This is a genomic window from Yimella radicis, assembly GCF_054778255.1.
Genome location: NZ_BAAGZR010000023.1, coordinates 1 through 54,184 on the forward strand (window position 1 = coordinate 1; position 54,184 = coordinate 54,184).

The 54,184-nt window shown below is 65.8% G+C and carries 49 protein-coding genes and 3 pseudogenes; 20 read left to right on the plus strand and 32 right to left on the minus strand.

Annotated features, from left to right (window positions below; genetic code table 11):
- Positions 1 to 338: 338 nt before the first annotated feature.
- The 4 genes from ACYU8W_RS12010 to ACYU8W_RS12025 all read left to right on the plus strand — a co-directional run bounded on the left by ACYU8W_RS12010 (position 339) and on the right by ACYU8W_RS12025 (position 3,752).
- Complete coding sequence (locus ACYU8W_RS12010; RefSeq protein ID WP_499469350.1) at positions 339 to 1,256, plus strand: DUF3560 domain-containing protein; 918 nt, start codon at positions 339 to 341, stop codon at positions 1,254 to 1,256.
- A gap of 604 nt (positions 1,257 to 1,860) precedes the next feature.
- Entirely contained in the window at positions 1,861 to 2,646 is a 786-nt protein-coding gene (locus ACYU8W_RS12015; protein WP_499469352.1) for a ParA family protein, read from the plus strand.
- Complete coding sequence (locus ACYU8W_RS12020) at positions 2,643 to 3,167, plus strand: hypothetical protein (protein WP_499469353.1); 525 nt, start codon at positions 2,643 to 2,645, stop codon at positions 3,165 to 3,167. Before ACYU8W_RS12015 ends, ACYU8W_RS12020 begins: the two co-directional genes overlap by 4 nt.
- 249 nt (positions 3,168 to 3,416) lie before the next feature.
- Positions 3,417 to 3,752, plus strand: coding sequence for a hypothetical protein (locus ACYU8W_RS12025; protein WP_499469355.1), 336 nt, complete (start codon positions 3,417 to 3,419; stop codon positions 3,750 to 3,752).
- A 77-nt stretch (positions 3,753 to 3,829) separates the two neighbouring features.
- On the opposite strand, the gene ACYU8W_RS12030 is transcribed toward ACYU8W_RS12025, so the two are convergent.
- From ACYU8W_RS12030 to ACYU8W_RS12040, 3 genes are all read right to left on the minus strand, one after another.
- Positions 3,830 to 4,912 (minus strand): hypothetical protein, encoded by a 1,083-nt coding sequence (locus ACYU8W_RS12030; protein ID WP_499469357.1) that lies wholly within the window; start codon positions 4,910 to 4,912, stop codon positions 3,830 to 3,832.
- A 214-nt stretch (positions 4,913 to 5,126) separates the two neighbouring features.
- The gene (locus tag ACYU8W_RS12035; protein WP_499469359.1) at positions 5,127 to 5,567 is read right to left on the minus strand and encodes a hypothetical protein; all 441 of its coding nucleotides are present in this window, start codon (positions 5,565 to 5,567) and stop codon (positions 5,127 to 5,129) included.
- 131 nt (positions 5,568 to 5,698) lie between these two features.
- Positions 5,699 to 6,346 (minus strand): cation efflux transmembrane domain-containing protein, encoded by a 648-nt coding sequence (locus ACYU8W_RS12040; protein WP_499469361.1) that lies wholly within the window; start codon positions 6,344 to 6,346, stop codon positions 5,699 to 5,701.
- A 56-nt stretch (positions 6,347 to 6,402) separates the two neighbouring features.
- Here ACYU8W_RS12040 and ACYU8W_RS12045 point away from each other — a divergent pair.
- Positions 6,403 to 6,540, plus strand: a pseudogene (locus ACYU8W_RS12045) (YnfA family protein); the annotation flags it as partial.
- A gap of 50 nt (positions 6,541 to 6,590) precedes the next feature.
- Here the strand turns inward: ACYU8W_RS12045 and ACYU8W_RS12050 are convergent.
- The 7 genes and pseudogenes from ACYU8W_RS12050 to ACYU8W_RS12080 all read right to left on the minus strand — a co-directional run.
- A complete protein-coding gene (locus ACYU8W_RS12050; protein WP_499469362.1) occupies positions 6,591 to 7,223 on the minus strand; it encodes a vitamin K epoxide reductase family protein in 633 nt (210 codons plus the stop codon).
- On the minus strand, positions 7,216 to 7,884 hold the full coding sequence (locus ACYU8W_RS12055; protein ID WP_499469364.1) for a DsbA family protein: 669 nt from the start codon (positions 7,882 to 7,884) through the stop codon (positions 7,216 to 7,218). The genes ACYU8W_RS12050 and ACYU8W_RS12055 overlap by 8 nt, the downstream gene beginning before the upstream one ends.
- Before the next feature lie 106 nt (positions 7,885 to 7,990).
- The gene (locus ACYU8W_RS12060; protein WP_499469366.1) at positions 7,991 to 8,338 is read right to left on the minus strand and encodes a DUF3703 domain-containing protein; all 348 of its coding nucleotides are present in this window, start codon (positions 8,336 to 8,338) and stop codon (positions 7,991 to 7,993) included.
- Positions 8,335 to 9,138, minus strand: a complete 804-nt coding sequence (locus tag ACYU8W_RS12065) for a cation diffusion facilitator family transporter (RefSeq protein WP_499469368.1) — start codon at positions 9,136 to 9,138, stop codon at positions 8,335 to 8,337. Before ACYU8W_RS12065 ends, ACYU8W_RS12060 begins: the two co-directional genes overlap by 4 nt.
- Complete coding sequence (locus tag ACYU8W_RS12070) at positions 9,135 to 10,034, minus strand: cation diffusion facilitator family transporter (protein ID WP_499469370.1); 900 nt, start codon at positions 10,032 to 10,034, stop codon at positions 9,135 to 9,137. The genes ACYU8W_RS12065 and ACYU8W_RS12070 overlap by 4 nt, the downstream gene beginning before the upstream one ends.
- The gene (locus ACYU8W_RS12075; RefSeq protein WP_499469372.1) at positions 10,031 to 10,456 is read right to left on the minus strand and encodes an ArsR/SmtB family transcription factor; all 426 of its coding nucleotides are present in this window, start codon (positions 10,454 to 10,456) and stop codon (positions 10,031 to 10,033) included. Before ACYU8W_RS12075 ends, ACYU8W_RS12070 begins: the two co-directional genes overlap by 4 nt.
- Before the next feature lie 22 nt (positions 10,457 to 10,478).
- Positions 10,479 to 10,955 (minus strand): annotated as a pseudogene (locus tag ACYU8W_RS12080) (ATP-binding protein); the annotation flags it as partial.
- Positions 10,956 to 11,097: 142 nt separating this feature from the next.
- Here ACYU8W_RS12080 and ACYU8W_RS12085 point away from each other — a divergent pair.
- Positions 11,098 to 12,387, plus strand: coding sequence for a pentapeptide repeat-containing protein (locus tag ACYU8W_RS12085; protein ID WP_499469374.1), 1,290 nt, complete (start codon positions 11,098 to 11,100; stop codon positions 12,385 to 12,387).
- 74 nt (positions 12,388 to 12,461) lie between these two features.
- On the opposite strand, the gene ACYU8W_RS12090 is transcribed toward ACYU8W_RS12085, so the two are convergent.
- The 5 genes from ACYU8W_RS12090 to ACYU8W_RS12110 all read right to left on the minus strand — a co-directional run bounded on the left by ACYU8W_RS12090 (position 12,462) and on the right by ACYU8W_RS12110 (position 17,815).
- Positions 12,462 to 13,199: a hypothetical protein gene (locus ACYU8W_RS12090; RefSeq protein WP_499469376.1), complete on the minus strand. Its 738-nt coding sequence runs from the start codon at positions 13,197 to 13,199 to the stop codon at positions 12,462 to 12,464.
- On the minus strand, positions 13,196 to 14,845 hold the full coding sequence (locus ACYU8W_RS12095; RefSeq protein WP_499469378.1) for an HsdM family class I SAM-dependent methyltransferase: 1,650 nt from the start codon (positions 14,843 to 14,845) through the stop codon (positions 13,196 to 13,198). Before ACYU8W_RS12095 ends, ACYU8W_RS12090 begins: the two co-directional genes overlap by 4 nt.
- Before the next feature lie 128 nt (positions 14,846 to 14,973).
- A complete protein-coding gene (locus ACYU8W_RS12100) occupies positions 14,974 to 15,585 on the minus strand; it encodes a hypothetical protein (RefSeq protein ID WP_499469380.1) in 612 nt (203 codons plus the stop codon).
- 262 nt (positions 15,586 to 15,847) lie between these two features.
- Positions 15,848 to 16,915: a site-specific integrase gene (locus ACYU8W_RS12105; protein WP_499469382.1), complete on the minus strand. Its 1,068-nt coding sequence runs from the start codon at positions 16,913 to 16,915 to the stop codon at positions 15,848 to 15,850.
- 129 nt (positions 16,916 to 17,044) lie between these two features.
- Positions 17,045 to 17,815: a MerR family transcriptional regulator gene (locus ACYU8W_RS12110; protein ID WP_499469384.1), complete on the minus strand. Its 771-nt coding sequence runs from the start codon at positions 17,813 to 17,815 to the stop codon at positions 17,045 to 17,047.
- 291 nt (positions 17,816 to 18,106) lie between these two features.
- Between ACYU8W_RS12110 and ACYU8W_RS12115 the strand changes: the two genes are divergently transcribed.
- The 3 genes from ACYU8W_RS12115 (at position 18,107) to ACYU8W_RS12125 (ending at position 20,282) form a co-directional block, all read left to right on the plus strand.
- Positions 18,107 to 19,012: a DUF8370 family protein gene (locus ACYU8W_RS12115; RefSeq protein WP_499469386.1), complete on the plus strand. Its 906-nt coding sequence runs from the start codon at positions 18,107 to 18,109 to the stop codon at positions 19,010 to 19,012.
- 225 nt (positions 19,013 to 19,237) lie between these two features.
- Positions 19,238 to 19,429: a recombinase family protein gene (locus ACYU8W_RS12120; protein ID WP_499469388.1), complete on the plus strand. Its 192-nt coding sequence runs from the start codon at positions 19,238 to 19,240 to the stop codon at positions 19,427 to 19,429.
- A 208-nt stretch (positions 19,430 to 19,637) separates the two neighbouring features.
- The gene (locus ACYU8W_RS12125; RefSeq protein ID WP_499469389.1) at positions 19,638 to 20,282 is read left to right on the plus strand and encodes a recombinase family protein; all 645 of its coding nucleotides are present in this window, start codon (positions 19,638 to 19,640) and stop codon (positions 20,280 to 20,282) included.
- A 43-nt stretch (positions 20,283 to 20,325) separates the two neighbouring features.
- Here the strand turns inward: ACYU8W_RS12125 and ACYU8W_RS12130 are convergent, their stop codons facing one another.
- On the minus strand, positions 20,326 to 21,618 hold the full coding sequence (locus ACYU8W_RS12130) for a hypothetical protein (RefSeq protein WP_499469391.1): 1,293 nt from the start codon (positions 21,616 to 21,618) through the stop codon (positions 20,326 to 20,328).
- 521 nt (positions 21,619 to 22,139) lie between these two features.
- On the opposite strand from ACYU8W_RS12130, the gene mobC reads away from it, so the two are divergent.
- Both mobC and ACYU8W_RS12140 read left to right on the plus strand, forming a co-directional pair.
- A complete protein-coding gene (mobC, locus tag ACYU8W_RS12135) occupies positions 22,140 to 22,580 on the plus strand; it encodes a plasmid mobilization relaxosome protein MobC (RefSeq protein WP_499469392.1) in 441 nt (146 codons plus the stop codon).
- On the plus strand, positions 22,577 to 24,250 hold the full coding sequence (locus ACYU8W_RS12140) for a relaxase/mobilization nuclease domain-containing protein (protein ID WP_499469394.1): 1,674 nt from the start codon (positions 22,577 to 22,579) through the stop codon (positions 24,248 to 24,250). The genes mobC and ACYU8W_RS12140 overlap by 4 nt, the downstream gene beginning before the upstream one ends.
- A gap of 190 nt (positions 24,251 to 24,440) precedes the next feature.
- Here ACYU8W_RS12140 and ACYU8W_RS12145 read toward each other — a convergent pair.
- A pseudogene (locus ACYU8W_RS12145) lies at positions 24,441 to 25,091 on the minus strand (ISL3 family transposase); the annotation flags it as partial.
- Between the two features lie 424 nt (positions 25,092 to 25,515).
- Between ACYU8W_RS12145 and ACYU8W_RS12150 the strand changes: the two are divergent.
- Together ACYU8W_RS12150 and ACYU8W_RS12155 are read left to right on the plus strand one after the other, a co-directional pair.
- On the plus strand, positions 25,516 to 25,878 hold the full coding sequence (locus tag ACYU8W_RS12150; protein ID WP_499469396.1) for a hypothetical protein: 363 nt from the start codon (positions 25,516 to 25,518) through the stop codon (positions 25,876 to 25,878).
- Between the two features lie 246 nt (positions 25,879 to 26,124).
- Entirely contained in the window at positions 26,125 to 27,183 is a 1,059-nt protein-coding gene (locus ACYU8W_RS12155) for a hypothetical protein (RefSeq protein ID WP_499469398.1), read from the plus strand.
- A gap of 105 nt (positions 27,184 to 27,288) precedes the next feature.
- Here ACYU8W_RS12155 and ACYU8W_RS12160 read toward each other — a convergent pair whose 3' ends face one another.
- The 11 genes from ACYU8W_RS12160 to ACYU8W_RS12210 form a co-directional block, all read right to left on the minus strand.
- On the minus strand, positions 27,289 to 29,145 hold the full coding sequence (locus ACYU8W_RS12160) for a hypothetical protein (protein WP_499469399.1): 1,857 nt from the start codon (positions 29,143 to 29,145) through the stop codon (positions 27,289 to 27,291).
- Positions 29,142 to 29,561: a DUF4913 domain-containing protein gene (locus tag ACYU8W_RS12165; RefSeq protein ID WP_499469401.1), complete on the minus strand. Its 420-nt coding sequence runs from the start codon at positions 29,559 to 29,561 to the stop codon at positions 29,142 to 29,144. Before ACYU8W_RS12165 ends, ACYU8W_RS12160 begins: the two co-directional genes overlap by 4 nt.
- An 83-nt stretch (positions 29,562 to 29,644) precedes the next feature.
- Positions 29,645 to 31,486 carry a type IV secretory system conjugative DNA transfer family protein gene (locus ACYU8W_RS12170; RefSeq protein WP_499469402.1) on the minus strand — a complete coding sequence of 614 codons (1,842 nt, stop codon included), beginning with the start codon at positions 31,484 to 31,486 and terminating at the stop codon, positions 29,645 to 29,647.
- On the minus strand, positions 31,486 to 32,796 hold the full coding sequence (locus tag ACYU8W_RS12175) for a toprim domain-containing protein (RefSeq protein WP_499469403.1): 1,311 nt from the start codon (positions 32,794 to 32,796) through the stop codon (positions 31,486 to 31,488). Before ACYU8W_RS12175 ends, ACYU8W_RS12170 begins: the two co-directional genes overlap by 1 nt.
- Complete coding sequence (locus tag ACYU8W_RS12180; protein WP_499469404.1) at positions 32,793 to 34,424, minus strand: putative type IV secretion/conjugal transfer ATPase; 1,632 nt, start codon at positions 34,422 to 34,424, stop codon at positions 32,793 to 32,795. Before ACYU8W_RS12180 ends, ACYU8W_RS12175 begins: the two co-directional genes overlap by 4 nt.
- Before the next feature lie 27 nt (positions 34,425 to 34,451).
- Positions 34,452 to 35,966 carry an SCO6880 family protein gene (locus ACYU8W_RS12185; RefSeq protein ID WP_129626950.1) on the minus strand — a complete coding sequence of 505 codons (1,515 nt, stop codon included), beginning with the start codon at positions 35,964 to 35,966 and terminating at the stop codon, positions 34,452 to 34,454.
- 45 nt (positions 35,967 to 36,011) lie between these two features.
- On the minus strand, positions 36,012 to 37,931 hold the full coding sequence (locus ACYU8W_RS12190; RefSeq protein ID WP_499469406.1) for a hypothetical protein: 1,920 nt from the start codon (positions 37,929 to 37,931) through the stop codon (positions 36,012 to 36,014).
- Positions 37,928 to 38,728 (minus strand): DUF8175 domain-containg protein, encoded by an 801-nt coding sequence (locus ACYU8W_RS12195; RefSeq protein ID WP_499469408.1) that lies wholly within the window; start codon positions 38,726 to 38,728, stop codon positions 37,928 to 37,930. The genes ACYU8W_RS12190 and ACYU8W_RS12195 overlap by 4 nt, the downstream gene beginning before the upstream one ends.
- 45 nt (positions 38,729 to 38,773) lie before the next feature.
- On the minus strand, positions 38,774 to 39,256 hold the full coding sequence (locus tag ACYU8W_RS12200; protein WP_499469410.1) for a hypothetical protein: 483 nt from the start codon (positions 39,254 to 39,256) through the stop codon (positions 38,774 to 38,776).
- Positions 39,257 to 39,266: 10 nt separating this feature from the next.
- Positions 39,267 to 39,917: a DUF6668 family protein gene (locus ACYU8W_RS12205; RefSeq protein ID WP_499469411.1), complete on the minus strand. Its 651-nt coding sequence runs from the start codon at positions 39,915 to 39,917 to the stop codon at positions 39,267 to 39,269.
- Positions 39,914 to 41,599 (minus strand): M23 family metallopeptidase, encoded by a 1,686-nt coding sequence (locus ACYU8W_RS12210; RefSeq protein ID WP_499469413.1) that lies wholly within the window; start codon positions 41,597 to 41,599, stop codon positions 39,914 to 39,916. Before ACYU8W_RS12210 ends, ACYU8W_RS12205 begins: the two co-directional genes overlap by 4 nt.
- 21 nt (positions 41,600 to 41,620) lie before the next feature.
- Here ACYU8W_RS12210 and ACYU8W_RS12215 point away from each other — a divergent pair, with 21 nt between their 5' ends.
- Both ACYU8W_RS12215 and ACYU8W_RS12220 read left to right on the plus strand, forming a co-directional pair.
- Positions 41,621 to 42,001, plus strand: a complete 381-nt coding sequence (locus tag ACYU8W_RS12215) for a hypothetical protein (RefSeq protein WP_499469415.1) — start codon at positions 41,621 to 41,623, stop codon at positions 41,999 to 42,001.
- Positions 42,002 to 42,222: 221 nt separating this feature from the next.
- Complete coding sequence (locus ACYU8W_RS12220; RefSeq protein ID WP_499469417.1) at positions 42,223 to 42,675, plus strand: hypothetical protein; 453 nt, start codon at positions 42,223 to 42,225, stop codon at positions 42,673 to 42,675.
- A 1,279-nt stretch (positions 42,676 to 43,954) separates the two neighbouring features.
- Here ACYU8W_RS12220 and ACYU8W_RS12225 read toward each other — a convergent pair.
- The 3 genes from ACYU8W_RS12225 to ACYU8W_RS12235 all read right to left on the minus strand — a co-directional run bounded on the left by ACYU8W_RS12225 (position 43,955) and on the right by ACYU8W_RS12235 (position 47,326).
- Positions 43,955 to 44,329: a hypothetical protein gene (locus tag ACYU8W_RS12225; protein ID WP_499469419.1), complete on the minus strand. Its 375-nt coding sequence runs from the start codon at positions 44,327 to 44,329 to the stop codon at positions 43,955 to 43,957.
- Positions 44,330 to 45,470: 1,141 nt separating this feature from the next.
- Complete coding sequence (locus tag ACYU8W_RS12230; RefSeq protein ID WP_499469421.1) at positions 45,471 to 46,739, minus strand: MFS transporter; 1,269 nt, start codon at positions 46,737 to 46,739, stop codon at positions 45,471 to 45,473.
- Positions 46,736 to 47,326 carry a helix-turn-helix domain-containing protein gene (locus ACYU8W_RS12235; protein ID WP_499469423.1) on the minus strand — a complete coding sequence of 197 codons (591 nt, stop codon included), beginning with the start codon at positions 47,324 to 47,326 and terminating at the stop codon, positions 46,736 to 46,738. The genes ACYU8W_RS12230 and ACYU8W_RS12235 overlap by 4 nt, the downstream gene beginning before the upstream one ends.
- A gap of 415 nt (positions 47,327 to 47,741) precedes the next feature.
- Between ACYU8W_RS12235 and ACYU8W_RS12240 the strand changes: the two genes are divergently transcribed.
- A complete protein-coding gene (locus tag ACYU8W_RS12240) occupies positions 47,742 to 47,957 on the plus strand; it encodes a plasmid mobilization protein (RefSeq protein WP_499469425.1) in 216 nt (71 codons plus the stop codon).
- Between the two features lie 478 nt (positions 47,958 to 48,435).
- On the opposite strand, the gene ACYU8W_RS12245 is transcribed toward ACYU8W_RS12240, so the two are convergent.
- Entirely contained in the window at positions 48,436 to 48,603 is a 168-nt protein-coding gene (locus ACYU8W_RS12245; RefSeq protein WP_499469427.1) for a hypothetical protein, read from the minus strand.
- Between the two features lie 390 nt (positions 48,604 to 48,993).
- Between ACYU8W_RS12245 and ACYU8W_RS12250 the strand changes: the two genes are divergently transcribed.
- The 4 genes from ACYU8W_RS12250 (at position 48,994) to ACYU8W_RS12265 (ending at position 53,955) form a co-directional block, all read left to right on the plus strand.
- Positions 48,994 to 49,620, plus strand: a complete 627-nt coding sequence (locus tag ACYU8W_RS12250) for a hypothetical protein (RefSeq protein WP_499469429.1) — start codon at positions 48,994 to 48,996, stop codon at positions 49,618 to 49,620.
- A gap of 601 nt (positions 49,621 to 50,221) precedes the next feature.
- Positions 50,222 to 50,413 carry a hypothetical protein gene (locus tag ACYU8W_RS12255; RefSeq protein WP_499469431.1) on the plus strand — a complete coding sequence of 64 codons (192 nt, stop codon included), beginning with the start codon at positions 50,222 to 50,224 and terminating at the stop codon, positions 50,411 to 50,413.
- A 903-nt stretch (positions 50,414 to 51,316) separates the two neighbouring features.
- A complete protein-coding gene (locus ACYU8W_RS12260) occupies positions 51,317 to 52,582 on the plus strand; it encodes a ParB/RepB/Spo0J family partition protein (protein WP_499469433.1) in 1,266 nt (421 codons plus the stop codon).
- 458 nt (positions 52,583 to 53,040) lie between these two features.
- Positions 53,041 to 53,955: a hypothetical protein gene (locus ACYU8W_RS12265; RefSeq protein ID WP_499469435.1), complete on the plus strand. Its 915-nt coding sequence runs from the start codon at positions 53,041 to 53,043 to the stop codon at positions 53,953 to 53,955.
- The last annotated feature ends 229 nt before the right edge of the window (positions 53,956 to 54,184 follow it).

Sequence of the window (54,184 nt, forward strand, 5' to 3'; positions counted from 1 at the left end):
AGGTGCGATTGGTGGGCCAGGTGAAGGGCCGGCCTCGCGTCCCTCCGCTAGCGCTCCGGGCCGCGAGGCCGGCCGGGACTGGGTTTGTGCCGGGTGGAGTCTGTGTCGTCGGGTGCGGGTGGTTGGTGGGTTGGGTTCGGTTGCGCTTCGCGCAACCCAGGAGGCCGCTTCGCGGCCCCTTGCTTGGAGGAGGGGTGTGGCCGGGCGGGGTCGCGCTCGATAACTCGCCGTCCAGCATGTGAGAGAAAACAACGAACATTTACCATACATGCCATACATGCCATACACTGAATACATCAACACACGGGGTACCACCCACCACCGAAAGGACGTCAGCCATGACGGAACTCACCATCACCCACACATCGGCCGAAGGAACCCTGATCGAGGGAACGTCTCGCGGCGACGGTTCAGCGGAGATCCTGAAGGTCAACGGCTGGCGCTGGGGGAGGTCGATCGCTAGTTGGTACGTGCCCCACAGTCGGGACCGCGCCCCGAAACACGGGCTGATCGCTGCCACCGCCGCCGCGCTGGCAGCAGCCGGTTTCACGGTCGAGCAGGACATCGACGCAGCCCCACGAGACCAGGCCGCCGCCGAGGCAGCCCGCCAGGCGCGCAGCCAGGAGCGGGCAGAGGCATTGAATGCCAGGGCAGCGAAACACCAGGACGTAGCGCAGCAGGCGTACGACGGTGTCCGGCAGATCGCGGACCAGATCCCCTTCGGTCAACCGATCCTCGTCGGACACCACTCCGAAGCCCGCGCGCGGCGCGACCAGGGCCGCATGCACCGAGGCATGGACAAAGCGGTCCGAGAAAGCGAATACGCCGAAGAACTGAGCCGGCGAGCAGGCGAGGCCGCAGCCGCCACGGGTGCCCGCCACAACCCGGTCACCGTCGGAAACCGGATCGACCGCCTCGGGGCCGAGCTACGCCGGTTGGAACGGGCGATGAGCCGTCACCAGCGGCGCGGGGGAGAGGTAAGCACCGCCCGTGAAGAGCAGCTGAGCGAGCTCATCGCCCACACACGCACCGAGCTGGCGTACTGGCAGGAAGTGCGGCAGCAGCACATCGAGAGCGGGAAGGCCGGCGACTTCAGCGCAGCCACGGTGAAGCCGGGGGACAAGGTGAAGATCAACGGGTGGTGGTGGACCGTCGCACGGTCCAACCACAAGACGGTTGCCGTTCAGACCGAGTACAGCTGGACGAACCGCTACCCGTGGCACAAGGTCACCGACCACCGACCCGCCGCACAGTGAGCGCCCGGTGGGGCCGCGCGACCTGCTCCGCGGTCCCACCGGAACCACACCCGTAGCGATTTCGTGGGCCAGGTGAAGGGCCGGTGCGGCCGGGCTGGGTCGCGCTCGATAACTCACCGTCCAACATGTGAGAGAACGCGTCAACAACTACCATACAGACCATACATGCCACACACTGAATACAGTAACACACGGGGTACCACCCACCACCGAAAGGACGTCAGCCATGAACCGAACGAACACTCAACGATCCAAGGCCAACTCATCACTTCGAGCCGGCTTTACCGTGCGGATCATCACTATCCGCGGGGATCACCTTGCCGTCTGCGAATGGTGCGGGTGGGTCAGCCCTCGTCTGACCGGCCAAGCGCTGGCGTGCTGCGGACAATGCGGACTCGGGATCTCGGCACCGCAGAGCGCCGCGCAGAGGTGAACTCATGCGAGTGGCCCCGCAAGGGTTGCGGGGCCACTCAACCTTCGGGGTACCAAACCAAAAGGTGCCCCCAGTCTATGGGCTCGAAACCCAGAGACTTTGAGCGCACACCCCGAAGACATACATGGCATACATGACATACACTAAATACACCTAGCAGGAGGAGCCGAAATGACGATCTACACCGTTGCCGGCGGCAAGGGGGGCGTGGGCAAATCCAGCGTCGCGGGCGAGCTGTTGGCCGGCCTTGCCCGGGCAGGCAGGAAACCCATCGGACTGGACCTGGACCAGCAGGGAAACTTCACCAGCTGGGTGGGTGTCGTCGACGACACCCCGATCTACGGGCACACAGCCGAGCTCCTGGAAGCCGAAGCAACGCTGCAGGATGCAGCGACTGACTCACCGACCATCCCCGGAACCAGCATCGTGGTGGGCACGCACAAGCTCAGTGGACTCACCGTGCAGGACGTGCCCGATCTGGCAACCGGGCTGCGCGACTACCTGCACGGTCCCGGAGCGATTGACCCGTGGACCGACGTCGTGATCGACACCCCGCCCTCCCTCGAGGGAGTCACGATCACTGCCCTCGTCGCTGCGGACGTCGTGATCTCACCGGTCAGCATGGAACGCGAGGCCCTGGAGCAGGTCGACCGCCTCGAAGAAGTTCTACGCGCCAAGGTCGCCAAGAGAATGCGGCCCGGGGCCCGCATCGACTGGATCGTGCCCACACGGTTCCGCACCGGGGGAGTGATGGGTCGCGAGATCCTCGCCGAACTGCAGGGCAAGTACGGCGATCGACTCACCAACCCGATCCGTGAAGACACCAAGGTCCGCGAGGCGTACCGATCCCCGCGCCGTCCCGGGCGACCCGTGACCATCTACGCACCCACCGCCCGAGCCAGTGCCGACTACATCGACGCCATCGGAGCGATCATCCGCAAAGGAGCCACCTCATGAATCGTCGTGCACCGCGCACCTTCAGCGACGTCAAGCACAGCGGCCTCGAAGACGACACCGCGCTGGCACCGACACCGACTGCACCGCGCAAGCGCGCCACCGCGGCTGGTGGCGGTGCACCGGCCGCGGCCGCCGGCGGACTGACCTTCAGTACCCGGTGGAGCGACGAGACCATGACCCGTGCCAAGGCCGCGCACCTGGTCGACCGCGTCAACGACCCGAACGCCACACCGACCGCGTTCACCGGTTGGGTGACCGTCGCCGTCCAGATGTGGGCCCGATTGTCACCGAGCCGGCGCGCCCAGGAACGCGAAAAGATGACCCTGCCGCCGGCGACCACCTCTGGTTCACGGCCCCGAAAGTTCACAATCCCCGAAGGAGCGAAGATCGCGCTCGAGCAAGCGATGCGAGCCGATGAGATCTCCGGGCACCGGGAGGGGCGAGGGACTTTCGTCACGCAGGCGGTCCTGCACGCCATCAACACGGCCGCTAGCCGGAACGGCGGAAACCTCGACATCTAGGCCCATACATGACATACGTCTAACCCAGGGGTACCACCCACCACCGAAAAGGAACGAAACTGATGATCTGCGAGGGATGCACGGACACCCACGAGGCCGCCGACTGCATCGACACGAAAGCCGGCCGCACCTACCCGCTGAGACACTGCGTCTGTCAACACAAACGTCGGATTCCTGATGTGAGGTTTTCCCACAAAGACGAGCTGCCGGCCGAGGGATTCGCTCCGGAAACGGGGGAGGGTGACAGCAATGGATAAGCCTGGAGCAATCTATGCGGCACGTCCGCTCACCGACCCGGCCGCCGATCGGGTCGCGCTGGCCACGATCTTCTCTGCGCTACGAACTCCACAACGAGTGCGGACCTTCCAGATCATCGTCGAGCACGGCCCGATCGCGACCAGTGAGATCAAGGGTGCGTCGAAGACTCAACCCAACTCGTGGCTTGAAGACCTGCTGGCCGCCGGCCTCGTGACCCGCACCCGGGTACGCACGCACTGGGTCTGGAGCGCGCAACCTGATGCGTATCACCGCGTCGCTCAACTCCTGGGCTGTCAGTGCGACGTGGACGCTCGAAGTCCGATGTAGGACGCCCCCTGCACCCTGCATCGGTAAGCCGGCCGGAAACCGCGCCCGCAGCACCGAACTGGAACTCCGACCTTCCTCTACCGATCGCGACCTACATCGGGCTGCCGCTGCATCCACCGGGCCGCGGAGGTTCCGTGTGATGTATCGGTGCTGCGGCCACGACCAGGGGCAAACCGGCCGGAGGGGAAGCTGTGGTCGTGCATCTCGCGGGTTCGGACGATCAGGGCTGCGTGATTCGAGACCTGGACCGCTGAGTGAACGTTGTCGGTCAAGGACACAGCGAGCGGTGACTCGGATGGGAGTGCCACCCAACGCCCGCGGTGTGCGGCATTCATCAGTTCGGGGGAGCGGGGGGTCGGGGTCACTGAGGCCAGTAGGCGTGCGGATACCACTGCCTGCTCGGAGGCCACGATTGTCTGCACCTGCTGCTCATATGCGTCGTGCAGGACCTCAGCCTGATGGCCAATAAAGTAGGACAGGGCTTCGGCTGCCTGCCCGGGGTTGGTCTGCGCCGTAGACGAGAGAGTTTCGATCAGGTAGCTGTTCGCGGCCCGCAGGTCAGGAGCGAGCGGCCCAGGAACTCGCAGCGCGCGGCCCCAGCCGGTCACGGCGACGTCCCGCCAGGCGTTGGCTGCATCGTCTGCACCCGGCACCCCGACGTGGTGCGCTGCTGCGTACAGCTGCCACAACCCGCCAGCGACCACCGGAAGATCTGTCGATGGAGTGATCGAGGGCTGAGCGATCTGTAGGACGGCATGCCGCCAGCGTTCCAGGCCGGCCTCTAAGCCGACGTCCGTCGTCGCGATGATCGGAACCGATCCGGTCGGGCTCACGCGCCGGGTCGGGTCCTCGATCTCCAGGGCACCGTGAGCCGCAGCCGACAGTTCCAAGAAGAGGCCGGCGGTCCGGCCTGGGATGGGTGCTGCCGCGTCGTTGCGTTGAGCCTGCTCCAGGTAAGCGGTGGTGATCTGAGCGATCCCATCGACAGATGACAGGACCGAATCGATCGACCCGCCACGCTCATAGGAATAGCCGGCAGGTGGGGAGGTGAGTTGGAGCGCGTCGCCGGCTGCGCGGGTGAACTCGGCTGCTCGGATCAGACGCGGTTCGGGTTCGACCTCGATCGGCTCCCATGCTGCGATCTTTGCCAGCCGGTCCATCACCGGCCCAGCTCTGTCGAGGTGCCGTTCCTGACCGACTGGCTTGGTGAGCACGCCGAGCGCGTACTGCTGCGCTTGCGCCAGCTGTGGCCATGCCGCGACGACGGATACTGCCGCATCCCTGACGGCCGCGGGCCGTCCCGATAGAGGACCACGGGTAGGCAGCGACCGGGCCGCGAGTCGCAGCTCCTGGCGGGCCTGCGTCAGGAGCTCATCAGCTGTGGTTGCCACGATTCGCCGTTTCCGCGTCATTAAGAACAGCGATCGTGCCGGCGATCATGCCCCACACCCCATCAAGGCCAACCGGAACCTCCGCAGCCGGGATTTCTTCCAGCACCGTCAATGCCCGATCGAGCAAGTCACCAGGGGTGGACGATGCAGTGCCGTCCGGCGAGAGTTCTATCGCCGTCAGTCCTTCGATTCCCGCGCCCAGGTCCTGGTCTGGTTCGGCACCGTATTCTTCAAGCCGGTTGCGGATCTCGACGCACCGCAGCGCAGCGTTCGAGGCCGCGAAGCTCGACGACCGACGCCCCGTTTCGACCATCGCCTGCCCAACCAGCGCGTGCGCCAGCGTCAACCGGTCCTGCTGTGCCTGCCCCATGCGCTCCACCATAGGTGTGAAACCGGCATGCTCGACAGCCCAAACCTTCTCCATGAACGTCCCCATCCCACGCCCCTCCTCATTTGAGTGTGTCAAGTAGAACTGGCCCCACGATGACGGTCTGATCTGGCCCCACTTGTGGTGCGTGGATGCGCGGTCCGAGGCCGTGAGAAGTTGTTGGAGGTTCAGTCGTCGTCTTCCACGAGCTCGCCCTCCCATGCCTCGCGACCCTCGTGGATCGCGAAGGCTGCGATGACGAATCCGGCGAGGGGGTCGAGCCATGCGGCGCCGGTCAGCGCATAGAGACCCACCCCGAGGAGGGTTGAGATGCTGAGAAGGACGCAAATCCGGGTCTCGGCAGCGTCCGCAAGGATGAGCCGGTCCCCGCCAAGCTGCGCGGCGACCTTCGTCTTCTCGCGCGCCAGGACCGGCATGATGATGACGGACGCGATGAGCAGCCCGATGCCGATCCATGAGGTCTCTGGGGCCTCACCACCGAGCAGGCTTCGGACCCCCTCAAAGGTGACGTACGCGGCCAGCACGTAGAACGTGACCGCCACGGCTTTGAGGGTTCGGCGTTCCTTGGCCTCGTCGACGTCGCCGTGGCGCAAGCGCGACGCGAGGCGCAGACCGACGAGGACTGCGGCTGCGGACTCGATTCCACTGTCGAGGCCGAACCCGACGAGGGAGACCAATCCGGCCATGAGGCCGACGGTGACGGCAAGGATTCCTTCGATGACGTTGTAGGCGACCGTGAACTGCGCCAAGCGCAGCCCCCGACGGGTGAGCGCTTCGACACGGGCAGGGGTCAAGTCGATTGTGGAGCTAGTCACGCAAGGTCCTTGTGGGAAGGCAGGCCGTAGCTGGCGCAAAGAGGGATGGCGTCGCCGGTGGCGTGTTCGTCGCCGGATCCCTGGCGTGGGGCATGGTCGCGGACGGGTTCACACCCGACCGCTATGACATCACCGGCGCGATCATTTGCCTGGTGGGTGTCGCCGTCATCATGTACGCCCCCCGGTCCGCCTGACGCGACGCCGAAGCGGGCGGAACACGCCACTGGCTGGAAGGCGGCCGTGGTCAGGTAACCAGAGTCGACCAGTAGTCCCAGAACCGGACGGCGATGAGAGCGGCGATGGCCACCAGCCACACGGTGATCACGCTGGGACCGTAGGACGCGATCGCGCGCAGCCTCGATGGCAGCGGGATCTGTCCGGTTCTCACGTTCTGGGCGGTGGCGGTCACGAACGCGGTGATGGCCGCGACCCAGACGATCATGCAGTAGGGGCACAGCGCTCCGATTCTGTACAAACTCTGGAAGATCAGCCAGTGCACGAACACGACCCCGAACGTGGTGCCGGCCTGGATGCCCCACCAGAACCACCCCGGGAACGTCGCCCGGGTCAGCAGGACCACGCCAATGGTGAGCAAGGCTGTGAAGCCGGCAACGCCGAGAATGGGATTGGGGAACCCGAACGCAGCAGCCTGGTCGGTGTTCATGACTGACCCGCAGGACAGCACCGGGTTGATGCTGCACGAGGGGACGTAGGTCGGGTCCGTGAGCAGGGCGAACTTCTCGACGAGCAGCACGGCCGCTGCGATCACACCGGTCAGTCCGGCGAGTGTCAACGACAATGCGGTACCCCGACCCACAACTCCGGCAGGTTGGGCTAGTGGCGGAGTTGCCGGTCGGGTGGGTGCCGGTTCAGCCATTGACGGCGGCGTCGATCTGGTCGCGGAAGTCTTGGACCGAGGACGGCTGAAGCTTCTTGCCGTTGAGGAAGAAGGTGGGGGTCCCCTCCACACCCAGGTCCAGGCCGTCCTGCCGGTCCCGCTCCACCCGCTCCCTCGTGGCCTTGGCCGCGACGGCCTTGTCGTAGACCGCCATGTCCAGACCCAGCTCCTGGGCGAAGCCCCGGAACACGGACGCCTTGGAGTCCTGCTGCTCACCCCACGTGGCTTGGGTGTCGTACATGCGCTTGTACATGTCCTCGAACTTGCCCTGCTGGGCCGCGGCTTCGACGGCGAGAGCGGAGTTGATCGCGTTCGTGTGGCTGGGGATCGGGAAGTAGCGCACGACGAAGTCGACCTTGCCGGCGTACGCGGTGCGCAGCTCCTCCACGACCGGGTACGCCGCACGGCAGGACTCGCACTCGAAGTCCAGGAACTCGACTAGCACGACCTTGCCCGTTCCGGCGGCCCCGAGACGGTGGCTGTCGTCGCGGATGAGCTTGCCCGTCCCCGCCCCGGTACCGGCCGCGGCGTCGGCGGGGTCGGCCTTCTTGGGGGCCAACGCGAAGGCGCCGGCGATGAAGGCCACGAAGAGGGCGATGACGACGCCGGAGACGATGGCGTTGCGTTTCACGGGTTTCACAGGAGGTCAGCTCCAAGGCAGTGTAAGGGAAGGGGCGGGGGCTTGCTGTGGCGAACGGGCCGCAGCCCGGCCTGGTTCCGCGGCCGGTCGAGAGATGGGGGTCGCGTCAGCGGTGGGCGAGGAGTTCGGCGAGGTCTTGCGGGACAGGCATCCGCTTCGTCAGCGGGACGGTGGCACGGCCGGTGTTGCCTTCGGGGTAGCGGCCCAGCACGGATCCCGGTGCGGCGACGAGAAGCCGAAGGACCTGACCGGCGGCTTCGCGGCGGTCGTGCTCGCTCCACGCGACTCGCAGCATGACGGCGTGCGCGCGGGTGTGCGGCCAGGCCCACGGCTGGGAGAGGATATGTGCCCGTTCCAGTGCGGCCCACCGTTGCTCGCTGGTCGCCGACGTGTGCGCTGCCCGCAGTTCCGCGTCGAACGCCGCCCGGATCTGGGTGGGCATGCGGCGGCTCACGAGCGGTCCTCGCCCCGGGTGCGTGTCACCGGGATGGGTGTCACCGGGATGGGTGCAGCCTGATCTGCCAGTTCTTGGTCGACGTCGGTTGTTGTTGGGGTGCAGCAGTCGTCTGCCGCGCAATCCGTGGGAGAGGCCACTGTGGCTGTCCCGGCCGCGACGGCGGAGAGGGCGGCCGGGGTGCAGCAGTCGTCGCCTTGCCAGTTCTCCCAGCCCTCGCGGGCGGCGACGGCGGCAATGATGAGAGCGGCCACTGGGTCGGCCCAGAACCAGCCGAGAGTGGCGTTGAGAACCAGCCCGACGAGCAGCACCGCGGACAGGTAGGTGCACAGCAGGGTTTGGGTGCCGTCCCCTTCGACGGCGCCGGAGCCGAGCTCTTTGCCGGTGCGGCGCTGCCACAGGCTCAGGAACGGCATCACCGCCAGCGAGGCGAGGGCCAGGCCGATGCCGATGGGGCTGCTGTCCGGTTGGGCTCCGCTGATCAGGGCGTGCCCGGCCTCAACGGTGAGGTAGGCGGCGAGGGCGAAGAACGAGATGGCGATGAGGCGTTGCGAGGTGCGTTCCCGACTTTCGGGCATCCGGTGGCGGAACTGCCACAGGATCACCAAACCGGAGGACACCTCTACGAGGGAGTCCAGGCCGAACCCGACGAGCGCGGAGGAGCCGGCAATGCTCCCGGCGGTGATGGCGATGACGGCCTCAACCGTGTTGTAAGCGACGGACGCGGCGGCCAGCAGCTGGGCTCGGCGCATCAGGGTCGCTCGTCGGGCTGGGGTGGCGAGGGTCGTCCAGGCGGTCACCAGGTGACCTCCTTGCATCCGGTGTGGGTGTTGGGTTCGACCTGGAGGGTGGCGTGCTCGACGCCGAAGTCGGTGCGCATCACGGTGCGGGCACTGTCCAGGACGGCGTGCGCGTCGGCGCCCTCATCGGTCATCAGGTGCGCGGTGGCGACGTTCATCCCGGAGGTCAGGGTCCACACGTGCAGGTCGTGCACGTTGCTGACACCCGGGACGCCCGACAGTGCTTGCTCGACGTCGTCCGGTGCCATGTCCGCCGGCGCGTGCTGGCCCAGGACGGTGAGGACCTCGCGGCCCAGGATGACGGCACGGACGGCAACGAAGATGGCGATGGCCAACGCGATCCCGGTGTCCCACCACGCATTGCCGGTCGCGCTCACCATGACTCCGGCGACGATGACACCGACGGATCCGACGGTGTCCGCGACGACCTCGAGGTAGGCGCCCTTGACGTTGAGGCTGTCGCTTGCTCCTCCGCGCAGCAGCAACAGGGCGATGACGTTGATCAGCAGTCCGATGCCGCCGACGATCAGCATCGGCCCGGAGGCGATCTCAGCCGTGTCGCCGATGCGGCCGATGGCCTCCACCGCGATGTAGACCGAGACCCCGAGCATCAGCAACACCGCGAGGCCGGAGGCGAAGACCTCGGCGCGGTAGGACCCGAACGTGCGACGACCGGTGCTGTCCGGGCGCGTCGCGATCCGAGTGGCGACCAACGCCGCACCCAGAGCGACCACATCGGCGGCCATGTGCCCGGCATCGGAGAGCAACGCCAGCGACCCGGACAACAGACCCGCGACGAGCTCGACGACGAAGTAGCCGGCGACGAGGATGAACGCCAACCGCAGCCGCCACCGGTGCGCACCGCCCGCGCTTCCGTGACTGTGCCCGCCACTCATCGGATCACCTCGGTTGCCGTTGCAACTCCGTCGGTAACACCAGTTGCGTCGTGGGCGATGTGCTCCCGGGTCAGGTCGAGCAGCATCCGCACATGAGCGTCCGCGAGCCGATAGAAGACCAGCCGCCCCTGCCTGCGACCAGTGACCACACCTGAGGCGCGCAGCATCCGCAGCGACTGCGACACGGTCGCCTCCTGCGTGCCGGTCGCCGCCGCCAGATCACACACGCACAGCTCACCGGCCTCGAGAAGCGCGAACAACAGCCGCGACCGCGTCAGGTCGCCGAGAAGCTTGAACATGCTCGCCGCTCGCGCCAGATCGTCCGCCGGCAGCGCTGCGTCCAGCACTAGCTGGACCTTCTCTGGATGGAGGCACTGAATTGAGCATCCATCCAAGCCAACAAACTTCTCATCTGAGTGCATGATCAGATGATAGCGGAGGTGGTCAACCAGTCGCGTGGGCGCGGCTGTGGGCGAGGCGGTAGGAGTGGGTGCCGGTTTCGATGATGGTGCCGTTGTAGGTGAGGCGGTCCACGATCGCGGCGCACAGGCGGGGGTCGGTGAAGGTGTCGGTCCACCCGGAGAACGACTGGTTGGACGCGATCGCGATCGACTTCTTCTCCTCACGTTCGGTCAGGACCTGGAAGAGGAGCTCGGCACCGCGGCGGTCGAGTTCCATGTAGCCCAGCTCGTCGATCATCAGCAGGTCAACGCGGCCGTAGCGGGCGATGGTCTTGGCGAGCTGCTTGTCGTCGGCGGCCTCCACCAACTCGTTCACGAGCTTGGTGGCCAACGTGTACCGCACCCGGTAGCCCTGCTCGGCGGCCGCGGTCCCCAGGGCGATGAGCAGGTGGGACTTGCCGGTGCCGGAGTCCCCGATCAGGCACAACGGGTCACCACGGCGGATCCAGTCGCCCTTGGCTCTACAACTGACTGGTTGTCACTGCGTATGGGGTACACCGCGAGTCGCTTGTGGTCCCTGTTCTCCGCGCCTCCCGAGACCCGCATCACCAAGATCGGCAACGGCGGTTCACAGTCGCGACTCACCCGGCAGACTGACCGTCATGTCTGATGCCACTGAGCCAAGCGGCGCGAAGGTTCGGCTGTGGGATCGTCTCTGGGTTCAAATCGCGGGGGCGATCTTCCTGGTCCTGGCGGTGTTCGCCCTGGCTTTCTACGGCTTCGCGGTGATCGACACGGCCCGGCGGTGGCCTTGGTCAGCGAAGACCCATCCAGGACTGTACGAACTCAGCCGGACCGCCGTTCCCGTCGCCGCGCTCGTCGGTGGAGCCGCCGCGATCGTGGTCGGCATCCGACGCCAACGCTCCACCGAGAAGACTGTCGAGCTCACCGCACGAACCGCGCAGATCGCGGCCGACGCCTACGCACTGGACCAAAAGCGAGCCGGGCGAGAAGAGATCGACCGGCTGCGCGACCGTTACACCGCGATCGCCGCCCAGCTCGGTGATGACGCGGCGCCCGTTCGTCTCGCCGGCGTTTACGCCATGGCCGCCCTGGCCGACGACTGGATCACTCTGGACAACCACCGGGAGGCGCAGGTCTGTATTGACGTGCTCTGCGCTTACATCCGCACTCCGCGGCACACCTCCGAGAGCGAGGATGCTGTTGCCGACACCCGAGTGCGCGAAACAATCACCCGAGTCATCACCCAACACCTGCAAGAGGGTGCCATCACCTCATGGTCGGACAAAGCCTTCGACTTCACCGAGGCGCACTTCACAGGATCTCACTCGTTCTCCGGCGCGAGGTTCAACGAGGGCTGCCGGGTCAACTTCTCCGGCGCGGAGTTCAACGAGGGTTGCCAGGTCGACTTCCTCGGCGCGGAGTTCAACGAGGGTTGCCAGGTCGACTTCCTCGGCGCGGAGTTCAACGAGGGTTGCCAGGTCCGCTTCCCCAGCGCGAAGTTCAACGAAAGCTGCCAGGTCCGCTTCTCCGGCGCGGAGTTCAACGAGGGCTGCCAGGTCCGCTTCTCCGGCGCGGAGTTCAACGAGGGTTGCCAGGTCGACTTCTCCGGCGCGAAGTTCAACGAGGGTTGCCAGGTCGACTTCTCCGGCGCGGAGTTCAACGAGGGTTGCCAGGTCGACTTCTTCTTCGTGAGATTCAACGAGGGTTGCCAGGTCGACTTCTTCTACGTGAGATTCAACGAGGGCTGCCAGGTCCGCTTCTCCGCCGCGAAGTTCAACAAGGGTTGCCAGGTCAACTTCTTCCGCGCGGAGTTCAACGAGGGTTGCCAGGTCGACTTCTCCGACGCGCAGTTCAACGAGGGATGGCCTATTGGGCCATGGGGCGACGGGTCACCTCCCCCAAGAGTCTGGCCTCCCTCCTCGGACTAGCGCGGATGGGGTACACCCCAGCCGGATCCTGGTGGGACGCGGGCTGAAGGATGCGATGCTCCGGCCCGTGGGGATTATCCCAGTTTCTGTACGCCGCCGTTGCCGTCGGTTTCGTAGGTGTCGAAGTTGCGTTCGACGATGAGGTCGACCATGGCGGTGAGTGCGTCGTCGAGGGTGACTTCGTTGTTGGAGTCGGTCATGTGAAAGCAGCGCCAAGTGGGTTTGAACGGGTTGGCGCTGACGAGGACGAGGTAGAGGCGTTCGTACTGTTCGTCGCGGCCTGCTGGGTCGGTTCGGCCGGTGAACAGCCGGAACCGGGGGAAGGCGTTCAGGAAGGTCGACTGTCGGCGGGTCGTGCCGTCGTTCGCGGCGTCGGCGTCAATGAAGAAGAACCCGCCGAGCACGGCGTAGGGGAAGCGGCGATGCAGCGTGACTGCTTCGTTGAGCAGGTCCGCTCGGCGGTTGGTGAGGTTCTTCTGGAAGGACCTGGATTTGTTGTCGCGGAAGTTGATCGTCTTGACCGTGATCGCGGCGATCAACCCGGATTCTTCGGTGGCCCACGACACGTCGACCTTTTTGGCGCCAAGTCCGCCAGCTAGGCGACGTTCAGCTCCGCTGGCTCCGGATACTCCTGGCGGCGACGGGCGAGCCTCCACCATCCCCCGAGCCCGCAGCTCGGCGGCGAACGCCTGCGCCACGGCGGCCGACATCAGCTCGGAGTACCGTTTCTTCTCCGCCTGGCCGGCGTCATCAGCAGGCTTAGGGGGAAGACCCTTCAACGCTGCAGCGAGAGTGTCGTCAACGCGTGTCATCCCTTCGACCTCGCCTTGCGCCGGTCGCTGAGCGTGGCATGGGCCGCTCGGATCCGTGCCAGGTCGGCTCGTTTCAGCCCCAGGTGCTGAACGAGCAGGATGTCGTCGACGCGCTTGGCAACGGCCAATAGATCGCCACCCCGTAGCGCCTGACCCAATGTCGGTTTGACCGCGCGGAGCTCATCGGCTGCGGCGCGCAGCAACTCAGGTGCTGGCACCGGCAGCAAGTCGGCCTCGCGAGGCTCGATCTTAAGCATGCCGCCACCGTAGGCGCGGCCGACCGTCTCGGCGGCAAGCATGGTGACGGAGTTGATGGCCGCCAAGGGCAGCAGCTCTCGCGCCAGTTCTTTCTGGCCCTTGCGGACGTAGATCCCGTGGATGGAGTTCAGGTGCAGGACACGCGCGCTATTGCTGACCAAGCGTGGAGTGTCAGCGTTCATGTACGTCAAGAAGAGGTCCGGGGGCGCGAGGACCGGAACACGCCACCACGGCTTGCGGACCCGGCACTTGTACCGCTGGTCGACACCGTCCTCCTCGCCGGCGCTGATGCGTCGCGACGCTGCGGGCGACGGATCCGTTGGCGGTCGGAACAGCCACGTTCCCTGACCGGCAGCATCGAGTTCATTCAAGGCGGCCGCAGTGAGTTCGAGCCCCCGCAGGTGCCGCGACCCTGTGGGAGAGATGCGGACCAAGTCACCACGACCCAAGGCCAGCTCGGCCGCTTGAACGGCGGTCATGGTGAACCACTTGTTGTGCCCGGTGACCGCACCCAGCGAAGTCTCACCCCAGTCAGACAACTGGGACCAGTGCGCATCCGACACCACACGCCGGTAGGTGCTGAGCGCGTCCGCGGCAATCAGGGAAGGCGTCCACTTCTCGTCCAAAGACGCCGGGGCCCACGTGCTCTGAACGCCACCGCCGGCGAGGGCGGCTGCGTCACGCACCTGAGTGACCGTGAAGTGATCCGTTGGGCCCAGGCCGAAACCGTCCGCCAGGAGCAGCACGGCCTCCACCTCCACCCCGGGGAACACCCGCTCCTCGAACATCACCAACGTGACGGAAGAAAACTTCTCCAGCAGGTACCGCCGTACAGCAGCGGCGTAGTTCGTCGACAGCAACTCGGCCGGCACAACCAGGCCCAGCCGACCGCCCGGTGCCAGGAACTCTGCGGAGTGCACCGTGAACGCCGCCCAGGACGACGCCAAAGCAGTCAGCCGAACACCAGCAGACAGTGCCGCTCGACGCGACTTGACCCGGTCTTCACCGCTATGGCCTTGATAGCGGACGTAGGGCGGGTTACCCACAACCGCAGACACGTCCCGAGTGGGCGTCAAGTCGAAGAAGTCACCAACGTGAATATCCGCTGCGAACCCAGCCTCTTCCAGCCGGTGCGCCGCGGCCCATGCCGACGCGGGATGAAGTTCGGCACCACGCAACTGTGCCCCCGAACCTCCAAGGGCCGACAAGCGCCGGCCCGCCGACAGCAAGAACTCGGCATCACCACACGACGGCTCGAGCACGACATCATCGACGGAACGGATCGCCCACTGCGAGACCCAGTCACACAGAACGCGAGGCGTGAAGAACGCCCCACGAGCCTTCCTAGCCGCTCCCGTATCGGCTTCCTGGGTCAGCGGCGTGGTCACCCCGACAGTCTCCCACCGCTCCCGCCGCGTCGGAGGCTGGACCCGCCGAACAACTCGACCATTTGGCGAACACTTGTTCGCGTGGCCCGACAGGTCGTCATGTCGTTGAACGGGTGCGCCGCTGACGGTTACGAGGTCAACAAAATTAGGAGTCCCACCACTGAGAGAACGGATCCGAGAAAGTGGGCCCCAGCAGCCCATCTCCACGCTGAGCGAAGCCGATCTGCGACCCCTTCCTGAGCCACGATCGCGTTGAGGATGCTTTCACAACGGTATCGGCGAAGCTCGACAGAAGGTGTCGTCCAGTGGTCGGGGAACCACTTCTTCAGCTGCTCGCTGGACATGCCAGCCACGCCCGACTTGTCGATGGCACGTAGAGAGATTGCGAAGCTGGTGATCAGCGAGATCAGGGCGGCCACGAGAAGGATCCAAGGACAAGGTGCGGTTGACGGGGTGGGGGCCGTCGGCGCGGCGTATCTACCGATTGCGGCCGCTGCGCCCAGCACTGTGATCGTGAAAGGAACGGCTGTTTGAAAGGTCGCCAGTCGCCCAAGGTGCCGATCAAGACGTTCGACCTCGAGAGTCAGTTGGGCAGTCAGGAGCTCGATCAGTTCGCTACCGACGCCCTGTTCCACGTTGCCCTCGGAGGCTCCCTGCGGCGCGGCCGCGGGTTGGCTGGGGGGCGTCACCGCTTTGGCGGGGGCTGGGTAGGTCGCGGTGGCTTCTGCTTGCTCGCCCACTTCTTCAATACCGACTCGGTCGGTGGAGGGGGAGGTTTAGAGGCAGGCCCCGGGTTGTCGCTACTGGCCATCCACGACCACCATATTGTCGTCATCTTCTGCACTGTGCTTGATCACAACGCCGGTGGGCGGACCCTCAGGTTCCACGATCTGCGAGGCTCCCTGGTCGTCGGGTTCTGGTGGCACCGTAGACATGCCTTGATGGTATGTGAATTCGTGCTGTTCGGCCGCGAGCTGCGCGCTCGTGGCGCGTGTAGCTCGATCACAGGCCGAGGCTGGTGGCGGCGTTGTCGGTCCAAGCGTTGTGGATGCGGACGTAGCCGCCGAGGGTGGCGAGGGAGCGGTGCCGGGACTGGTGGGCGATCGCGCGGTCGGTGGCTCCTCGAAGGTGGGCGTAGGTAATGAACCCTGCGCGGAGGGAGTGCGCGGAGTAGGGGAGTGGGTCGATTCCGGCGCGGGCGATCGCGTGCTGCACCAGCGCATTGATCGAACCGGGGTTAAGGGCTCGGCCGGTGGGCTTGTTGCCTTTAGTCACACCTTGGAACACCGGCCCGGCGTTGATGTCGGACAGATCCAACCAGGCGCGCAGTGCGGTGACGGGGCAGCGGTCGGGGTTGCCGGAGCGGGGGAGGACCACGAGTTCGGCTTCGGTGCCGTGCTGGTTGGTCTTGGACCGGGACAGGGACAGGACAAGACCGTTGGGGTGCTCGTCGACGTGCTCGACCTGGATGCTCGCGAGTTCGCTACGGCGCAGGGCGCCGACGAACCCCACCAACAACAGCGCCTTGTCGCGGTGCCCGGCCAGGTCCGGTTCGGGAGCCCGGTTCTTGGTCTTCCAGGTCTTGGTGGTGGGGCAGGCGGCGAAGACGTCGAACAACTCGGGCGGCATGAGAGGGGCGGCTTGGTCGGGTGGTGCGCCGTGGGTGCGGCGGATCCCTTCCCAGACCGCGACCACCCGGGCGTTCGCCGTGGGGTCGGGCAGGTCCTGCAACTGGTGGACGAACTTCAGTGCGGACAGGCGTCGGCTCATCGTGCCGACCTTCGCGCCGGCCTTGGCCAGGTCGGACAGGTATCCGGTGATCGTCGACGCGGCCGCGGGCAGCGGGTCTCGCCCGTGCTGGGTGCACCAGGTGGTGAATTCGGTCCAGTCCGAGCGGTACCCGCGCAGCGTGTTCGCCGCCCGGGCGGCCTCGACGTACTCGGCCTCGGCCTCGGTGAGCGGCACCTCATCGAGTAACTGCACCGCATCGGTCGCCGCTGAGGATGCTCGCACCACCCCCGTCGAACTCTCGCCGGTGCCCGGGTGGGACGAGTGGGACGGCGTGGACATGTCGGTCACCGTACACCTATTACATGCGATTCCATGCATTATCCCATGTAATAGTTCTGTGTGTGACAGCCGTTGCGCTCACGAGTCGCAGGGGCAGTCACGGCGGTCGAGTCAGGCGCACCGCGGGTCTCAGGGGGCGCCGAGGTGGCTGACCTGGGGATCTTCGACGTTGATGGCGCGAGATCCTACGGTGCTCAGCGCTCTGGAGTCAGCCGGCAACTCCTCGTTGGGCCTCACTCCGAGAATCACTGTCGTGGGGTCAGTTCTCAGGTCTTGATCAACGCCAGTGGCCAATGTAATGCGCGTTCGGGCCAGCCAGACGCTTCGAACCTCGGGGGTGTCCTTGCCGGGCGTTTCCACCTCGACCTGTCGAGCGATGGCGAAGCCGAGCGTTGTATTGATGTCATCGAGGTTCTTCTCCTCGCCGTCCTTCATGACGACGACGATGTCGGCCGGCGTGCAGCCGTGGCACTCTGGACAGGTCATCAGCACATCCGAAACGACGACCGGCATCGCCGTCGATCCCTCGGTGGAAAGGACCCGCTGGCGCGCGACGTACTCGAGTTCGCCCAAGTCGAGGCGCCGCTCGCGGCGAGCACGCGTGAGCAGTTTCCACACGGGCAGTAGCTCTCGAATCGCGTCAACGGTGAGACCGCCTTCCCGGGCGCGAAGCACCCACTTCAACAGATCTACGACAACCCGCGGGTATGCCCCCGCACGCGAGCCCACTCGAATCGACTTCGGAAGTATCCCCTCTGTGACGTAGAAGGACAGCTGTCGCTCACCAATTCTGTACCCGACTTGCCGCACCTCGTTGAGCAAGTCGGACTTCGTAACCAGATCAGGATCCGATCCCTGAAGCTGCAGATACTCGAGGAAGCCGTTCTCTTCGACCGTCATAGCGCCACCTTCACCGGAGTTGTTTACACTACTACTGTAGCAGTGGGCACGGTGAGTGAGTGACACCGCAGTAGTTTTGATCGTGGTGTGGTATCCTGTACACAGGCGGCATTCAGGTATCGCGGTCGCACCGCGGGCCGGGGAGTCGTCAGCGAATCGAACAACGACCCAAAAATGAGGTCGAGGCGGGCACCATGGGTGCCCGCCTCGGTGTGGGCCGCACGCGGCCGAGTAGACAACGACAGCGTACGACCCCCTACCTCGCTACTCAAACGAGGGAGGCAGATCGCCTTGCGCACTGTCACGCAGTACTACGGGATCACTGCCGACGTTCCGTTCTTGAACGTCGACATCGATGACGACAATCGGATGTTCGTCGATCCGTTCAAAATCCGCATGGGCCTTGGCCCAGCCGCGTTCGCACGCGCGGCTAACACCTGTACGTCGAGTTACTTCGACGAGATCACCAGCGCAGTCGTGTCGAGCAGTCCGTCCCACCGTGCGCGGGGCCTGGATCTTCTCCAACACTTCGAGGAACCACGGGAGACCCGCCTCGGTATGTCCTCGCGTGGTTTCAACGGCCACGGTGGCGCTGACGGAGTTGGTCAGGACATTTGGGACACTCTCGACGGTGACGCCGCCGTGCTCGTTCAGGTTGGTGTCCTGCACCAGATCGAGGACATCCCGATGTTTGTTCCGGGAATCGACAACGACATCACGAGCGATCTCACGACGCGCATCATCTTCGAGGCACTCGCCGACTTCACGAGGCACTGTGTTGACCACTTCCCTCAGCTAGCCGGCGGAACGGGGGTCGGGTCGTTTGCGCGGCAAGTGTGGGACCCGGCGTCGTTGAGCTGGGTCCAGAAATCGCTGGATCTACCGACCGCGGACGGCGAGCCGCTGGTGCTCGTTCCCAAGGACTGGGGGACGCGCAACCTCCTCCTCAACGCCACTCGCCTATACGAGACCGAACTTCTGACGCACGTCCAGATGGAGCGAGCTGTTCGAACGCCCAAGGGCAAGTTGTTAAAGACGCCCAAAGACAGACTGCAGAGGGACCCGCAGCTCCGACGAGGCTACGAGACGATCATCCGGGTTGTCGAAGATGCTCACGGCAAGGGCACCGACATCGTGTCCGACTTCAAGCGGTGGGCTGAGGAGCGGTACTACGAACGTTATGGCGAGATCTCCTGATTCGATTGCAGGCTGCCCCCGACGTGTGGTTGGTGGGCAGCCTGCAACTGGGTGGCGGTCCGGGCGCTGACCGGGTCATCGCCTTGGTCTCCAGGAGAGGTGAGGTTGAGCGGCTGCTCACCGATAAGACCAGCGGCGGCGATCGGACCGACCGCAAGGGCCTGGAGGCGATGCTGCGGAACGTGCGCGCCGCCGACACGATCCGGGTGGCTTCGATGGGCCCGGATGGCGCGGTCTCTGATCGGCCTGGCGCAGCTTGTCGACGAGCTGATGCAGCGCGGCGCGCGGGTGGAGTTCGTCAAGGAACGCTTGATCTTCGACGGCGCGATCGTCGAGGACTCGTTCGCCCGGTTCCAGCTGCACATGCTGGGTGCTGTCGCTGAACCGGGGCGGCAGCTAGCCCACTCCGCGTCGTGATTGTGCAGTTCCAGGTAGGGCAACCGACGGGATGTGCCTGAAGGGGCGTTCGTAAGTCGCGGCGCTGCGGCGTGAGCGAGTTCATGCAACACGCTCAGTGGCTGGCGCATTGAGGGCAGGATTCCGAGGGTCCCTTGGGCCCACGCCAGATTCCGATCTCCCATCCACCAGCTATCGCGCGGCGTAGAAGGCTCGCCTTTCGAAAGGGGTGCGTCCCTGCACCCCCAGAGGTGCAGGGACGCGCGCCCGGCCCCGTCAGCAGGGGGATGGTCCCACAGGTATTCGTTCGCGACCCGGGCCGAAGCCATCACCGGAGTCAGTACCTGGATCGACACGGTCTACAACCGTCGCAGGCGGCACAGCGCCCTCGGTCAGATCAGCCCCGATAGCGTTCGAAGACCAACTCCGGCTCGCTCGATCGCTCGTGGACCTTGAGCAGTTGGTCGACGAACTCACCAGCGCCGGCGTGGCCGTCGAGTTCGTCAAGGAACGTCTTACCTTCGCGGTGAGCTCGAACGACCCATTCGCCACATTCCAACGACAGCTCATCGGGGCCGTCGCCGAGCTTGAGCGGTCGTTGATCCGAGAGCGACAACGCGAAGGCATCGAACTGGCGAAGAAGCGCGGCGCATACAAGGGACGTGCCCGCCTCCTCACCAACGACCAGGTGCTGCACGCGCGACGCGCCGCGGCGGCCGGCGTCCCGAAAGCGAAGATCGCCCGTGAGTTTGGATGCTCCCGCAGCGTGCTCTACGACGCGATCGCCGGCCGCGGCGCCTACGCAACCGCCACAACCTCCACTGCACCTCGGCAGCCGTTGGCTGGCGCCGATGAGGTTGAGTTGCCTCTATGAGCGTGGTCCGTCCGGTCTGCTGCACGGCTGCTCGCCGTAAGTGTCAGCCAGCATCGTCCGTGTTTGGCGAGGGGTAATCCAAGCGCCCAGTCGTCTCTAGAAGTAGCCGTCGTGCGGCTGCGGCGTCGAGCTCGTCGAGCTGAACGTCACGCATCAACGAGAACAGGCTCTTCGTTGGGACGACGAGGCCCCCGTCCTGGGCGAAGACGGCCAGATCCTGAGCGTTGTTGTTGGTGTAGGGGGTGCCGCGCGCATCAGGAGCCTTCCCGCGTTCTGGGTTCACGATGAGCCACTTCCCGGCCGGCGGGTCGCCAGCGTGTTGGGACATGTAGTGCTTCTCGTGGCTGCCTATCTGTTGGAACCAGCTTGTAGCGGCCCCTTTCTTGGTTCCCTTCACCTCCGCGATGATCACCCCCTCGGCATCTGGGGACCGGACCTCAATGTCGTGGCGGCGCATCTCCCCCCGCTTCAAAGCAGCATCTGCGTCGGTCGCCTCGAAGCCGAGCGTCTGCAGCGCATCCATGACCGCAGATACCAGTTCGCCACCCTCCTCGGTCAGCAGCCGGCGGGCTCCTTGCACTGCTGCGATTTGGGCAGCGTCATGGTCTCTCTGTGCATCGTCCTCACGTTCCTGTAGCTCGCGCAGCGTTCGCTCGCGGTCGACCTTGACCTGCTTGAGTGCGTTCCACGCACTGAGTTCAGTCGGCGTCATCCACGCCTCGTGTTCGTATCCGAGCGGGGGACCTGGCAGGCGCTCGTCGGATTCCGCCCAGCGGCGCCAAGCCAGCAGCAGCCAAGCCCTGCGATCGGTCACAAACGGCGGAAGGAACCACAGCTCTTCTGCTTTGCTGCCACGCGAAGTGCCGTGCATGACCAAATCCACACCATCCGACGTGTACAGGAGAGATTTGAGGAAGGGTGGGCGGTAGATGCGGTTCAGTCTCCAGCCCCGCAACATCCCGGAAGCTAACAGCTCGTTAGCTCCCGGAACTACTGTCCGCTTCAGCAACTCCGCTACCTCATCGTCGAGGTCGCTCGCGACCATAAGTTTCGTGCCGGACGCCGGCATGGAGGAATGCTGTCTGATCGCGTGAGGGCCGGGTCCGAGGAACAGAGATTGTTGATCGAAGAGGACGCCCCGGGCGATCGGGGGGTGCTCAGATTGACCTACGGATACGAAGGCGTCGTAGTCCGCAGGGTGAAATGTGCCATCGAAGGTCGTGTACTGACGCTCGGTTGGGAAGATTCCCTGCAGGCTGGAGCACTGTTCTTGGTCTCCGATGAAGGCGACACGGGGAGTTGCGTCCGGGCTTAGGACGATGCCCTGATTGGTCACTGATTACCGTCGGCGGGTTGAGGCGCAGTGGTTCGGGATCCACGTGGGCGGCCACCGCGCCGTGACGCTGGTCGTGGGAATCCGAGACGCTTTAGTTCCGACGGCGTCCAGCCCGCCCCAGCTGCCACGCTCCACGCCTCAGCCTGCGCGCGTTCTGCAACGACCAGACGTTCGCGTGCTTGGCTCACCTCTGTGTGGGCTTGCTCGAGCTTTCGCACACTGTCGAGGCGCCCTTCGAGCAGTTCTTGTGCCTTGGTGGTGATCTCACTCATGCACTCATGGTAGGTCGGGCCACCGACAGGAGGGCCGCATCAGACCGCCCCCTAGGGGCTTCGGCTCCCGGCAGGGGCATTAGCTGAAGCGCTACCGCATTCGGCGGGAGCAAGTCGGAGGTTTAGGTGCCGTAAGTCGCTCCTTGGGCTTCGCCTGGCGGATCGACTTGTGAGAGACTGACGAGCACAAGCGGTAGTTTTCGACGGCGGCGCAGCCGCTCGTCGCCGAGTTTGGCGGGAGGGATCGCCGTGGCCGACCAGGGCTCTGAGTCGCCTGATCCGTCGTCGCGTCCCGCCAAGTTGTTCCGGGGTCGTCGCCGGTCGAACTCTGCCGCGGGTGCCCGTGACTTCCGCACGGTCATTCGCCATTCCGAGGAGGAGTGGGTTCGGGTGCAAGCGTTGGCTGCCGCGCAGGGCATTTCGGTTCCGCGGTTGTATGAACGCGCGTTGACGACGGGTGGTGTTGTCGCGTCGGCGAAGCTTGCTCGGATCCATGACGAGCTGTACGGAGTGCGCCGTTTGCTCGCGATCGACTCCAACAACTTGAATCAGCTCGCGCGGGTCGCGAACACGACGGATCGGTTGGAGGCCGAAGCCGAACTGCTCGCGACCGTAGAGCACTTGTCACGAGTTGCTGATCGGATCACGAAGGTCATCGAGCAGTTGCCGGAGTCGGAGCGCAAGGCGTGAGGATCAGCGTTTTGAAGTCCGGCTCGGATGCGGCGGGCCTGACCCGCTACCTGTACGGGACCGGCAAGGCGAACGAGCACTCCAACCCCCACTTGGTGGCTGGTTCGCCCGGCCTCGAGCTCGAATGGGCGGGCGAGTTGTCTCTCAAGGAGGCGACCATTCTTGGGCGCGTCGTCGAGGGCGCGTGGCGCGAGAACTATGTGGAGCAGCTGGCCCTAGCGGGGGCTTCCCAAGGTGGAATCAGCCGCGCCCAGCTGCACCGCGACGGCGTTGAAGCGACGGGGCGGACGCACATGTTCCATGCGTCAATGGCACTGCCTCCCGACCACGAGACGCTGTCCGACGAGCAGTGGCACACCCTTGCTCACGAGTACGTGAAGCGCATGGGGTTCGTCGACGAGAACGGTCACGGATCGTCGTGGGTCGCGGTTCGTCACGGTCTGTCCGCGAAGGGCAACGATCACGCTCACGTCATGGTGAACCTTGTTCGCAACGACGGCAGTTGGGCGTCGGAACACAAGTCCAAGCTCGCCGCCGACCGCATCGGGCGAGAGCTTGAGCAGGAGTTCTCCGCCTTCCTCTCCCCCACCTACGAGCAACCTGCCGTCGAGAGTGAACGGCAGCCCGGTTTCAGCGCTTACTCCCAGGCTGAGTTGCGTCGCGCGGAGGAACGAGAACTATCCGGGCGCGGTCCGATCGACCCGGACCGGGTGCACTTGCAGCGAGTCGTTCGTGGCATCGCGATGGGCTCTCGGACCGAGGCCGAATGGTTGAACAACCTCGCGAACCAGGACCTGGAGATCGTGCCCCGGTGGGCACCCGGTGGACGGGAGAAGGTCACCGGGTACAGCGTGCGTTTCGCCGATCAGGACTCGGTCCGGATCGCGGCCTCGAAACTCGCACCTGACCTCACCCTCACCTCGTTGCGCCGGTCGTTGTGGGAGATGAACGAGACCCCTGAATCGAGGGCACAAGCGTTGGCGCTGTGGCGGGACGAGGCTCCCGTCACCGATCCTGAACCTGTTGATGCGCCGGCGGAGTTGGAGCAGGCAAACCGTCATTTGGCCGATTGGGAATCTGATGTGCGGCAGACCGACCCGCACGATGTCGACCAGTGGCGATCGCACGCGGCGACGGCCGCGAGCCTGCTCGCGTTGGCGGCGATTCATCACCCCGACCGCGAAACGGGTTCCCAGCTCGGCACCGTCTCCGACGAAGCCGCACGGGTCTCCTTCGAGCCACAGCAGCCACGGCACCGCAGCTACGGTCACGGCAGCCTGCAACCACGCACCAGTAGTGCCGGCCTCGCGCTGGTGCATTTCAACCTTGCGCTGCGGGCCTCGTCGACCAACTCCACCCGGGGTTGGTACGCGGTCATGAAGCAGATGCAACGCACCATGCGAGCCATCGAGGATGCTCAACGGGCCCGTGGTGAACTCGTCGCCGCCACCCGCACCAGTGAACTCGTCGCAGCCCACCTGGTGCCGATCTCCGACATGGGCGGGCATCCGGATCATTCGCTCACACCTGAACTCCCGACCCGCGATCCGATTCGTGCGTGGGAGCCTTCAGCGCCCAAGCCGCCCCTTGGGCTCGACTTGGGCGAACGCCCAGGGTTACCCGGAAGCCGCGGTCTGGACGCGAGCACCGGCCGCGGTTACGGACGTTAACCACTCCTATTATGGCTCTTCGCCGTTGAGCGTGGGTCATAGGTTTAGTCCGCCGCCGATGAGGAACATGCGGAGGCGGTAGTTGTCGCGGTTGCGGAAGCCGCGGGTGATACGGCGGTGCAGTTCGATGTGACCCGTTCATGGCTTCGGTGCCGCCGTTGCTCGGGCCACCGGTGTCGAAGTAGCCGAGGAACTCGGTGCGCCCCTGGTTCAGGGTGCGACCCAAGCGTGCGACTTCGCCGATCGGGCAGGTGACGAACGTGCGCAGGACTTGTTCGGCGGTCTTGGGGCCGGCCGCGTGCATGGGCTGGTGGTACACGGATCGGACGGGTTGGGCGCATTGCCAGGCGAGCTCGACCTCGAGGCGGGCTTCGTGCGCGGTGAACGCCGCGGCGAGGCGTGCTCGTTGCCGGTCGGTGAGGTTGTCTTGCCCGGCTCGGAGGATGTTCCGGATCCGGTACAACGGGTCGTCCTGACGGCCTCGGTGCCCGTGGAGTTCTTGCTGGACGCGGCGGCGGACCTGATCGACCATGTGGGTGGCGAGTTTGACGACGTGGAACGCGTCCAGCACCGCGCGGGCGTCGTCGAGTTGGTCATCGATGGCGTTCTTGTATCCGTGGAACGGGTCCAGGGTCGCGACCTGCACTCGGTCACGAAAGTCTTCGCCGCGGTCGGTGAGCCAGTCGGCGTACACCTTCCCGGACCGGCCCGGGACGAGGTCGAGTAGTCGGGTTCGTTTGTGTCCGTTGGCATCTGGTGTCAGGTCGACCATCCCGGTGAGTTCTTTCGGGCCATGGCCGCCGTGCTCGACTGGCTTGGTGCTGACGTGGTGCCACGACATGTTCGTCGACGCCCAGGATCGTGTCTCCGTCGAATCGGGCCGGTCGTCCGCAGCGGCTTGCAGCAGTGGCCGGATCGACTCCCACACGGTGCGCCACCCGGTACCGAGCTGCCGGCGGATGCCGTTGATCGAGGCGTGTTCGCGACGGATCTGAGCGATCGCCCACCAGCACGCGCGCGTCGTCAGCTTGGCCCGCGGGCGCCGCGACCCGGTCGTCTTGTTCGACGAACACCGTGCGGGGACAGGAAGGTTCCAGGCAACGCCAGCGTCGCTTACGCCACCGCACCCGGACCGGTCGCCCGAAACAGGGTGCGTCGACCAAGGTCACTACGTTCCGGCCGTGTGAGCCGATGGTGACCGGGATGGCTGTTGCGGCTCGCAGACAATGGTGTATCGACCACGCCCGCCACGACGGACCGCTACGTTGGAGCGCAACATCAGCACACTCGATAAGGGGATGTCCATGGACCAAGACATCGCGGTACAGGTGGCAATTGCGGAGTCCGAGGAGTTGAAGACTCTGCTCTTGGGCTTCTCCGCCGGGGAAGAGCCCATACAAAGCCGTGCCTTCGACGGCGGCCTCGTTGTGACCGGCCTGCTGACTCTTTCGACCGCTTCATTGCCTGTCCTGAAGGCGTGGCTGATAGCGCGAGCTGACCAGAAGCGTTCAACGAAGGTCATCATCGGCGGCAAGCAGTTCGAAGCCTATAGCCGAGAGGATGTTATCGCCATTCTCAAGGCTGTCGAGAAATCCGAGGGCCCGCGAGGCGTCGCTGGCGCCGAATAGATGGAGTCTCTGCCAGACGCCATGGCGGCATATCTGAGCGCGACTAGAGGACCTCACTGCCTCTCCGGAGGCAGTCCGGAATTGACTATCCTTTACGATGGTCTATACGAGAGGCTCGGCAAAATCGTGGGCGAGCTCTTTGGAGTTCAGATTACGCCTCCGATCTTGGCAACTATATATAGCAGAGTGGCCCACGCAGAGACCGTGTCTTTGGGTGGGCGCGCATATATAGTTTACGACCAGTACTTGGGCCAGGTCTTCAACAAGTTGAACCGCCTCTTTTTCGAAGACTCTTCACCAGCCGAAGTGCATGAGTATCTTCACAAGTTATACGCTGCGCGCGGGCTGGCATGCGGCCGACCACAACTCGCAGCATCTCACGCCGTGGCTCACGCCTCACTGTTCGAATACCTCAACTCACAGGCGCGCCAAGCAGATGTTAATCCCGAAGCCAAGGGGGAGCTTTTCCGTATTCGCAGCTTTTACACTGCGTCGCAGGAGGCGTTTGTAATGGCTCACGAATTAGCACATTACATATTTCGGACCCATGTTCACGAAGCCGAAGTTTTTGAACAATATTGTGTTGAGTTGTCGAGTCTCGCCAACATGCCTCGAGGGGCCGACTCGACAGAGAGCAAACTGTTGGACCTTGAGAAGCAGAGACGCGCGGACCTTGCCTCTGGCCCAGGCCTCGGCCAGAGGCACGCGCGCGACGGCCTGCCGAAGCTCCCCGGGTCCTCTATGTCCTCTATGGCCGTCCTTGAAATGTTCGGCATTGATCGGTTCGATGCTGAAACCAACGCTGCAGTCTTAGAGGAGTGCATATGTGATTCGGCAGCGCTCTTTGCAGCTTGTCTCGTTTTCGGGTTAGACAATGTCGGGGACGCGGTCGCGGCGTCCTTCATGGGCCTCCATCACCTGCGATTGATGCGAATGGCGGATCAGGAATTGCTCAACCCGTATGTCGGAGACAACAATATTCCCATGTTGAAGGATGTAGGTATTACGCAATACCGATTCGCATTCTTCAGAAACATGGAGCGCGCGTTTCGATCGTTTGTCTGGCCAGGCCTGCCGGACGCGTCACTTCAGGCAAGAGCCGAGCCGTTCGCCGGAGAGAACCTGGGCTTGTCATTGATAGAACTTAATGATTTGTACGACATTAAAATTGGGATAAACGTCGGTGAGGTGCAGAAAGTCGGCCGGAGCGAGGAAATGAAGCGGGCCGCCGAGCAGTTCCGGTCACGATCAAACGTTGCGGACGGTCATGACGTGGTTGGGCTTCTGTGCGATCTTCCGGCGTAGTCTCCGTACGCGGAATTATCGGCGGCTCGCCGACACCATCCACAGAGAAACCGGGCCCCGCTGGTCTGCGGGGCCCGGTTTCTCTGTGGATGGTCGTGTGAGGTTTCAGCGTCCCCGGCTGCGGTCTGCGCTTCGCTCTGCTGTACGCGCCGTCGTGGTCTTGCGTGCTTTGCGGTTCTTGGGTGTGCGGCCAGCTTTGGCGACCATGGTCGCTGTAGGCGCGGAGAACCCGTGGGAGGAGTCGACGACGGCCTCGCGTGCGTCGGGTGTGACCCCTTCTGCACTCAGGTCGGATTCATCGGCGCGGTCGTAGGCGACGTCCTCACCCTGCGCGCCCTGCTCTTGGGCTCGTTGTTCGTCGTTGTGCCACATTTCGGCCGTTGCTTCTTCGGCGTAAGCCGTGCGGCGTTCAACGTCCGATTGGTGCTCTCCCCGTGCCGCGATCTCCGGGTCGAGGTGGGTCGCGTCGACCTCACCGGCTCTGGCGGCGGCGCGGGCATTCGCCGCGGCGATCCGGTCGCCGTACTCGGCTGCCTGGTCGGCTAGCACATCGACGAGCAACCAGTCCCGACCTCGGGCGGGTGCCGCGCTCTGTTGCTCATTGGCCCACTGGCCGGGGTCAGTGCCGAACCGTGCAACGAACTGGCGCCGCAGCTGCTCGGCTGCGGCCTGGTCGCCGGGGGTGCTGGTCGCGGGAACGCTCGCGGCTTGCCAGGACCGCGCCAAGTCCTCTTGCGAGATCTCCCGAGCCACTTCGGGGTCGAGGTGTTGCGCATACGCGGCGCGCAGCTGTTCGTCCATGGTCGCGGTCTTATCCGAGACCCCGGCGATCTCCTGCGTCGAAGATGCCTGGCGGAGTTGTTCGAGTTCGAGTGCTCCGCGTTCGTCGACGCCGGCCGCCCATGCTTCCTCCAAGCGGGCTGTCCGGTCCGCCTCGTCGAGGCCCTCCAGGTTCTCCCCTGACCAGCGCGCCCACTCTTCTTGCCGGCTGCGCAACGGGATCACGCCCTGGTCTCGTAGCGCCGTCATGTCTGCCAGGAGTTCCGCCCTTGCGTCGGACCCGTTCAGGCGTTCGTCGACGTGTCGACGGTAGTACGGCGGCGCGTGCTCGGCTGCGACCGTGCGTGCTTCGTTCACGCTCAACTGCACCACCGGTGCCGGGATCGTTCCCCAGGCTTGCTCCAATTCGCGCAGTTGCGCCTCGCTGGGGCGCTGCCCGGCTGGCGGATCCAGATCCGCGCGCCCGAGATGGCGTGCCCACTCACGCACCGTTGTCTCGTGGCTGAGTATCCCGGTGCGGGTCCACTCTTGGTGATCAGTGACCAGTTGGGTCGCGGCGTCAAGATCCAGGGTGCCGTCGGCACCGAGCAGACGGTCATCGTTGTGTCGTGTGTAGTACGGCGGAGCATCGCGTTCGGCCCACTCCACCGCCCGGTGCACCTGGTCATCGGTGACCTCTACCGCGGCCGGGGAGGAGGGGGCCGCCGCAGGCTGGCTGGCTGTTCGGTTGGTTGTTGCCCGGGCGAGAATTTGCTCGGGTTCTTGGCCGTGCGTCGTGCGGATCGCCTCACCGATCATCCGCTCGGACTCGCGCGCGAATGGGTCCTGCTCGGACCAGAAACGTGCCTGCTCCCAGGCCCGGGCGGCCTGCTCCGGTGTGGCCCGCTCAAACGTTCCCGGTTGAGTGAAGGGCCGGTACACCATCCGTGCGGCATCGCGTTCGTCGAGCCAGACCCGGTCAGCGTCCCGCAGCTGCCGCTCCTGATCCCGACCGAACCGTTCACGGGCGCGTTCCTGCTCCCGCATCAGCTGCCGCGCCTCTTGCTGCTGTTGCTGCACCCGTCCTGCTTGGGCTCGTTCGCGCTCGGCTTGGCGGCGCGCGACCCGCTCCCCCAGCTGACCCAACCCCATCAAGGCGGTCCGCAGCACCCGGTCGAATTCCTGCCCAATCTCGTCACTCATCGTGCCTCCTTCCTCTGGGCCGCGGGGCGGCCGCCGATCTCTGCGTTGTCATCGACCGGGAACAACCCAGCCGGCGGCTGCACGTTGTTCCAGATCGGCTGCTGCCGGTGGGCGCCTTTGGTCGCATCGCACTGTTTGAACGGTCCGCTCTCACGGGTCAGGGCGGCCATGTGCACGTCCAGGTGGTCGCGCCACCACACCGACAGCGCCGGTGCTGGTTCGCGCCGCATCACCTCGAACGCTTCCCAGCACGCTGACAGGCGGGTGATCGCTTCGGCGTGCTCCCACCACCGTCCGCACCACGCGATCCCGTTGGTGGGGTGTCGCCAGTTGGGAAGGACGTAGGACTCCACGAACAACGGCAGCGACGCGAACCGCAGCCGCACCGGCTCCTGCGCGTCGTCGTCGGTAGGCACCGAATCGGGTTGCCCACCAACCGAACCGGACACCCCACCTGAGGTGGCAGTGAGTGCTTCGTTCTCCCCGGTGGGGTTGCGTTTCACCACCGCGATCCCGCCCCCTTGAACCCTGCACCGGTTCCTGCACCGGTTCCTGCGCCGGCGGCTGTCGCCGCCCAAGCCATCGGGCGTGCACCGTCGACGTCACTGGCTTCCTGCGCGGGCCGGTACAGCTCACGCGAGGAGGTCACGGCCTCGTTCGTGGAGGAGGTGGCTGACCAGTGGTCGAGCCGGATCAGGATCGGCCGGGAACCCGAGGCGTGCAGGATCGCCCGGCCTTGCTCCAACGCAGTCAGGTCGGCCAGCGTCACGATGTGCTCCTGGCGGTGCGTCTCGTTCGTGCTCGACCCGCCCTTTCCGCGGCTGCGGGTGCGTTCGACCCAGTGACGGTCCCCGATCATCTGCACCACACCGGGCAGGAACTTCTCATCACGGATCCCGCGCCCGATCAACAACGCGTTCGCGCTGGAGTACATCTGTCGCCACCCGTTCTCCCCCCAGCACTCTTCGCCTTGGGCAGGGTTTTGCAGGTACACCGAGATCAGCAGTCCCAGGCCGCCGTAGTAGGTGAACAGGTCGGGCAGCTCGGGGATGCGGCACACGTTCGCGGCCTCGTCGAGCTCGAACACGATCGGGTTCGCCACCCGCCCACCTTGCCGGGAGGCGAGCTGTTCGCCGGCGATCATCACCGACCTGGTCAGCGCAGCCACCACGGCACGGCCGGCGGCTCCGCCCCGGCCTTTCGACAACAGGTAGAGCGTGTCGGTCGAGGTGACGAACTGCTCGGCCGTGAACCGGCGCCGTGTCTCGCCCTCACCGGACGGTGCGATCCACCGCACCACGGCGGGGGATCGCATGAATGACACCCATTCACGGGCACCGCCGTACACACCGTCACGCTGCTTCTCGGTGAGGTTCATCTTCTCGCGAAGATCGGTGGCCACCTGGGAGTACCCGTGACGTTCCAGCAGGGCCAGCGGGTCGGCATGATCCATTCGCTGGTTCGGGTCGGACAGCCACTCATACACCTGCGTGATGGGCTGTTCACCGACCGCGGCCGCCAGCAGCAGCCCGGACAGCAACGCCCGCGACGCCGAGGTGAAGTAGGCGTCCGTACGGGCGTTGCCCGGGGTGACCGCGGCCGAGAGGATGTCCACCAACTCGTCCGCGCGCTCGACCCCGTCGACGAAGTCGAGCATGTTCCAGTACCACTGCGGGTCCTCGCCCTGACTCCCGGCTTGCCCGGTGATGTTCTGCAGGTCAAGACACCAGATCGTGCCGCCCGCTTCCCGGCCGGCGCGGGTGTCGTAGTACACGTCCGGTTTGTTGCTGGTCGTCACGACCGGTAGGCCGGTCGCCCGCAGGATCCGCGGGACGACCTCGCACGAGGACTTACCGGCACGGGTTCCCATCACCATCAGCAGGGACCATTCCCACCCAGACCACAGCCGCCGCTTGCGCAGGATGCTGGTCCCGACCGGCAGCCCCGCACCGGTCACGCCGAGCCGTTCAGCGGCCTTCGTACCGGCCTGCTCGGTGAGCGGGTTGATGTCCCGGTCGGTCGACATGTACTTGGCGCGGGCGTCGATCCGGGCGCGGGACTTGTTCCAGCGCCACCACGCTCGAGCACCCCACACCGTGCACGCCCCGAGCACGATGGCCTCCAGGATCAGGACGGCGGTGGCGGTCGTCGACCACAGCGCAGCATCGCCGGTCACGGCCTGCTTGATCCAACCCACTGGGGAGCCGTGGCCGTGTCCGCCGGCGGCCGCGGCCACCCACACCATCAGCCCACCCAGGGCGATGATGCCGACGGCACCGAGCCCGCACCCGGCCAGCACCACATCCTGGCCGCGCCGGTCCTGACGCTCCGGTTGCCGCATCACATGCCCCGTTCACTCTCGGTGCTACTGCTCAGATTCCGTGGTTGGGAGTGGGCTGGTTGTGCGGCCACTACTGGTGACCGCTCAACCACCCCCGCCCGTTGCTGCGCCGCGAGGGTTTGCAGCTGCTCCCGCACCGACGCGCGGCCGGTGTCCGCGGCCTGCACTGCCTCGAATCCCGCACCCGGCGCAGTGCCGGCAGCCACCCCACGGGGCTCGTTGCCGGTCGCCGGCGGCAGCGTGACTTCCGCGGCTCCGGTGACGTGCGCGGCCAGCGCGTCCCGCACGGCTTGCACCTCGACTCCGGCTACGTTGGCGATCCGGGCCGCGTCCGGTGCCCAATAGCAGGGCTCCCGCTCCGCGGCCACGCTCACCGCTTCGCTGGTGCGGCCGGCGCTGAGGTGGTGCTTGATGAGCACCTCACCGGCCGGGCGCGCCTGATCCAGCCTTGTCTGGATCCCGGCCGCACCGTCCGTTTTCAGCACATCGGCCGGGTCTGCTCCTTCGGGCCCGGTCGTCATCAACGGTTCGACCCCGTACTGCGCCAACAACCGGAAGTCCCGCTCGGCGGCTTCCCACCCGGGGCCGTCGTTGTCGCGCCACACGATCGGTTCCTGAGCCAGCTCGGCCAACCGCTCGGCATGCCCTTGAGTGAGTGCCGTTCCCAGGGTGCCGGCACCGACCACCCGTCCACCCGACCCGATCGTGATGGCCAGGGCGTCCGCCGGCCCTTCCACGATCGCGACCTGCCCACGAACCGGCAGAGCCGAACAGAACAGTTCGCCCTTGTCGAACAGTTCGGTTCGCTTGGTGTTGATGTACTTCGCTGTTCCGGGGTTGTCAGGGTTCTCCCGGCCGACGAAACCGGCGATGCGGCCAGTGTCGTCGTGCACCGGCATCACGACCCGGTCGCGCATCAGGTCCACGACCCGGCCCCGACTTGAGCGGAACGCGACACCGACCTGCAGCATCTCCTCCTCGCTGACCCCTTCGGACTGCAGATGTTCCACCAGTCCACGCCACCGATCAGGTGCGCACCCCGGACGCGCTCCGCGGTCGCCGACCAGATCAACGTGGGTGCGGCCGGTCAGGTGCTCCTGCGCCCACGAACCCTCGTAGTGCGACTCGAACCATTGCGCCGCGAGCTCGTTGATCGCGTACATGCGATCCACGACGGCGGGGTCCAGCCACTGCCGGGCCGCAGCACGGCGTTCGCGTTCTGGTGAGGGGGCAGGTCGCCGGGACGGTTCTTCCCACGCCGACAGGGCTGCCCGGGTCAGTGCATCGTTCGCCAAGTCGGTGTCGCTCATCGCAGGCTCCGCTCGTCGTACATGCGCGCGGCCCGCAACTCATCCCAGGAGCTGTTGGTGTCGTTGACCTCTTTGACCACCGGGGACAGGTTGGCCCGGAACGCGACACCGGGTGACCGGCCCACCTTCAGCAAGAACTTCCCTCGCCCGGGCGGTTCACCTTCCTGGCTGGTGTCCGGGTCCACCGCCGGCTGGTCGGTCCACCCCACGAGCTGGTCCTGCTCCGTCTTCGACATGTCGAAAACGGTCACCAGGTTGCCCATCTCCTTACGCGACAACCCGCCCATCACGACCAGGGGCGATTTCTCCACGAACCCCCACGCCAGCGTCGTCAGTTGCGGGTCCGGCAGGCGCAGGTCTTCCATCGTGTGCGTGCAGAAGATCGCCCCGAGCTTCAACGTGCGGATCAACCGGATCATCACGTCCAGGTACTTCGCGATCACCGGCAACGCCTTCAATGGTCGGTGTAGTTCGTCTCCGACCAGTAGATAGGTGCGGTCCTCGATGACACCGGCACCGGCCAGGTACTTCGCGGCCGCGACGGTCGACGACAGCAGCGACCAGGTCGCCAACTGTGCCGCGCCCATCAGCTCGTCTGCGCCCTGCGGGATGGAGGACAGGTCCATGTCGACCGGACGGGTCAGGTCCAGGTCGAAACTGGACTGCCCGGCGAACGTTGAGCCGAACGGCCCATCACCGCCCAGGGCTGCCAGCGACCGCAGCAGCCCTTCGGACAGGTCGTCGTATCTGTTGTCGTCGCCGCGGTCGTAGGCGACCTGGCGAAGGCGCGGGTGCCGCGCGGCCACTACGGCGACCAGGTCTTCCAGGACCGGGATCCCGTCGTGCTCTTGGTCCAGGACGTCGATCCCGGCCGCGAGCAGCGTCTTTTCGGTGTCTGCCAACGGTTTTCCACGCACGATCTCCAGGAGTCCCTGCGTGAGGTTGATCCGGGAGTTACGGATCATCGCCAGGCATTCCAGCAGTTCTTTGTCCGGCAAGTTCCCGATGTACCGGGCCATCGGTCCGGGGTCGAGCGGGTTGATGGTGCCCGCTCCTGGGCCCACCTCGATGCGGTACCCGCCGATTGAGTCGATGACCGGGCCGAAGTCGGTGCCCGGGCGGATGTCGCTCATGATGATCGGGGTGATGCCCCAGTTGGGCATGATCGACACCATCTGACGAATCAGGGACGTCTTGCCCAGTGCAGGCAGCCCCAGCACGAACATGATCGGTGACAACAACCGGTTGGCCAGGAACCAACTGATCGGGTCGCAGCTGACCCGTTCGGCGGCCGGGGTGAGGGTGCGGCCGATCGGGACACCGACACTGGGCAGACCGCCACTGATCCCGAACGGGTAGAACGCCCCGTTCACCTGCACCGAGGTTCCACGGATCTCCGGCGGCGGTTCCCGCCAGAACGTGCGGCCACCCCCGGGGCCGGTCCAGCCTCGCTCTCCCGGCTCGGACCCGGCCGCCTCCCACGGGTTCAACAACATCTTGGTCTGCTGCTTGCGCCGCTGCGCACGCTCGCGCTTGTCGAGTTCTTGGCTGCTCGGGCCCGCCCCGGCCCATCGCCCCACGGTGACCCGTGCTGCCTCGTGCTGGTCTCGTTCCAGAAGGTCAGTCATCACTGGCTCCTCAACAGTTCGTCTGGTTTACAGGGCGTCGCGGACGACGTCGGGCAGCTTGGTTTCGCGGGCGACCACCAGGCCGATGGGCGTCGAGGCCATCGCCGCGACGGTCTGTGACCCGTACGCGACGCGGTGACCCAGCCGGCGACGATCCAGCAACCCTTCGATGGTGTTGCTGGAGAACTCCAGCTCTTCATCGGAGAAGGCCGTTGCGGTGACGATCATCGAGAACCGCTGCAGCAGGGCACCGGCTGATTCCTCGTCCTCGGTCTTCAGCGCAGCCGTCAGCTCGTCGCGCTGCCGGGACGTCACACGCTCGTTCTTAGAGGCACCGAACGAGGCCGACTTCACCTGAGCCTCGGCGGCCTGCGCGGACTTCACTGCTTCCTCCGGACGGAACAGGACCGCGACCCGCTTGCGCTGAACCTCCGCGTGCGGAGCAAGCAGCGGGTCCAACGCCTCATCGGTCTGCTCACCACGCGCCGGGCTGAGCATCACCCACGACCGCGACACCGCGCCGTCGTGCTCCCACCGGTCGTAATGCTCCAGCGCGAGCATGGGGCCGGCGTCGCGCCAGTCCAGCCCGGTTCCGCGTCGAGTCTGACGGGCCTCATCGATCGCGGCCTCGGCTGAGGGGTTGACCATCCCGTGCACGGTGTCGATGAGTTCCTGCGCGTCGCAGAACCGAGCCGTTTCGCCGGCACCCGTGGTCCGGATGTCACCCAGGATGAACGGCAGTCGGCCGGACAGGTACGTGCGCATCTGTTCCTCGGTGCGCGGCTTTGAACCCAACGTGCGACGCGCATCGAAGGTGATCGTGACCCACACACGGGTCATCGGTTCCCAGTCGTCCTCCCCCGCCAGAGCCTGCTCCAACGCGATCCGGGAAAACTCCGGCGCACCCTCGACCAGGCCACGGGTGGCGCTGGCCCGCTGACGCCGACCCGCGCCGGGGACGGTCTCCACGATCACCGATGCCCCCGCGACCCGCTCCAGGCCCAGGGAGGCCAGGAAGCCACCCCACGTCGCGACTAGGCGGTCGATCGTTTCCTGATCACGCCCGGCACGACCCGGAGGCATGCACCGCACCGCGACCGTCCACAGCTTCGACTTGGGCCACTCGATCACCCCGACCGGGTCGCCCAGGTTCGTCTCCCACTCGTGCAGCACCGTCTGTGCAGCCATACCTGGCAGCCGGGTCCGACCATCCGGGGTGCGACCCGTAGGGCCCTGCACCAACGCGGTCTCCCCACGACGCCGCGCGGCGCTGAACGCCCTACGTCGCGCGAGCCGGTGGGCCCGTGACCCCTTGCGTGAGGGCCACACCAACGGGATCTCGACCAGCAACACGAACGCCGCCAGCGCCAGCATCGGCCACCACAGTTTGAAGAACATCAACGGCACCAGCAGGAACGTCGACAAACCCACGACGGCGCTCTCACCCGGTGAGGTCTTGAACAATCCAGGCCAGCCCGGCTTGCGGAAGTTGCCGTACCGGATCCGCTCCTTGGTCCCGGTCACTTCATCAGCGGTCGTCATCATCTACTCCTTGAAGTTCGAAAGGGGGCCGGGTTTGGTTTGGTGTCAGTGGCCGGGAGGGATCAGTCGGTCCGAGGACGACATGCGTCGACCCGCCTCACCAGCCCCGCGCGCCCACGACGGCAAAGCCATCTGGTCCCGCCGCGACGGCGACACCTGCCCGCCTGGGCGGGTCGGTATCGGACGGGTCGTTCCACCCCGGCCCTGGCCGTAGGCCGGCGACCCGGACGGTCGCCACGACGACCCGGACGCCGATCCGCCGGACTGTGCTTGCAGTGACGGCCGCGGTGGCGCGGACGGTGCCGGTGGCGCGGACGGTGCCGGTGGCGCGGACGGTGCCGGTGGCGCAGCCGGTGCCGGGTTCGTCCCGCCGCCGCCCTTGCTGACGCCCCCGGGGAACGAGTACGCACTCCGCACCCCAGCAGGCGCAGAACCGAACCCGGCCCCGCTTCCTACCCCGCTGCTCGCCCCGGCACCGGCACCTGCACCGGAGCGAACGGTGCTCGTCGAACCGTTCGTCGCACCGGTCTGGCTCTTGGGTGCGCTCTGACCGTGCCCACCCGTTGCCATAGCAGCCGGTGCAGCAGGGATCGGTGAGGACGACTGCGGCGTCGACACATTCGTGCCTGTGTTCGCCCCGGTCGTCTTCGTGACCGGACCGCCGACCGATCCCCACCCACCCGTCCCGGAGTCGGACGGGATCGCGTTGGACGCCCCCTTCGACAGCCCCGGATCGCTCAAACCCTGAGCACCACCAGCGAGGCCGCCACCCGAGCCGCCACCCGAGCCGCCACCCATGAGAGCTGCGGCCTGTCGGCTGCCCGGTGCGGATCTCATTGCACTGCTCTGGCTTTGGTTGCCACCGCCGCCGGTCTGTCCGGTGCTGGTGCCTGTCTGTGACATCCGGCCCGTGGTCGACTTCACCGCCGAGCCCTGCGCGGCCCTCGACGAGCCACCTGTGGCTGCACCCGCCTTGCCCATCGTCACGACCGCCGACCCGGCAGCGAGAGCCGCTCCCGCGGCCGCGCCACCGGAGAACGCGTTCGAGGTAGTGGCAGCAGCTAACGGGACGATGAACCGGATCACGGCCGGCAGCGCGATCGCCGCCATCAGCACGGTCATGAACCCGTACATCGTGTTCATGAACGCGTCTTTGGACGGTGCACCGTCGGTGCCGTTGCCGTAGATCAACATGAACCCCAGCGCGTAAATCGCCGCCGCCGCCGGCTTGTAGATCAAGAAGGAGATCAACAAACCGATCACCTTCTTGGCGCGGACCCGTCCCTCATCACTGGCTGCGGTCGCGGCCGCGAAGTGCATCCACAGCACCAGCAACATGATCAGCGGTCCCCGCATCAGCATGAACATCAACTGCATCAGCGAGGAGAGGATGGCCAGCAACGCGAGGATGAACCACACCGCAAGTGATTGAGTCGAGGACATCGCGTCGTTCACGCTGACCAGCCCCGACAGGGACTTGTTCTTCCCCGTGGTGGCCAGCAGCGACTGCGACAGGGCCGAAGTCGCGGCCAGGCCGGCCTGGACCGCTCCAGCAAGCCCGAGCTGCACCGCCACCACCATCAGCACTGACATGGCGGCCTCGCTGAACGGTCGGGCCGAGACCTGCCGGATCGCTCGCACACAGCACACGACGACCGAAACCAGGCTGCAGACCGCCACCCACCCCGACAACTGATCGGACAGCAGCTGCATCGGCCCGATCATCGCGCCGTCAGGCTTGGTCACATCCGTGATCTGCGGATCCGGGAACTTCATCCAGAACGTTGACAGCTTCTCCAGGAGCATCACCATGCCCTCGAGGAAGCCCTTAACGATCTTCTCCCAAGCACCATCGGTGGCCTTGTCGATGACCTTGCCGCCTACCTTCCCAGCGGCGCACAACGGAAGGTTGACGATGCACCCGAAGTCGACGCCTGGCACTGCGGCCGTACCGACCGGGTTCATGACGACTCCCCCGCGCCCCAGCGGGTCATGGTCGCCAGCGAGTCCAGGACCGTCGGCGCAGGGCCGGCATTGGTTCCATCAACCTTCCAATCTCCGTCCTTCCACAGAATCCGCGGCGAGACCAGCGACCATTGCCCCGGCTGTGAACTCACCGCCACTGCCAGCTCGATCTGTGCCGCGTCCGGGCTCCACGCCAAGACTCGGTAGCCGGCGATGCTGAACTGGACCGAGGTATCCGACCACCCTGGGCTCTGCAGACCCCGTTCGCGGTGCGCACCGGGAGTCATCTGCTGCAAGTGGACCTGCCGCGCAACCTCTGGACTCTGGGTGAAACCCAAGTAGACGTTTGCAGCGAACGCGACCGCGCCGCGTGGGGAGCGGTCAAAGCAGCGCCGGACCCCGTCGGGTTGCTTCACCTTCGGACCGGACTCGGTCAGCGGCGCAACCGTCTGGCCGGCGATCTCCCAGGTCGTCTTCCACGCGACGGTGCCCGCCGGCACCGTGTCTTCCTTCGGTGTCGGGCATGTCCCCGCCGGAGCGGGTTCGCTAGTCGCGGTGGTCGGGGCCTGCGTCGAGGGTGCCGCTGTGTTTGGTGGTGCCGAGGGGGTCACGGTGACGGTCGCCTCGCTCGTGGCCGTGTCGTCTGCGCCGCGACCGAACACAAAGACCGCGATCATCGCCACCACGACCAGGAACATCACTGGAACCGCGAACAGCGGCCACCCGGCACCACGCATCCCCCACGGTCGCGGATCGTCCCCACGCGGTCCGCTATCCGCGTTCTTCTTGTTAAACATGTTTGACCTCCTCGGTCACCAAACAGGTTGCGGTGCAGGGGTTTTTCAGAACGCGAGGACCGAGCCGAACCAGGTGCTGATCGTTCCGAGCAGAGCGGCACCGACCAGAGCGATACCGATCGCCTTCATGCCCTCGTACACGCCGTGCCGGACGGCGCCGATGATCAGCCACACCGCGCCCGCGATGACTGCACCCAGCGCGGCAAGCCCACCGCCGAACAGTGCCCAGCCGATGAGGGTGTTGACCGCGTTCAGCCACGGCGGCTCCTGCGGGGTGACCGAAGGGACGCCTTGCAGGAATTGACCGACCAGGACCGCGGCGCTGGAGATGATCGCGCCCGCGACAAAGCCGATGAAGATCAACTTTCCGCCCTCGAACGCGCCTCGACGGAAGGCGCCGACGATCATCCAGATCACGCCACAGACCACGCCGAGCATCACCGCCATTCCAGCGGTGTAGAGACCCCACCCGAGGTAGGTCATGAACCGGTCGATACCGGGGATTGCGACTGCGTCAGGAACTTCCATGATGTTCTCCTTACAAAGAGGTGTATGTACGATGAATGCTTTTGATAGACAGGCGAGTTCGCCACGACAGCGGAAGATCAGGTGAGGGGGACGTGGCCATCCGGAGGTCTTCGGACCACGGGATCCGCCACAACCTCGGCAGCACACCTGACGCGCCGGGAGCGGCCTTCTTCATGGCCCTTGGCTGTTGTGGGGCGTCGTCGACCAGCACGACACCCAGCACCGTTGCGGCGGGCAACTGGCCGGTGTGCCAGGCATGCGCGAACGCCTTGACCGCTGCCAGGCCCGCGCCACGGGTGGTGGCCACCACCACGCACGGGCCCTCGATCGCCGTCGACGGATCCCACCGGCCCGCGTCGACCACCTCGCAGCCCGCTTCGGCGAGCAGGATCGTCAGCGTCGACGCACCCGCTCCGCCGTGCAAACCCCATACCTGCAACGGCCCGGTCGTCAGCGGTGCCGCTGACTGGTTCGCGTGCAGCGGTGCCCGCGGCCCGGGCTCGACAACCCGATCACCCAGAATCAGCGAGTCAGGCTCAGCGACCGGCTGCAGCGCTTCGCTCTCCATTTCGACCTCGGCCCGGGTGAACGGGTTGCTCACCAGCTGAACCGGCCGCTTCCCCCCGTGCTCGGATTCCGGAGTCGCCTTCAACAACTTCATGCCTTCACTCCCCTCTGCTCACGCGCCCAGCGGTGAGCCTCGATTCCTGCGATGAAGCGCAGCGGGTTCTGACCCGCCGCAACCTTGGTGTCGCCCGCTGGGTCACTGGACGGGCCTTCGGGGCACGGACCGGCCAGCCCGCTGCCACCCGACACCGGCAGCTGCCGCAACAGCTCCGGGTTCGCGGTCAACGCGGCCACCATCTGCACCGCATCCGCCCAGAACGCGCCGTGATAGTTCGCGTCCGCGTTGCGCTGCACCCGATTCGCCGCCAGCGTCGGCGGCATCGAGGCGTAGTCGAACGTCCGCAGCACCTTCAAGAAGTTCTGCGCGGAGATGTACGGGGTCATCCGGTCCGCGTAACTGCCCCACGCACCGTTGTCTCGCTGCTGGAACAGGCCCCTGGAGTCCGGACCAGCCGCGTCCCCGCGGTCGAGCACCTGGAGCGACGATTCGCCCATCGCCGTCATCACCGCGATGGTGATCGCTTTGGCGTCCAGGCGCATGTCCAAGCCGGCCTTGATGATCTGGGCCGCGTTCGCGACCTGCTCACGCCCGTAGGGACCCACCGACTTCGGCATCCACGACGCCCAGGTCGCGGTCCCCTGACCCTGCTTCGTCAGCTGCCCCCCGGCACCCTCCAGGTTCACCGGGCGAACCGCGCCCTGCGCGCCGTGCAGCGAAACGTGTACGTGATCCAGGTGGTTCTGAGTGACCGATCCCCGGTCAGCCATCGGGGTCCATCCCGAACCGGGACGCTCAGCGCGCCAGACGCGCTGATACCAGATGATGTAGCGCACCCCGAGCGCCCCGGCGTTGTCCTGCAGGTACTTGGCAACCTTGTCGCCGGTGGCCTTCCCGTTCGGGATGTCGTTGGTCATGAAATCCAAAGCCAGCCCGGCCTGATGACCCTGCGGGTCATAGTTCGGGCCCGACGTCGGCGGCGGGCGGTACCCGCCCACCGTCTTGATGTTGAACATCGGCCCGACCCGGTTCGCCACAGATACTGTCTGTGGCTGAACCTTCCCCAGCCCGACGTACTGCGTCGACCCGCCCGGGCCTGATTGGGCCGGGGGTGCCGCAGCCGCCGGCGCACCCGTCACGCGGCCACCCACCGCCGGCAGGGTCACCCCGTGCTGAGCCATCCACGGCCGCGGATCAGTCGCTTTCCCGCCCACGAAGATCCCGAAATGCAGATGAACACCGTTGACGTTGCCCGTTGCACCCTCGGTGCCGATCAACCGGCCGGGCCACACGGTGTCACCGACCTTGACCTTGGCCGACCCGGCCACCAGGTGGTTGTAATCCATCCGGGTTCCCGATCCGACGTCGACCTGAACCTGATGCCCCGAGTAGCGGTCGTTGCGGACCGTCACCACCCGGCCTGCCATCGCGGCCACGATCTGCGTCCCGTTGCCGGCGATGTCGATCCCGGGATGCAGCATGTACGTGCCCTTGAGGATCCCGCCCGGGTTCACTCGCATCCCGAAGTTGCTCGTCACCACGCCAGGGCCCACGATCGGCAGCCGCACCGGACCCGTTGCGGTGCCACCCCAGGCCGCGAGGGCGGGGTCGCACACCGCTGACGTCTCGTCCTCGTCAACGCCAGGCGCCACAAGGACCGCGATCAACAGCACCAAGCCCAGGAAACCGGCCACGACACCGGCCACGATCTTGTTCATCAGTGCATCCCCTGCGGCAAGGTGAAGCCCTCCACCAGCCAGGACGTGCTCGGGCCACCAGGAGCAGCAGGTACCAGGTTGACCACGACATTCCCCTGCGCGGTCGGCACCATCACCGGAAACGCCCCTGTGGTCGACCCCTCAGGCACCCGTTGTGGCTCACCCGAGATCCGCAACGCCGGCACATTCGCCGGGTCCGTCCACTGGATCAGTGACCGTCCCCGCGGCGTCATCAACGGGTTCAACGCGCCCCGCCACGCCTTCTCCCCCACCGTGGGACGAGCCCACAGCTCAACAAACCGTTTCGCGGCCGCCCGCAAGGCCCGCTCACTGTCGGCAGGCAGCGAACCCGGCCCGTGGGTGGCCGGCGGAGTCGTCTGCCACTCACCCTCCTCATCATGAGGAACAGCACTCGACGACGACAACGACGACGAAGCCGGCGAAGAAGACGACGAATTCAGCTCCCCTGCGTGAGTGGTCGCGGTCGAGGGAGTCGGAACCGACACCGGACTTGACGCCGTCACCGTCACCGTCCGGGTCTCACCGGACGGGGCCGTGTCGTCGCCGCACCCGGTCAGGCACGCCCAGGCGACCGCGCCGACCAGGAGCCCCGGAACGCATCGGTGAATCCGACGAACTGCGTTGCTCACTTCGCACCACTGCCCTTCGAAGTCGACGAGGACGAGCTCGTTGACGAACTCGAACGCGAAGCCGTCGAGGACGGCCGAACCGAGGAAGAGGGGGTCTGTGCCGTCGCCGACCGCCCAGAGGGGAGGGAGGAGGAGGTGGCCGTCGACGACGGCACAGACGAAGGCGACGACGCACTACCAGCACCACCAGGAAGGACAGTGCGCGTCGCGTACAAACGGGTCTCGGACCCCACCGAGGCGGGAATGAACGAGACACCGGAAATCTGGGCCGCAGGAACACCCACGTCGACCCCGGACGGAGCATCCACACTCCACAAGGTGCGCCCCTGCGCATCCACGACGACCGAGGAACCACTGGCCTGCCCGAAGACCTGCTCATCAAGAACGCGAGTCGTGAGCCACCCCTTCGGCAACACCCGCGCCTGACCCGAGGCAAGATCCACCAGATAGTCCTCGATGACCGCCAACCGGCCCCCCGGGGACACCACTGCCTTCCCCGACACCGTCGAGGCTGACCACCCAGACCCCACCCCCGTCCCCCCAGGAACACGGGCCGTCATCACCGGCCTGGTCGGCGCACTCACACGGAACCGCTGCACCACCAGCTCCTTAGCCGGCGACTCCCAGCCGTACAAGAAACCATCCGGCGTCAGACCAAGCACACCCGCCGGCTTCGCGCCCTTGTCGGGAGCCGCCAACCGGGCCGCGGCCGGAGCCACCCGCCCATCGGTCACCGACCACACCTGACCCGACCGGTCAGCCACCACCGCAGCCTCACCGTGCGTGCCCACCACGGACGCTCCAGCCGGAACAACACGCGGCACCCACCGGCCAGCCTGGTCAATCAGGACCGTCGTTTTCGATACCTGGACCGCCACACCCGAACCCAGCAACAGCGGTCGTTCACCATTTCCCAGCGTGCGCGAGGCCCGCGTACGACCTCGAGCATCCAAGACGCGAACCTGCGACGACGAGGTGACCACGACCCCATCACCAGACGGCCACAACGAGGTCCCCGATGCATCAACGCGGACCGACCACACCTGAGCGCCGATATCGGCCCGCAAACACCGCACCGCGCTATCGCGCCCGGAACGCATCACCGTCGCGACACACGAACCCAGGGCGACAGCCGGCGACGACGTCGACGACGCACCCAGTGATCCAGCCCCACTGTTCGCCAGGGCATCCGATGACCACATGGCGACCATCTGCTCCCCCGAAGGAGACAGCACCGGCAGCTGGGTCGCCGTAGCAGACGGTGCAGCAACCGTCACCGTTCGCACCGTCTTCGTCGACGGCTCCGAGTCAGACATCCGCGACCCCACGATCGCCGCGGCCCCACCCACGGGAATGACCAACACACCAGTCAGGAGAGCGACCAAACCGGCCTTCTGGCGTCGCGACACAGCCGACCGCGTCACAGTCGGTGCGTCCCACACCTCGCCCGACGCGTCCACCACCAGCGACCACACCGAACCGCCACTCGAAGCCCGCACCCGGACGGCCTTCACAGCACCCTCACGCGCCGCAGCAGACTCCGCTGCAAGACGAACAATCGCCGACGCCGGCTCCTCCCCCTCAGCCAGCTCCACACGATGACCCTGGAACCACGCCACCCCCTCCTCATCGACCTCAGCCGACAAGACCGGAAAAGCAGGCACACTCGGGCACTGTCTCGATTCGGAGGACTTCGGTTGCTTCCTCACGCCAAAGCTCCGAACAAGCGCGTTTCGGCACGCCTGCTTGGCGAACTGTTTTCGGTGATCTGCAGCCAATCCTTCAAGCTGCGGGCGTGCTCGCAGCGAAGCACCGCAGCGCTCCAGCCATCAAGGTCGACAAAAGCCAAACGGTCCGCCTTCTCCTGCCACTGCCGGGACGACTCTCCTAACCCCGCGATGAGATCGCGGCGGGTCGCTCCCTGGACCTGGAGGCCACTGCCCTCCACCGTCACAGACGTAGGGGAGCCCAGTCGCATCAACGCCAGAGCATGCGCGGCAACCTCGCGGGCCACCTCGACATAGATCCCCGGCATCCCAAGACACATCGACCAACTGGGTAGATCGGGCGTGTGCGGCATGTTGTGCCTCCCTCGTAGCTCTGTCGCCGGCACACTCTGCGTACAGGTGTACCTCGCCGTCTGTTGCAAGAGTACACCTGTACGCCTGCAGTGCAAGCGGCTTCCTCTTCTGGACTGCGATCCGTAAGCGACTTGACTACTTGTCCAACTCGGGAACAGCAGGTAGGCCTAAGCTCGGGTCACCCAAACTCTTTTTGAGTGAGCTAGAACCAGAGGAAGGAGACCGTGGCGGATGGCTAACCGCGCCGGATCACAGGACCTTCCCGGGCTTGCTGAGAATCTCCAGTGGTTGATGGACCACCTGCCGGACCCTGCCGGTGCGCGGTGGACGTACGTGGCGTTAGCCCACTCTTGCGCTGCACGGGGTGCGGAGATTTCACCAGCAGCCCTTCGACATTACGCATCCGGCCGAAGAAAGGCCCCGCCAGCCAAGCTTCTGTTCGTTCTATCAGACGTTCTTGGAGTAGATCCCCGCTTCTTCTGGTCCGAGGCTGACCGAATCAAGCGCGAGATCGATCAGCTTGTGAAGCAGCGGCGTACTACTCAGGCGGCAGGCGAGTCCGCGTAACCGTACGCGAGCAAACGCGCGGCTAGGTCAGGATTGACTCCCACGATGCCAAGCTGCGCCAGTTCTTCGCGGCTGTGCGGCTCAACGGCTAGGTGATCGCATGTCGCGACGGCGTCAGAATGTGTCTCAATCACGCTCTGATCCCCCATCGCGCCTCCCCTTCGGACCCTTCCGAGCCTGTGCCCGATGACGGCTATCAAACCTGCTCGACACCGGGCATGGAAGGTGTCGCGGCGACTCTTGAACAAGGTTTTACTATCCACAATATTGGATAGTGGCTGCAGTATCCTCGCGCCATGCACCTGCCGGCATTCACCGACCGATTCAATGCACTCCTCGGGGCGAGTGAGGATCTTTCCGACCAGCAGTCACCTCGCCCGTGGGGACTCTTGCCCCTCCAGGCAGCTATGGCCCGACACGGTTTCAAGCTCTCCCGCGGCCAGCTGTCGAACCTGCGGGCTGGAGTCACAAAGAACCCGTCTGGCTATGTTCTGCTCGCCATATCCTCAACGCTCTCGGTCGACGTTCGGGTCTTCTTTGATGAGGGCATATTTGCCGATGAGCTTCGCCGGCTCACGTTCGAGCGGGATGCTCGTCGTGGCCACGAGCTCTAACTGTCGCAAGTGCGAGGACACTGACGCCGGCTAGCACGCATGTCATGACCAGGCCAGCTCTCGGGACATCGAGGACGGCCGTGAGCGCACCGTAGATCGCGAAGCCCACGGGGATACCGCCGAAGATAGCCGCCTGTCGCAGGGAAGTAACGAACCCTAGATGCTCGCTGGGTGTTGCAGTTGTGATGTAAGCGATGAAGGTCTGAGCGGCGAAGGACAACATCACGCCTCCAGCGAACGCGGAAGCTGTCACCTGCCACGGCTCGGTGGAGACCGCCAGTGCAGCGAATGCCACACAGGCAGCAAGCATGACCAGCAGGCCAGTGCGAAGGCGATCAGAACGTCGACGAGCTGCGCGGGAGTAGAGAAAAGCGCCCAGGGCAGCGCCTAGGGAGAAACCAAGGGTAGCGATTCCAAAGACTGTCCCTGACCAACCGAATTCCTTTGCTTTCAGTGGAATTCCGGCGATCAGAGGCGCCGTGCTAGCCATGTTCCCCAGCATGAACACCCCGAGAAGCGAGCTGATTGCGCGGTCAGACCGCACTATGTGGATGCCTTCGGCTAGTTGGTGTCGAAATGCTCGCGGCCGGTGTCCGAGCCCTTCGACGGTCTCACCCTCTACCCGCTTGATCGTTCCCGCCCGGATCACAACGCCAAGCAGCGCCCGAGCCAAGAGGAGCAAGGCCAGCATCGACCACCCGACCGTTCCTCCAGCCAGAACGACCAAGGACCCAGCGACTGGTGCCGCCGCGACCTCGACGACCTGGGTGGTCCACCCGATGGTGGCGGTCAGTTGCTCTTGTTCCTCTTCCTCGGTCACAACAAGGCCGCGTAGTCCGTCGATTGCCGGCATGTGCAACGCATCGACTAGACCGAAGACCAGGGTCACCGCTATCAGAGGAACTAGTCGGGTGTCTGGGTCCATCAGAAGGACGGCACCGAAGCCAGCCGCGAGGAGAATCCGCACTGTCAGTGTCCACTTGGCTGTGCTGAGGAGCCCCAACCTATCTCCCAGCAAGCCGCCGGCGACCAGCAAGATTGCGCGAGGAACACTCTCCAGGCCAAGCAGCGCCGCAGTGACCCATGCACTGCTAGTCGAGTGAACGATTACCCAGGCCAGTGCTACGAAGAAGATGGCAGATGCGGCTGTGTCGACCACGAAGGCAGCGATGTAGGGGCGCACGCCGGGGCGGCGGTGCCAGACCACGGGCTCTACGGCTGTGCTCAACGAGGAATCCCTAAGTCCACTGGGAAGCCGGCGAGCGTCACAAAGATGTGCTGAGTCTCATTGTCGCCTGAACCCCGGCTCTGCGACGCCTTTTTTGCCCGCTCAAGCACCTCGGCTAGCTCTGTATCAAGGCGCTGCAACTCCTCGGCTGTCAGCTGGAGCTGATAGTCGCGGCCGATCGCAGCGTCCGCCCACTCATCCCGCCATTCACCATCACGAACCTGGTCATCAAACGCCCTCATCCGCGAGATTCGGTGATAGGTGGTGGCGCGCTCCAGGGCGCGAATCGCTGCCGTCATCTCTGGATCGGTCGTCATACTTTCATCCCAAGCAGCTTGAGGCCGATGCCCGATGGGCACTTCCTCCCACACCGTCCGAGTACGGTCCCGTTCGCCGACCACGCGAATGATCTCAGCCTCTTCAAGAGTGCGCAGATGATGAGCCAATGACCGACTGCTAGTGACCTTCATCAACTCGGCTGTCGTCAGTTGTCGCCGGTAGCGCAAGGCTTCGACAATCTGTAGCCGGGTCGGGTCTGACAGCGCACGAAACCGAAGCTGTAGGTGGTCTCGGGGGGTCGTGGTCACGGCGTAGACCCTAGTCATGTCTATCGAAGGCCCGCTAGGATCAGGGCTGAAACCGCTGTGGCAAGGAGAACGGAGGTGGGGCCCGTGAGGAAGGTCGTTGCAGCACTCATGCTCGCGGCTGCGGTGCTTTCGCCGATCGTGACGAGCGGCGATGCGGCATCGGGATCAGTCGAAGCTGCTCGATGCACCATGTGCTGACTCCCGTAATCTGACGGGAGGGGCCATCATCCACGAAAGATGATGGCCCATCGCTTTCCGTTCATAAGGTACACCTGTACCGTAGGCCATAGACTAAGGGGCGGTGGATGTGCCGCTGCGAGACGCTGCGCGACACGCCAAGCAGGTGAGTTCCAGACTCCCGCTTTCCTGCATGCAAAGATGCCAAACAACGTTTCGAGGATTTGAAGGAGGAGACATGCCGACTCCAGCCGCCGCGCACCGCAGTTCTGAGCGTGGCCACACGGTGGCGTTCCGACTTTCGAAGGCAGACCGGGACGAGCTGAAGCGACGTGCCGCGGAGTGCGGAGTCAGCGTCCAGGCGTACCTCGAGTGGAAAGCCCTCGACCGCGTAGCTCCACGTGACCTTCCTCCGGGTCCGGTACATCAACGGGAGCTGCCTTTGACCGGATGAGGCTTCGCGGCAGTGCCGCGACATGACGAAGGCCCCCGTTACCGCGGGAGCCCTCGTAAGCGAAACCGAGTTAGCGCTCGGCCTCTATGTACACCTACTCGCCAGAGAGGTGGGTTGTCTGCTGCCCACGATACCCCCTACCCATTTTCCGGTAAAGCCAACGCGGCACCGTGTTTCTCGACGAGTGCCGGAACCGTTGCTGCCGGCGGCGCGCGCCTCGACGGTGGCCGCGATTGCGACGCGTGCCCGTCGTCCTGCAGCTCCCCCGGTGTCCGGTGTTGGCCCGGGTTCGCTTCCGCGTCGTGCTCGCCGTCGGCTGCCGGTGTGGTCGAGCAGATCGACCTACATCGACTTGGTGCAGGCCCTCGCGGGCACTCCCGAGTTGCGCGCGGCGTGCCGCCGGCACGAGATCGCAGTGACCACCTGGTGCGCAGTGATGACGTCAGCTGCGATGCACGCGGACGGCCGCACCGGCGAGCTACGGGCGGAAAAGGCGGTCGTGGCGGCCGATTGCAATCGCGAGGCAAAGACCGTTCAACGGTCCATGGCGATCGCCGCCGAGTTCGGGATCGCTCTCGAGCTGTACCGCGGCCGCGAGCTCGGTCGAGACGAGCGCATGGCCCTCGCGGCCGAGTTCGGACGCCACCCGCAACGCGGGATCCCTTCGGTGTGGCAGCTCGCCTACATTCCCCCGACGATCAGCTGCCGGTTCACCCGACTCACCCGCAACCACGCCGGCCGCTGGATCATCTACCTCGGTAGCCACGCCGCCGCGGTCGCGACTGATTCACCAGGTCTTCGTCCACCTTCCCCCTTAGGGGCAGCTTTTCGAGTAACCAACCTTCAACTTCTCAACCTTCACGGTCAGAGACCGGCCGCAAGCGGCCGACGAAAGGACGCGGCTTCGCCGCGCCCATCCCCGAGGAAGAGAGTCGACCCCCGCCGGAGGGCCGCGACGGCCCGTCTGGCCGCTCGGGTAGCCGCAGGACTGCCCTGGCTGGCCGGAGAACCGCTATCGAGGCTTACCCCGGCCCTGATGCGGTTCGCCACCGCGAACACGCCGTGGACGGGCGCTGACGTGCTCGCTGCCCTCGCCGACCAAGCGCTGCGGCGTGGCCACCGTCTAGTCGACCTCGACCCCCACCTGATCCAGACCCGCCCCGCAGTCGTGCTGGCCGGCTTGCTGCGCGACCTCGACATCGAGGCCGACCACCCCGGTTTGGCCGAACTCGACGCTATGGGCCGGCATGGAGAACCCGACACTCACTACACCTACTACACGCATTACACCCAGCACATCCCGCCGCATGAGTGCGACCAGGGATGGGTCACCGTCGTCGACGAGCACGGCCACGAAGCGGTGGCCCGCTGCATCGGCGGAGCAGCCTGCACCCGCTCCCCGCACCACGACGACCACCAGGACCAGGGCGAAGGGTTCTTCGACACCATGCCCGCCGACCTCGCGGCCGAGCTCGACGATCAGCTTCGGCGTGCACGAACGCGCCGCCCCCAGTTCCCTGTCCTCACCGTCGACCAGGCCCGCGCTCATTTGCGGACCCGACCCGACTGGGGACGCTCCCTGCTGGCGTCCGCGCCGGCCGGGCTCACCGACGACGAGGCCGTGGTGTGGGCGGCCGTGGAGCACCTGCGCCGGCTGAGCTGACCTAGCCCCACGCCTGGCCCTCCCTTGGGCTCATCTCGCCGAGGTGACCTCCTGACAAACGTCACCGGGCCCCGAAGGCTCGATTTGGGTCAGCGGGCACCGCACGTAGGTCGGCCGCTGGCACCCACCGCTGCATCACGACAGCCTCCCGCTCGGCCGAGGCTCGTCCCGAGTCGGTCGGCGCCGGTTCGATGGCCACGATCACTAGGGCTTCCCACTGGTATCTCCGGCGTCTCCAGCTGGCGACCAGCCCTTGGACTGGCGGCTCGTGCTGATGCGAGGACGACCCAAGCGGATGCGCCGGCGGTCCGAAGTGGCCCTTTCCGCCAGCCACCCACACATGCCGTGTCGAGCTCGGTGTGCGCCAAGTGCGATCCGCTCGAGACTGCCCCACCGCCTCACTCTATCGAACATGTGTTCGATTTATTCCGATCTCTGATCCCGCGCCGATCCTGTCGCTTTGGGCGGTGACTCCGCGGAAGAGATGCAGCGGGAAAAAACCGTTGCCGGCCGGGGTCTCGTGACCTCTGAGGTCACCTCTCGGCCGCCAACCGCACCTGTCCTCGCCAGTGGACGGGTGCAAACCCAAGGAGGAGCACCCATGAACAGTGGTGATCTCAACGGCGTCGCCCGAGAGCGTGAGCAGGATGCTGGGTCCCCATCACCGCGGCGGCGTCAGGCCGTGGCCAGTGATCGTTGGTGGCGGTTGGTAGGCACCGGGTGGCGCGCGATCAGGGCTGCCGATGATCTCGGGCGGTTGGCGGAGTGGCTGATCGACCAGCTCTTCCAGTGAGCTTCGTCGACAGACCGCAGGCCCGGACACGCCCCAGGGGCGTGACTGTGTTCAGCGGGGCGGCCGCGGCCTTCGGCCCCTTTTGCGGCCGCTCCGCCGGGAGTCCGCTTCCAGCCTGGTCGGGTATGGCACGCGCAGGGCTCTCCCAGCCTGACACCGCGGGGACCCCGACCTGTCAAGGCTCTCCGCTTCGCTCCGATCGCTGCGCGACGGCCTGCGGCCGGCCTTGACAGCCCACCCTCACGGCGTCAGCCAGGGGTCGCCCCACGCGGGCCGCCACCGGATCGCCCGGTGGCGTTCTACAGGAAGGAGGCGAGGCCAAGTGTCGAACACCCAGCAGTGGGTGGAGCTGGCGATTTCGGTCGTCACGCTCGCCACAGCGGTAGTGACGCTTGGCGCAGCGGCCGCTACTCGTCGTCGCGAAAGCGAACGGCGCCCACGAGTTCGAGCTCGTGGACGCCGCAGACGAACTAGTCGCCGCTAACCCAAGTGGGAGGGTCCCGGTCATCCGGGCTGGGGCCCTTCCCTTGGAACACATTCTACCGCCGCATCACGACTCAGGGAGCCGCCGATGAACACACTCCTCAACCTCATCCTCATCGCCATCAACCTCGAACTCCTCCGCCGCATCCGCCACTGATCCCGTCCCCGGTCGCGACGACCGGGGACGAACAATGCGCAGCCATCGGCCAGTGTCGGTTGTTCTTCGCTGCGCTCAGAAACGGAGGCCGCTGCGCGACCACAGCACCCGAGGAGGGGGGTCGCCTCGGCCGGGTGCGCGCGAAATCGACCGTCCATCATACGAGATACCACAAGCAAACAGTGCCATACATGCCATACATGCCATACACTGAATACATCAACACACGGGGTACCACCCACCAACCGAAAGGAAGCGACATCATGACCGACACGACGAGCACCCAGCAGCACACCACCGAACTGGTCGAGGTCGACCCGCGCACCGTGACCATCGGGACGAACGTGCGCTTCGACGCCCGCCTGGACAAGGCGTTCATCGCCTCGATCAAGGACCGAGGCGTCCTGCTGCCGATCCGGGCCTACCGCAACGCCGACGGTGGCATCGTCGCCGTGGACGGGCAGCGCCGCACCCTCGCAGCCGTCGAGGCCGGACTGGGCACCATCCCGGCGTACGTCTCCCCCTCCCCCGAGGATGCCGAGCGGATCGTGGACCAGTTGGCCGCGAACGACCACCGCACCGCGCTTACCGCCGGGGAGCACGCGGCCGCGTTCGAGCAGTTGACCGCGTTCGGGCTGACCCCGACGCAGATCGCCAAGCGCACCGGCCACAAGCGCGCCCAGGTCGACGCGGGCCTGGCCGCTGCCGCATCCGAGGCCGCCCGCGACGCCCTCAGCGCCCACGACGCCCTGACTATCGACCAGGCCGCCGGTCTGGCCGAGGTCGACGACGACCCCGACGCCGTCGCGCGGCTGATGAAGGCCCTCAGTGACGGACAGTTTGACCACACCCTGCAGCGCATCCGCGACGACCGCTCCGAAGCGCAGGCCCGCGCCGAACTGACCAAGGCGCTGACCGCTGCCAAAGTGACCGTGATCGACCAGCCCAGTTACGACGACCGCAAGGCCGCGCAGTTGAGCCACTTGAAGGGCAACGACAACGGGGGCCTGGGCGTGAAGGAACACGCCGAGTGCGCGGGGCACGCGGCCTACCTCGTCCAAAGCTGGCGTGATGAGCAGGTCCAAGCGGTCTACGTCTGCACCGACTGGCGCAAGCACGGCCACCAGGACCGCTACGGCAGCACCCCCTCCTCCAAGAAGTCCGCCGCCGAGATGAGCGACAGCGAGCGGGAGGCAGCCGCCGCCGAACGACGCGACGTGATCGAGTCCAACAAGGCGTGGAAGGCGTCGGAAACCGTGCGCCGCGAGTGGGTGACCAAGTTCCTCACCCGCAAGAGCGCCCCGAAGGGCAGCGCCGCATTCATCGCCGCCGCACTGTTCTACGACACGCACGGCCTGAACAAGCACGCGGGCGGTGACCTAGTCGAAACCTTCACCGGCCACCGTGGCGGCTACCGCGATCCCGCCGCCCAGAGCGCCCTCGACCAGGCCACCGAGGGCCGCGCCACCGTGCTGGCCCTGGGCTACGTCATGGCAGCCACCGAGGCCGGGACCGGCACCCACTCCTGACGACAGGTGGACAAGCACACCGCCCGCTACCTGCGGTTCCTGGCCGCCAACGGCTACACCCTCTCCCCCGTCGAGGAACGCGCCGCAGGCATCAAGAAGCGCAGCACCAAGAAGTAACCAACGGGGCCGGCGGCCGGCGGCGGGCGACCTGCGGTCGCCGGCTGCTGCGCAGCCGGATAGCGGCGTCGGCTTCGCCGACCCGTTGTTCTGCCAGTCGAGGGCCGGGCGCGCGCTCCGCAAGCTCCGCGCGACACCTTGCCCGGCCCGACTGGCTCGGAGCGGCCTTCGGCCGCGCTCAGAGCTTTGAGGAGGGGGTCCGCCTCGGCCGGGTCGCGCGCGAGATCGACCGTCCATCATGCGAGATATAGCAAGCAAACAGTGCCATACACGCCATACATGCCATACACTGAATACATCAACACACGGGGTGCCACCCACCAACCGAAAGGACGTCAGCCATGACGAACCGCCCGACCACCTCCCTTACCGCCTCCTCACTGCTCGGCACGATGCCCGCAACCTTCGGCATTCACCTGATCGACGCCGCCACGGTCACGGCCCTGGATGCCGGAAACCGCGTGATCGGAACGGCCCGGTTCGACCTGGACGAGGCAGGGACACCGGACGACTTCGCGGAATACACCATCCGACTCATCGAAACCTTCCGTACTCACGGAGACGTCCGCCGTCTGCTTGTTGCACTGTGGAACCCCACGAACACCGAGACCGACCCGGCGGCCCACGCCATCGAAGCGGGAGCGCTGCCGTGCGGCATCGACACAGACACCTACGTCGTGACTGGCCAAACCTTCCAGGACTGCACGACCGGCGAAGTCGTGCCGCTTGCCGGTGACGACGACCCGCACGTCATGCGTACTCGGGTGCAGACCGGGGCACCCGTGGCCGTCGAGGAACTGCGGGCAGCATGGACGGGTCAGGGCACCCTCGCCCCGGCCACGTCCACCGACCGCATCGAGGCCGTCACCACGTTCCTGCTGATGATCGAGGGCAACCGAGTCGAGGACGACCAACTAGCCGGTCTGGCAACGGCCCTGACCGACCTGGCCCTGCGGGATGCACTGCTCGCCGACAATCACAAAGACGTGGTCGCACTGTCGACGCCGATACGGGAAGCGGGCGACAAGGTCGGATACCCGGTGATCGTCGAGGCGTTGCGTCAAGCCGGATCCCGGATGGCCACCGGTCACCGCGCCCCGTTCTGGACGATTGCCGGAATCATCGCCCACGGCTCGCCCAACACCGTTCCCGGAGCAACGGTTCAGATCGCCCTCCACGCCGCGCAGGGTGACGACCCCGATTACAAGCTCGCCACCTGGGCGAGCCTCGCCATCGCGCGAGGTTTCGACTTCTAAGCCCATACAGGCCATACAGCGGGGTCGGGAGTCGTGCAGGCTCCTGACCCCGCTCCCCTGCCGTCTGATGCCGTCTGGGTGCGCGCTGCGTCGCCGGGTGCGGGAGGTGCGATTGGTGGGCCAGGTGAAGGGCCGGCCTCGCGTCCCTCCGCTAGCGCTCCGGGCCGCGAGGCCGGCCGGGACTGGGTTTGTGCCGGGTGGAGTCTGTGTCGTCGGGTGCGGGTGGTTG

Coding starts and splice junctions, on each gene's coding strand:
- ACYU8W_RS12010 (WP_499469350.1), top strand. CDS start 339: ATGACGGAACTCACCATCACCCACACATCGGCCGAAGGAACCCTGATC.
- ACYU8W_RS12015 (WP_499469352.1), top strand. CDS start 1,861: ATGACGATCTACACCGTTGCCGGCGGCAAGGGGGGCGTGGGCAAATCC.
- ACYU8W_RS12020 (WP_499469353.1), top strand. CDS start 2,643: ATGAATCGTCGTGCACCGCGCACCTTCAGCGACGTCAAGCACAGCGGC.
- ACYU8W_RS12025 (WP_499469355.1), top strand. CDS start 3,417: ATGGATAAGCCTGGAGCAATCTATGCGGCACGTCCGCTCACCGACCCG.
- ACYU8W_RS12030 (WP_499469357.1), bottom strand. CDS start 4,912: ATGGACCGGCTGGCAAAGATCGCAGCATGGGAGCCGATCGAGGTCGAA.
- ACYU8W_RS12035 (WP_499469359.1), bottom strand. CDS start 5,567: ATGGAGAAGGTTTGGGCTGTCGAGCATGCCGGTTTCACACCTATGGTG.
- ACYU8W_RS12050 (WP_499469362.1), bottom strand. CDS start 7,223: ATGGCTGAACCGGCACCCACCCGACCGGCAACTCCGCCACTAGCCCAA.
- ACYU8W_RS12070 (WP_499469370.1), bottom strand. CDS start 10,034: ATGAGTGGCGGGCACAGTCACGGAAGCGCGGGCGGTGCGCACCGGTGG.
- ACYU8W_RS12075 (WP_499469372.1), bottom strand. CDS start 10,456: ATGCACTCAGATGAGAAGTTTGTTGGCTTGGATGGATGCTCAATTCAG.
- ACYU8W_RS12085 (WP_499469374.1), top strand. CDS start 11,098: ATGTCTGATGCCACTGAGCCAAGCGGCGCGAAGGTTCGGCTGTGGGAT.
- ACYU8W_RS12090 (WP_499469376.1), bottom strand. CDS start 13,199: ATGACACGCGTTGACGACACTCTCGCTGCAGCGTTGAAGGGTCTTCCC.
- ACYU8W_RS12105 (WP_499469382.1), bottom strand. CDS start 16,915: ATGTCCACGCCGTCCCACTCGTCCCACCCGGGCACCGGCGAGAGTTCG.
- ACYU8W_RS12110 (WP_499469384.1), bottom strand. CDS start 17,815: ATGACGGTCGAAGAGAACGGCTTCCTCGAGTATCTGCAGCTTCAGGGA.
- ACYU8W_RS12120 (WP_499469388.1), top strand. CDS start 19,238: ATGGCGCGGTCTCTGATCGGCCTGGCGCAGCTTGTCGACGAGCTGATG.
- ACYU8W_RS12160 (WP_499469399.1), bottom strand. CDS start 29,145: ATGAGTGACGAGATTGGGCAGGAATTCGACCGGGTGCTGCGGACCGCC.
- ACYU8W_RS12170 (WP_499469402.1), bottom strand. CDS start 31,486: ATGCGGCAACCGGAGCGTCAGGACCGGCGCGGCCAGGATGTGGTGCTG.
- ACYU8W_RS12175 (WP_499469403.1), bottom strand. CDS start 32,796: ATGAGCGACACCGACTTGGCGAACGATGCACTGACCCGGGCAGCCCTG.
- ACYU8W_RS12180 (WP_499469404.1), bottom strand. CDS start 34,424: ATGACTGACCTTCTGGAACGAGACCAGCACGAGGCAGCACGGGTCACC.
- ACYU8W_RS12185 (WP_129626950.1), bottom strand. CDS start 35,966: ATGACGACCGCTGATGAAGTGACCGGGACCAAGGAGCGGATCCGGTAC.
- ACYU8W_RS12190 (WP_499469406.1), bottom strand. CDS start 37,931: ATGAACCCGGTCGGTACGGCCGCAGTGCCAGGCGTCGACTTCGGGTGC.
- ACYU8W_RS12195 (WP_499469408.1), bottom strand. CDS start 38,728: ATGTTTAACAAGAAGAACGCGGATAGCGGACCGCGTGGGGACGATCCG.
- ACYU8W_RS12200 (WP_499469410.1), bottom strand. CDS start 39,256: ATGGAAGTTCCTGACGCAGTCGCAATCCCCGGTATCGACCGGTTCATG.
- ACYU8W_RS12205 (WP_499469411.1), bottom strand. CDS start 39,917: ATGAAGTTGTTGAAGGCGACTCCGGAATCCGAGCACGGGGGGAAGCGG.
- ACYU8W_RS12210 (WP_499469413.1), bottom strand. CDS start 41,599: ATGAACAAGATCGTGGCCGGTGTCGTGGCCGGTTTCCTGGGCTTGGTG.
- ACYU8W_RS12225 (WP_499469419.1), bottom strand. CDS start 44,329: ATGCCGCACACGCCCGATCTACCCAGTTGGTCGATGTGTCTTGGGATG.
- ACYU8W_RS12240 (WP_499469425.1), top strand. CDS start 47,742: ATGCCGACTCCAGCCGCCGCGCACCGCAGTTCTGAGCGTGGCCACACG.
- ACYU8W_RS12250 (WP_499469429.1), top strand. CDS start 48,994: ATGCGGTTCGCCACCGCGAACACGCCGTGGACGGGCGCTGACGTGCTC.
- ACYU8W_RS12255 (WP_499469431.1), top strand. CDS start 50,222: ATGAACAGTGGTGATCTCAACGGCGTCGCCCGAGAGCGTGAGCAGGAT.
- ACYU8W_RS12260 (WP_499469433.1), top strand. CDS start 51,317: ATGACCGACACGACGAGCACCCAGCAGCACACCACCGAACTGGTCGAG.
- ACYU8W_RS12265 (WP_499469435.1), top strand. CDS start 53,041: ATGACGAACCGCCCGACCACCTCCCTTACCGCCTCCTCACTGCTCGGC.